Annotated in this window: 54 protein-coding genes (2 of these 54 only partly in view); 38 read left to right on the top strand and 16 right to left on the bottom strand. The window is 63.2% G+C overall.

The features are described 5' to 3' along the window. The 8 genes from Q0Q48_RS00525 to Q0Q48_RS00490 form a co-directional block, all read right to left on the bottom strand. Positions 1-1,703: the 5' portion of a heavy metal translocating P-type ATPase gene (locus Q0Q48_RS00525; RefSeq protein ID WP_295132236.1), read on the bottom strand. 1,351 nt of this gene lie to the left of the window's left edge; the window shows 1,703 of its 3,054 coding nt (coding positions 1-1,703); its start codon is at positions 1,701-1,703; its stop codon lies beyond the left edge, outside the window. Positions 1,704-2,317: 614 nt separating this feature from the next. After that, a complete protein-coding gene (locus Q0Q48_RS00520) occupies positions 2,318-2,983 on the bottom strand; it encodes a class I SAM-dependent methyltransferase (protein WP_295132233.1) in 666 nt (221 codons plus the stop codon). Between the two features lie 1,205 nt (positions 2,984-4,188). Beyond that, on the bottom strand, positions 4,189-4,689 hold the full coding sequence (locus tag Q0Q48_RS00515) for a Mov34/MPN/PAD-1 family protein (RefSeq protein WP_295132230.1): 501 nt from the start codon (positions 4,687-4,689) through the stop codon (positions 4,189-4,191). Further along, positions 4,661-6,397, bottom strand: a complete 1,737-nt coding sequence (locus Q0Q48_RS00510; RefSeq protein WP_295132226.1) for a ThiF family adenylyltransferase — start codon at positions 6,395-6,397, stop codon at positions 4,661-4,663. Before Q0Q48_RS00510 ends, Q0Q48_RS00515 begins: the two co-directional genes overlap by 29 nt. Next, positions 6,397-7,458 (bottom strand): cyclic GMP-AMP synthase DncV-like nucleotidyltransferase, encoded by a 1,062-nt coding sequence (locus Q0Q48_RS00505; protein WP_295132224.1) that lies wholly within the window; start codon positions 7,456-7,458, stop codon positions 6,397-6,399. The genes Q0Q48_RS00510 and Q0Q48_RS00505 overlap by 1 nt, the downstream gene beginning before the upstream one ends. A gap of 23 nt (positions 7,459-7,481) precedes the next feature. Further along, the gene (locus tag Q0Q48_RS00500) at positions 7,482-8,657 is read right to left on the bottom strand and encodes a patatin-like phospholipase family protein (protein WP_295132221.1); all 1,176 of its coding nucleotides are present in this window, start codon (positions 8,655-8,657) and stop codon (positions 7,482-7,484) included. Positions 8,658-8,714: 57 nt separating this feature from the next. Next, positions 8,715-9,269: a hypothetical protein gene (locus tag Q0Q48_RS00495; protein ID WP_295132218.1), complete on the bottom strand. Its 555-nt coding sequence runs from the start codon at positions 9,267-9,269 to the stop codon at positions 8,715-8,717. A gap of 31 nt (positions 9,270-9,300) precedes the next feature. Next, entirely contained in the window at positions 9,301-10,113 is an 813-nt protein-coding gene (locus Q0Q48_RS00490) for a hypothetical protein (RefSeq protein ID WP_295132216.1), read from the bottom strand. A gap of 334 nt (positions 10,114-10,447) precedes the next feature. On the opposite strand from Q0Q48_RS00490, the gene Q0Q48_RS00485 reads away from it, so the two are divergent. From Q0Q48_RS00485 to radC, 5 genes are all read left to right on the top strand, one after another. Continuing rightward, positions 10,448-12,565 carry a ParB/RepB/Spo0J family partition protein gene (locus tag Q0Q48_RS00485; protein ID WP_295132213.1) on the top strand — a complete coding sequence of 706 codons (2,118 nt, stop codon included), beginning with the start codon at positions 10,448-10,450 and terminating at the stop codon, positions 12,563-12,565. A gap of 213 nt (positions 12,566-12,778) precedes the next feature. Further along, positions 12,779-17,113 (top strand): strawberry notch family protein, encoded by a 4,335-nt coding sequence (locus Q0Q48_RS00480; RefSeq protein WP_295132208.1) that lies wholly within the window; start codon positions 12,779-12,781, stop codon positions 17,111-17,113. Positions 17,114-17,124: 11 nt separating this feature from the next. Beyond that, positions 17,125-18,165, top strand: coding sequence for a toprim domain-containing protein (locus Q0Q48_RS00475; protein WP_295132204.1), 1,041 nt, complete (start codon positions 17,125-17,127; stop codon positions 18,163-18,165). 301 nt (positions 18,166-18,466) lie between these two features. After that, positions 18,467-19,402 (top strand): DUF2493 domain-containing protein, encoded by a 936-nt coding sequence (locus Q0Q48_RS00470; RefSeq protein WP_295132202.1) that lies wholly within the window; start codon positions 18,467-18,469, stop codon positions 19,400-19,402. Positions 19,403-19,537: 135 nt separating this feature from the next. After that, positions 19,538-20,218 (top strand): DNA repair protein RadC, encoded by a 681-nt coding sequence (gene radC / locus Q0Q48_RS00465; RefSeq protein WP_295132200.1) that lies wholly within the window; start codon positions 19,538-19,540, stop codon positions 20,216-20,218. Positions 20,219-20,229: 11 nt separating this feature from the next. Here the strand turns inward: radC and Q0Q48_RS00460 are convergent, their stop codons facing one another. Beyond that, positions 20,230-20,790: a flavin reductase family protein gene (locus Q0Q48_RS00460; protein WP_295132197.1), complete on the bottom strand. Its 561-nt coding sequence runs from the start codon at positions 20,788-20,790 to the stop codon at positions 20,230-20,232. 167 nt (positions 20,791-20,957) lie between these two features. Between Q0Q48_RS00460 and Q0Q48_RS00455 the strand changes: the two genes are divergently transcribed. Together Q0Q48_RS00455 and Q0Q48_RS00450 are read left to right on the top strand one after the other, a co-directional pair. After that, on the top strand, positions 20,958-21,434 hold the full coding sequence (locus Q0Q48_RS00455; RefSeq protein WP_295132194.1) for a hypothetical protein: 477 nt from the start codon (positions 20,958-20,960) through the stop codon (positions 21,432-21,434). A gap of 534 nt (positions 21,435-21,968) precedes the next feature. Then, positions 21,969-22,292 (top strand): DUF736 domain-containing protein, encoded by a 324-nt coding sequence (locus tag Q0Q48_RS00450; protein ID WP_230551796.1) that lies wholly within the window; start codon positions 21,969-21,971, stop codon positions 22,290-22,292. 278 nt (positions 22,293-22,570) lie between these two features. On the opposite strand, the gene Q0Q48_RS00445 is transcribed toward Q0Q48_RS00450, so the two are convergent. Beyond that, on the bottom strand, positions 22,571-22,798 hold the full coding sequence (locus Q0Q48_RS00445; RefSeq protein WP_295132187.1) for a helix-turn-helix transcriptional regulator: 228 nt from the start codon (positions 22,796-22,798) through the stop codon (positions 22,571-22,573). 244 nt (positions 22,799-23,042) lie between these two features. Here Q0Q48_RS00445 and Q0Q48_RS00440 point away from each other — a divergent pair, with 244 nt between their 5' ends. Beyond that, complete coding sequence (locus Q0Q48_RS00440) at positions 23,043-23,306, top strand: DUF2285 domain-containing protein (RefSeq protein WP_295132184.1); 264 nt, start codon at positions 23,043-23,045, stop codon at positions 23,304-23,306. A 150-nt stretch (positions 23,307-23,456) separates the two neighbouring features. Further along, a complete protein-coding gene (locus Q0Q48_RS00435) occupies positions 23,457-23,702 on the top strand; it encodes a DUF6499 domain-containing protein (RefSeq protein ID WP_295132180.1) in 246 nt (81 codons plus the stop codon). 97 nt (positions 23,703-23,799) lie between these two features. Here the strand turns inward: Q0Q48_RS00435 and Q0Q48_RS00430 are convergent, their stop codons facing one another. Beyond that, positions 23,800-23,973 (bottom strand): hypothetical protein, encoded by a 174-nt coding sequence (locus tag Q0Q48_RS00430; RefSeq protein ID WP_295132177.1) that lies wholly within the window; start codon positions 23,971-23,973, stop codon positions 23,800-23,802. Between Q0Q48_RS00430 and Q0Q48_RS28660 the strand changes: the two genes are divergently transcribed. From Q0Q48_RS28660 to Q0Q48_RS00340, 19 genes are all read left to right on the top strand, one after another. Further along, positions 23,890-24,231, top strand: coding sequence for a DUF2285 domain-containing protein (locus tag Q0Q48_RS28660; protein WP_366915255.1), 342 nt, complete (start codon positions 23,890-23,892; stop codon positions 24,229-24,231). The genes Q0Q48_RS00430 and Q0Q48_RS28660 overlap by 84 nt on opposite strands. Before the next feature lie 142 nt (positions 24,232-24,373). Continuing rightward, complete coding sequence (locus Q0Q48_RS00425; protein WP_082752226.1) at positions 24,374-24,655, top strand: helix-turn-helix domain-containing protein; 282 nt, start codon at positions 24,374-24,376, stop codon at positions 24,653-24,655. Positions 24,656-24,667: 12 nt separating this feature from the next. Continuing rightward, positions 24,668-25,540, top strand: coding sequence for a replication initiator protein A (locus Q0Q48_RS00420; RefSeq protein WP_295132170.1), 873 nt, complete (start codon positions 24,668-24,670; stop codon positions 25,538-25,540). A gap of 244 nt (positions 25,541-25,784) precedes the next feature. After that, a complete protein-coding gene (locus Q0Q48_RS00415) occupies positions 25,785-26,249 on the top strand; it encodes a DUF2840 domain-containing protein (RefSeq protein WP_068190779.1) in 465 nt (154 codons plus the stop codon). After that, on the top strand, positions 26,246-26,755 hold the full coding sequence (locus Q0Q48_RS00410; RefSeq protein WP_068190781.1) for a S26 family signal peptidase: 510 nt from the start codon (positions 26,246-26,248) through the stop codon (positions 26,753-26,755). The genes Q0Q48_RS00415 and Q0Q48_RS00410 overlap by 4 nt, the downstream gene beginning before the upstream one ends. Then, a complete protein-coding gene (locus Q0Q48_RS00405; protein WP_295132164.1) occupies positions 26,752-27,576 on the top strand; it encodes a lytic transglycosylase domain-containing protein in 825 nt (274 codons plus the stop codon). The genes Q0Q48_RS00410 and Q0Q48_RS00405 overlap by 4 nt, the downstream gene beginning before the upstream one ends. A 349-nt stretch (positions 27,577-27,925) precedes the next feature. After that, positions 27,926-30,031, top strand: a complete 2,106-nt coding sequence (locus tag Q0Q48_RS00400) for a DUF3363 domain-containing protein (RefSeq protein WP_068191889.1) — start codon at positions 27,926-27,928, stop codon at positions 30,029-30,031. A 119-nt stretch (positions 30,032-30,150) separates the two neighbouring features. Next, positions 30,151-32,151: a conjugal transfer protein TraG gene (locus Q0Q48_RS00395; protein ID WP_295132161.1), complete on the top strand. Its 2,001-nt coding sequence runs from the start codon at positions 30,151-30,153 to the stop codon at positions 32,149-32,151. An 8-nt stretch (positions 32,152-32,159) separates the two neighbouring features. Continuing rightward, complete coding sequence (locus Q0Q48_RS00390; RefSeq protein ID WP_068191548.1) at positions 32,160-32,603, top strand: CopG family transcriptional regulator; 444 nt, start codon at positions 32,160-32,162, stop codon at positions 32,601-32,603. 138 nt (positions 32,604-32,741) lie between these two features. Next, positions 32,742-33,710, top strand: a complete 969-nt coding sequence (gene trbB, locus Q0Q48_RS00385; RefSeq protein WP_068191550.1) for a P-type conjugative transfer ATPase TrbB — start codon at positions 32,742-32,744, stop codon at positions 33,708-33,710. After that, complete coding sequence (locus Q0Q48_RS00380) at positions 33,707-34,033, top strand: TrbC/VirB2 family protein (protein WP_068191552.1); 327 nt, start codon at positions 33,707-33,709, stop codon at positions 34,031-34,033. The genes trbB and Q0Q48_RS00380 overlap by 4 nt, the downstream gene beginning before the upstream one ends. Next, positions 34,033-34,296, top strand: coding sequence for a VirB3 family type IV secretion system protein (locus Q0Q48_RS00375; RefSeq protein WP_068191554.1), 264 nt, complete (start codon positions 34,033-34,035; stop codon positions 34,294-34,296). The genes Q0Q48_RS00380 and Q0Q48_RS00375 overlap by 1 nt, the downstream gene beginning before the upstream one ends. Positions 34,297-34,306: 10 nt before the next feature. Beyond that, entirely contained in the window at positions 34,307-36,745 is a 2,439-nt protein-coding gene (gene trbE, locus Q0Q48_RS00370) for a conjugal transfer protein TrbE (protein ID WP_295132154.1), read from the top strand. Beyond that, on the top strand, positions 36,742-37,479 hold the full coding sequence (gene trbJ, locus Q0Q48_RS00365; RefSeq protein WP_068199179.1) for a P-type conjugative transfer protein TrbJ: 738 nt from the start codon (positions 36,742-36,744) through the stop codon (positions 37,477-37,479). Before trbE ends, trbJ begins: the two co-directional genes overlap by 4 nt. Positions 37,480-37,516: 37 nt before the next feature. Further along, positions 37,517-38,770, top strand: a complete 1,254-nt coding sequence (gene trbL / locus Q0Q48_RS00360) for a P-type conjugative transfer protein TrbL (RefSeq protein WP_295132149.1) — start codon at positions 37,517-37,519, stop codon at positions 38,768-38,770. Next, a complete protein-coding gene (gene trbF, locus Q0Q48_RS00355) occupies positions 38,770-39,453 on the top strand; it encodes a conjugal transfer protein TrbF (protein ID WP_295132146.1) in 684 nt (227 codons plus the stop codon). Before trbL ends, trbF begins: the two co-directional genes overlap by 1 nt. Beyond that, positions 39,450-40,391, top strand: a complete 942-nt coding sequence (trbG, locus tag Q0Q48_RS00350; RefSeq protein WP_295132143.1) for a P-type conjugative transfer protein TrbG — start codon at positions 39,450-39,452, stop codon at positions 40,389-40,391. Before trbF ends, trbG begins: the two co-directional genes overlap by 4 nt. Positions 40,392-40,393: 2 nt before the next feature. Further along, positions 40,394-41,563, top strand: coding sequence for a TrbI/VirB10 family protein (locus Q0Q48_RS00345; protein WP_295132140.1), 1,170 nt, complete (start codon positions 40,394-40,396; stop codon positions 41,561-41,563). A 10-nt stretch (positions 41,564-41,573) separates the two neighbouring features. Next, complete coding sequence (locus Q0Q48_RS00340; RefSeq protein ID WP_068190400.1) at positions 41,574-41,816, top strand: DUF2274 domain-containing protein; 243 nt, start codon at positions 41,574-41,576, stop codon at positions 41,814-41,816. Here Q0Q48_RS00340 and Q0Q48_RS00335 read toward each other — a convergent pair. The 5 genes from Q0Q48_RS00335 to Q0Q48_RS00315 all read right to left on the bottom strand — a co-directional run bounded on the left by Q0Q48_RS00335 (position 41,813) and on the right by Q0Q48_RS00315 (position 47,554). Beyond that, positions 41,813-42,721: a LysR family transcriptional regulator gene (locus Q0Q48_RS00335; protein ID WP_295132134.1), complete on the bottom strand. Its 909-nt coding sequence runs from the start codon at positions 42,719-42,721 to the stop codon at positions 41,813-41,815. The genes Q0Q48_RS00340 and Q0Q48_RS00335 overlap by 4 nt on opposite strands. A 390-nt stretch (positions 42,722-43,111) precedes the next feature. Further along, positions 43,112-43,600 carry a DUF305 domain-containing protein gene (locus Q0Q48_RS00330; RefSeq protein ID WP_295132131.1) on the bottom strand — a complete coding sequence of 163 codons (489 nt, stop codon included), beginning with the start codon at positions 43,598-43,600 and terminating at the stop codon, positions 43,112-43,114. Continuing rightward, positions 43,590-43,691 (bottom strand): hypothetical protein, encoded by a 102-nt coding sequence (locus tag Q0Q48_RS28655; RefSeq protein ID WP_366915254.1) that lies wholly within the window; start codon positions 43,689-43,691, stop codon positions 43,590-43,592. The genes Q0Q48_RS00330 and Q0Q48_RS28655 overlap by 11 nt, the downstream gene beginning before the upstream one ends. Before the next feature lie 313 nt (positions 43,692-44,004). After that, positions 44,005-45,279: an adenylate/guanylate cyclase domain-containing protein gene (locus Q0Q48_RS00320; RefSeq protein ID WP_295132128.1), complete on the bottom strand. Its 1,275-nt coding sequence runs from the start codon at positions 45,277-45,279 to the stop codon at positions 44,005-44,007. A 10-nt stretch (positions 45,280-45,289) separates the two neighbouring features. Further along, on the bottom strand, positions 45,290-47,554 hold the full coding sequence (locus Q0Q48_RS00315) for a heavy metal translocating P-type ATPase (protein WP_295132125.1): 2,265 nt from the start codon (positions 47,552-47,554) through the stop codon (positions 45,290-45,292). A 126-nt stretch (positions 47,555-47,680) separates the two neighbouring features. On the opposite strand from Q0Q48_RS00315, the gene Q0Q48_RS00310 reads away from it, so the two are divergent. The 10 genes from Q0Q48_RS00310 to Q0Q48_RS00265 all read left to right on the top strand — a co-directional run. Next, complete coding sequence (locus Q0Q48_RS00310; protein WP_295132122.1) at positions 47,681-47,956, top strand: metal-sensitive transcriptional regulator; 276 nt, start codon at positions 47,681-47,683, stop codon at positions 47,954-47,956. A gap of 632 nt (positions 47,957-48,588) precedes the next feature. Next, positions 48,589-48,813 carry a hypothetical protein gene (locus Q0Q48_RS00305; protein WP_295132119.1) on the top strand — a complete coding sequence of 75 codons (225 nt, stop codon included), beginning with the start codon at positions 48,589-48,591 and terminating at the stop codon, positions 48,811-48,813. Then, on the top strand, positions 48,810-50,246 hold the full coding sequence (locus tag Q0Q48_RS00300; protein ID WP_295132116.1) for a TolC family protein: 1,437 nt from the start codon (positions 48,810-48,812) through the stop codon (positions 50,244-50,246). Before Q0Q48_RS00305 ends, Q0Q48_RS00300 begins: the two co-directional genes overlap by 4 nt. Before the next feature lie 13 nt (positions 50,247-50,259). Then, positions 50,260-51,651, top strand: a complete 1,392-nt coding sequence (locus tag Q0Q48_RS00295; RefSeq protein ID WP_295132113.1) for a copper oxidase — start codon at positions 50,260-50,262, stop codon at positions 51,649-51,651. A 31-nt stretch (positions 51,652-51,682) separates the two neighbouring features. Then, positions 51,683-52,162 (top strand): cupredoxin family protein, encoded by a 480-nt coding sequence (locus Q0Q48_RS00290; RefSeq protein ID WP_068195937.1) that lies wholly within the window; start codon positions 51,683-51,685, stop codon positions 52,160-52,162. 25 nt (positions 52,163-52,187) lie between these two features. Further along, the gene (locus tag Q0Q48_RS00285; RefSeq protein ID WP_295132110.1) at positions 52,188-52,475 is read left to right on the top strand and encodes a copper-binding protein; all 288 of its coding nucleotides are present in this window, start codon (positions 52,188-52,190) and stop codon (positions 52,473-52,475) included. Positions 52,476-52,831: 356 nt separating this feature from the next. Further along, on the top strand, positions 52,832-53,251 hold the full coding sequence (locus tag Q0Q48_RS00280) for a c-type cytochrome (RefSeq protein ID WP_295132108.1): 420 nt from the start codon (positions 52,832-52,834) through the stop codon (positions 53,249-53,251). Positions 53,252-53,804: 553 nt separating this feature from the next. After that, positions 53,805-54,206, top strand: coding sequence for a FixH family protein (locus Q0Q48_RS00275; RefSeq protein WP_068197888.1), 402 nt, complete (start codon positions 53,805-53,807; stop codon positions 54,204-54,206). 311 nt (positions 54,207-54,517) lie between these two features. Continuing rightward, complete coding sequence (locus Q0Q48_RS00270) at positions 54,518-55,585, top strand: efflux RND transporter periplasmic adaptor subunit (RefSeq protein WP_366915253.1); 1,068 nt, start codon at positions 54,518-54,520, stop codon at positions 55,583-55,585. After that, positions 55,582-57,046 carry the 5' portion of a CusA/CzcA family heavy metal efflux RND transporter gene (locus tag Q0Q48_RS00265; protein ID WP_295132100.1) on the top strand. 1,649 nt of this gene lie beyond the right edge of the window, so only the first 1,465 of its 3,114 coding nucleotides appear in the window; the start codon lies at positions 55,582-55,584; its stop codon lies off the right edge, out of view. Before Q0Q48_RS00270 ends, Q0Q48_RS00265 begins: the two co-directional genes overlap by 4 nt.

The following is a 57,046-nucleotide window of genomic DNA, read 5'->3' as shown; positions in this document are numbered from 1 at the left end:
GCCGCTTTGGTGGTCACGATGTCGAGGGCACCCTCGCCGTTGATGGTGCCGGCAAAGACCTGGTCGCCCTCCGCCTTCAGTACCGGAATGCTTTCACCGGTGATCGGCGCCTGATTGACCTCGCTTTCGCCGGCGGCAACCCGGCCGTCGAGTGGTACCTTGTCCCCTGGCCGGATGATGATGTGCTTGCCAACCCGAACCTCGGTCGCCGGGACATCGCGCTCGGAGCCGTCTTCGAGCTTGACGCGTGCCGTGGCGGGCGCGAGTTCCATGAGGGCAGCAACCGCGCGGCGCGCGCGACCAAGGCTCCAAGCCTCGAGCGCCAGCGCCATCGCGAAGAAGAACGAAACCGTGGCAGCCTCAAACCAGGCACCGATTCCAATGGCGCCCGCAACCGCCACCATCATCAGCAGATTCATGTCGGGACGAAGCCGCTTGGCGGCGAGCCAAGCCTTGGGCGCGACGTAACGTGCCGCACCGAGTACCGCGAACGTGTACAACGCCACGCTGGGCAGCGGGGTCGACCCCGAGCCGTGTTCACCCGCCTCGAAAGCCGCCATGACGCCGCCGCCCAGCCAAGCATGGATCGCAAAGCCCATTGCCGTGAACACGCCGCTCGCGATGGTCAGCCACGATTGCACTCGCCTGCGGCGCTCTTCGGCCTGCGCAGCTTCGCTGGTGCCGCCTTCGATCCAGGGCTCGGCGCGCAGTCCAGCGCGTGCCACAGCCTTCTCTACTCGGGATTCGAGTGCCGCATCCGGCGTCATGTCGATCGACATGCGGCCGTTGAGGAGATCGAAGGCGAGCTTGTCTTCGCCGACCAGCGGCCCAACCTCACGCTTCAATGCCGCGATCTCGTCGGCACAGTCCATGCCGTGAATGCGAAACATAACTTGGCCGGGCAAAAGGGTTGGGGGCGGCGAGTTGAGCGCCTCCTGCGGCTCTGCGGCACCGCTGGATGCGGGACGCTCAGGTACTCTGACGGGCGCGCCAAGGGAAACTGCCGGCGGCAACCAGGGCTCGGCGCGCATACCCGTTCGCTCCACAGCTTCCTGGATCGCGTCGAGTGCCGCCCGGCTCTGGGGAGCAACGGTCATCGTGCCTTGCTCGGTGTCGAAGGCAAGCTTGTCGTCGCCGACGAGCGGACCCAGTTCACGCGTGAGCGCTGCAACCTCGTTCTTGCAGTCGAGTCCAACAACGCGGAACAACATTGCTTCGGCCGTGTCGTCCGCAGAAACGGAGGCACGCATGCCGGTCGTGTCGACGCGGCTGACGATATCGTCGACTGTCGCCTGCCGTTGCGGCGCGACCGTCATGAGCCCCTTCGCCGTATCGAACGACAGCCAAGCTTCGCTCCCAACGAGCGGACCAACCTCACGCTTGAGCATGGCAACTTCGTTCTTGCAGTCGAGCCCCTCGATCCGGAACAGCAAAGTCGGTGCAGGCTGCTGCTCCAGTTCACCTAGGAGATGCGCGTGCATCCCGGTCGTTGCGACCGCCCGCTGAATGGCGTCGACTATCGGAACGCTCTCGGAGATCACCTCCATGACACCGGCTCGAGTATCGAAGGACAGCTTGTCGTCGCCGCCGACGACTGGCCCGACCGCCGCGCGAAGCAGGCGAACCTCGTTTTGGCAATCCAAGCCGTCGACCTGAAAGCGCAGCGATCTTGAAAGGCCCATCGTCGCGTCATCAACTTTCATCATTGGCTCCTTGGTGTCGCGATTCGAGTTCAGCCCCCAGCTGCTTTCTTTTCAGAAGATCATAATTCCTGTAGCCGCTACAGAAGCAAGGGGCGCTTTCAGCAACGATTTCTCGCTACTCTCCCCAAAATAAAGGGCTACCCTATCTATCCCTGCCAGCCTGACCGACCCGATCCGTGAAAAGCTGAGGCAGCCAAGGCACACTCGCCCGTATGGAATCCGATAGGGCGCCATCCGGTGACCGCCTTGCGTCCGGTCCGCGCACAGCGGCGCAGCTCCATGCTCACGCCTGTGATCTTAGGCGGCTTTACTTACGTAGGCTCTTGCTCTTGTTCTACTGTGGGATGTCGAGTGGGCATCCTTTGTGCGAGAAGTAGCGCATGAACCCTTACGGACAAGGCCATCCTCACTTCGGGAGCAGGCATTGCAGGGCCGGCCTTGAGCCTTAGCGTAATGGCTCCAGCGATCCGGCTTCGGGCCGACCATTGTCGAGCGAACACCTAGACTTCGCGAAGGCGGGTGCGTGATTGACTTCCCGGGCACTGGAGTCGACGTGACAGAGCGAATAGGCACTGTGCCGTGACAACACCCCGTCACTCGGGGAAGTTCGCGCGTCACGATGGGCGGATCGCGCGATAGAGAGAGATTGAACCGCTAAGCGTTGGAATGACAACCGTTTCCTCCACGTTCCGGAAACCGGCGCCATGCATCAGCTCCGGCAGAACTCCACGCGCATTGGGTTCGGTGTTCAAGCGTCCATCGAGATTCTGGATTACGCTTCTGAAGAGAACTCGCATGAGGCGGGTGCGCTGACGGCCATAATCCGCAATGTGAAGCTCGCCGCCGGCACCGAGCGCAGCATACGTTGAGGCAAGCGCGGCCTTCTTTTCAGCCATCGGCACCTGATGAAACACGAGACTCGACAAGATCTTTGTCGGACGCCGTCCATCCAACAACTTTGCCGTCTGCCGCGCGAAGCCGACGTGAAGCTCGATCGAGAGGCCAGCGTCCACAAATCGTTTCCGCGCCCTCTCCAGCACGGCCGGGTCCGGATCAATCCCTATGAGCTGGACAGACGGCGCGGTCTTCCCCACCCGCACAAGAAGCGAACCCGTGCCACAGCCAATGTCGACGATTACGTCGGCAGGATCAGGGTGGAGCTGCTCGACAAGAGCACTCCGCCATCGGCCCTCGCGCGTCAGCACTGCGACACCGAAATCGTAGAAAGGCGTGAGCCAGTGATGTCCGGCAGCTGGCGTGTAGCTTACGTCTGACGGCATAATAGTCCCTCTCGGTTCTGCCACTGTGTATCTTGCAGCGCCTAGGTGGCCAGCCGGCAAGACGCGCCCCGTAGTGTTGAACGACTGCGCCTGCGCCACTCCTTTGAGCGCGCCAAGCGTCCCCGATCAGGCCTATCACCTGCTCATTCATAATTGGCCTCAAGTGCGTGGACTCAGTCGCTTGCTGTACCTACAGCCTGTAGCCACTACAGAATCAACTCCCGTGTGACATCAACATTGAAGCTGCGCGTGACGGATGAAGTCGCATCGGCCGCATCTCGTCGCTGTAGATCCGGCCGTTGGGAGCGCGGCCTGTCCTTCGACAATGCGCCGGCGCACTACGGACGTCGCCCTCGAAACGGCCGATGCGGCATTATTCAGGTCGGGTTGGCGATGTCGCCGCGCTTGTCAGCTTGTCGCGCGCGCGGCACTTTCGAACATATGGAAGAACATCACGCTCGCCCTCCACTTGAAAGGTGACTTTCTCGCCACGACTTGTCCTCCAAGCGACGCCGCTCTGTGTGGCGATTCTCGCCGACACGGCGCAACAGTCTTTGTCACGGCTAATGCCCTGCGTCTCCTGCGATTCGGGAGATGGCTTGGGTCGGTCTTTAAGTATCGACACTGAGACACCTTGCCATCTCGCCCCTTGCGCCCAACTGAATCGGCGTATGCAAGTGGGTACAGTAGCGATTGGACAGGGTCTCAAGGAGCTTGTGTGAAAATCGGTTACCCTAGCAACGAAGTGGGAATATCATGCAGTCAAAAATGGGCTGCAAGATGGGTATAATCAGTCGTATGGGAGTGACCAATGAATGTTGGTCTCAGTGGTTGCGGGCTCGCGCCTTGAATCTAGGCGGCCGCTGGGAGAAGCAAGTAAAGCTGGTTGCCCTCCCCCGCAACCACCTCAACCTGCGAAGTCAAGTTAGACAGAACAGCGGCCCCTAACGGGCGGCTTTTTTTGTGTTCGTAAGTTCGGATAGCTGCGTCCTCCCGCGACCACTTCAACTTGCGAAGGCCGTCAAGGAAATTAGCCGAGACATCAACATCGGCGTTGACGCTGAGCCGAACAACTCAACCCGCCGGCGTGCAGTTAGCGACGTTTGGGCATGTACGGCGAGCCATCTCGTGGGCCGGCGCGTTTGGGCGAAGTGTGGCGTCGCAGAAATACGTGCTTTTGTCGGCGTGAACGATCGCTGCGCTTCTCAGTAGTGAGCTTGGCACCTGCCGGGAGCCGAGCGGGCAGACGACTTCGTCAATCGCAGCTCAACGCTGTCTCGAGCGGCCACAAAGGCAATCAGTGAGTAGTCCAGCCAATACCGCCACCGGAGACGTACGATTAGCAGCATTGCAAAGGTAATGGGCGACCCAGGGGATTGGACAATGTCCGTCATGGTGGCGACGTCTTCGGCACTCGGCCTCACGGAGAACGAAGGGTGAGAGTGCCATTCGCCAAGATAGTTGAAGCGCTCGTAGTCCCGACCGGTGCGCTCGAAGAAATCATCGAGCGTCGCTCGATGAATCTGCGGGTCTCGGCGGAAGTGCGTGTGTGAGCCGGAAAAGCCATCGACTGAGAAGTCGACAATGCGAAAATGGTCGGGAGACAATTGTTCGGCCATAAGCATGCCGCCGATCTCACGACGGCCGGCCTTGCGAAGAGCTAGTCGAATGCGCCGTTCAACCTCCGGTGTCTGTTCGACCTTCATCCTTGGCCTTCTTCAAGAGCGCAACCATGAAATCGATGGCTTCCTCTGCTTTCTCTGGAGTGGATGTAGACCATGGTCCATCAGGAACGAAGTCGATCGGCCTAGTGTCGAAGGGGGCGGCAAAGATCCAGGCTGCAGCGAGACCAACGGCATAGGCCGGATGAGGAAAAGCCGATTCCGCGGGCTGAATCAACGTGTCGAGCGCCAGCCTCGTCGCATGCGCGGCGATCACGGCAACGTCGGCGTCATCCGCAATAAGAGGCCGATCGTCCGGGCCGGCCGCACCGTATTCACGATCGTCGCCGTGCCAAGGGACGCCCTGATCGTGGCACCAGGCAAGATATTGCCGCCGGGCCGAATGCGGCGGCGGCTCTTTATCAGGTCTCACCCTGGCTACAAAGCCACCAATGCCACCCGCGTAGACTTCCGCCCACACCATCGGGTGAAGACCGCTGCGCGCCGCCGCGGCGACAAAGTTGAAGGCGTGGGCATCTGCGGTGGCATCAATCAAGAGATCGCAGGTGGCCAACTTATCGAGCACGATTGCTGTGCCGCCCGAGGATTCTTGGCCGCCCAGCGCGACACGAAACGCTCGCACCTTTATGCCTGACGCCAGGGCCAGCAAGCGAGCCTCGAGCGCTTCTACCTTGTGGGCGCCGACACTGCCTCCGTCGAGCTCGTGACGCAGCAAATTGCCCGGCTTCAGGATGTCATCGTCTATTAGGACGATTGCGCCCACACCGCACCGGGCAAGACTTGCGGCAATCTTCGAGCCGAGCGACCCGCAGCCGACAAGCCCCACCTTTTTTGACTGAAGCGTTGCGTAGCTGGGTGGTAAGCGGCCGCCCACGTCGTCCGAGAAGTCGGCGGTCTGGTAGGGAATCACATGCCGTTCGCCGGCCTTCGGATATGAAAAGAACGCTCGTGCCGAATGCTCGGTCGCGAGCACCACAAAGCGGTTCGAATGATCATCAAAGAACTCCGCTGGCGTTCCGCCAGCGTCTTGGACCAATCGCTCCAATGCCGCGTGGTCTGGCCGTGTGGGCACGCTGTCGAGAGTTGCGACGCGCAGCAGGAGGCATGCTTCACCGGCAGTTCCAGGGACGGATAGGCCCGTTTCGAGCCAGTCTGGTGCTGTTTCCGAGCCAAGTCGTCCAACATGCGCCGTCCAGATTTTTTTCGGGGGCTGCGCTTCCTTAACGAAGCCTTGCTGAATGCTGGGGCAGGGAAGGGTACCCACATGCTCGAGTAGGCTTCGCGTCACCAAGAACCGAAATGTCTGGCTTCGCAAGTCCTGACCAATTGATGTGCGATGTGCTGAAGGCGCCGGTGCCCGGTGCTGCGTGTCAGGATCTTCGGCCACCAAGAGCCTGTGAGCGCTCTCGATCATCATCGCGCCGCTAAAGGCAGGGTCCCAATTGTCGGCCCGGTACTCAAGGCAAAGCTCGCCGCCGTCGCCATACTGATGCCCAGATAGGCGCCGGCCGTCTCGTGGCGTGATTTGCGGAGGTGCTGCCGGAAACAACGCCGGATAAGTCAGCAGAAATGGATGGGTTACTCCGCTGACCGTGATGTCGAAGTCGAAACCAAGCCTAAACGCCGGAAGCGCCCGAGGTACTGCGGTTGTGAGCCACGAATGGTCGATCTGCAGCCTCTCGATGGCTGCAACTTCCTGCTTCAGGCGGACAGGATCCTGCACCCACCACATCAGCCAAATCCACGCGGCTTGTCATCAACGCGAGGCGCCTTCGGGAAAGCCAGCGGAGCTGCCGCCGGCACGACAGTACCAACGCCCAACAGGCTCGCCCCAGCCTGCGCCCGCGACTCCGCCCGGTCACTGAAGAAGGTGGTTGCAAACACCTTGTCCCAGCACTTCAAGGCTTGTTGCCGCGTGCACCCGTACTCAAAGAGCGGCGCCAAATTATCGATTGTTTCCGAAAGCTTATCGCGCAGAAATCGTGCACGCGCATCGTCTGGGCCGGAGGTGATTGTTTCGTTCGGCGTGACAGGGTGATCGATTACGAGAGATCCGCGCAGCCGATCCCGGATTGCGACCATCGTATTGTAAAGCGCTCTGTCCTCCCGGCCGGCATCGGCACGATAACGCTCCGTCACCAGTTTGGTGATGCCGAAGCCGCTCAGGACCTGGCCCTTCCAGCTGTCGCGGCTGCGGGCATATTTCTTGATCAGCCGCACGATGCGGCGAAGCTGCCGTCCGTTGCCGGTATCGGGGCTCTGGCGGTCGTTCTCGGCCTCGAACCACGACGCAACGGCGCGCGCATCCGAGCGCTTCCAATCGCTCGCCGCGAGCTCGTAGTGATACGTTTCATTCCCCCAGAGGTTCTTGGTCGTGACGCGTCGATAGACCGGTACGTCGACATGAAAACCGGCTTCGTAATAGACCCGCACGCAGTTTTTCCGGACCTCCGGCGGTTTCTTAAACGATCCATCATCTAGAGCGTCCCGCACCATCTGACGCGCCTGCAGAGCAGACATTTCCGCACCGCGCTCGCCGACGAGATCTTCCTTGTGAAAATAGACGCCGTCGTCGATGTCGTAGTCCTTGCCGGGATGCTGCGTCATGGTCTTCATGGCGTAGCTTCCCTGAACGACGAACTCCCGCGGCGCAGGCTTCCCCGCGCTGCTGAGACCTTTCTTGAGACGATCGCGATTGGCGTTTCGCCGGTTGCGCATATCGGTCTGCTCTGCCTGCGGCAAGGTCACCTTCTCGTTGTGATATGCCAATAGGTCCTTTGCACAATCGAACATGTTCTACGTCCTCTTTCCTGTTGCTAGCCTGCCACCGTGTTTGCTGTCTTCGACGACCCCTCGGTGACTGGCTCGGTACGTGGCGGCGCCGAGCTGAACAGCGCGCAAATCAGAGCCGCCTCTGGATCGCTGTTCGCATACGCACATTTGCTGTTGGTCATGTCGGCGTCCGTGCGCGCCTGGTTGACGAGGGCCTGAATTGCCTCGGGGCGCGTCTCGTCCAGACCGAGATAGGGGATCAGGGCAGCTGGCACCCTTTCACTGGGGAAACGGATGATCGTGCACTTGCGGTCGACGTGACGCGCCAGCTTCTTGGCGACATGGTCGAACGCGAATTGCTGGGCGTCGATGGAAAGCGCGGCCGCTTCGCCGCCGAATTTCCATTCAGCCAGGCCGCGATGAGTGGCGTATTTCGAGATTTGCTCGCCTGCCGGCATCGGGCAGGTCCCAAGGCAGAAGATCTCGATTTCCTGACCGGATTTGGTGAGATCGAGCGCATCGACCAGACCGACCAGTACAGGATTGTTCGCCCACAACCCGCCATCAACGAACATGTTGAAACCGTCGGTCTCGTCCCGGAACTGGTTCAGCGCATCTTGCTCGTTGGCTGGCGCGACTGTTGCAGGATGGTTGACGGCCGCAAGCGAGCGGTACACGGGAGCTGCCGATGTTGCGAGGCAAACATCCACCAAGCTGTAGTTGTCGTCGCGATGATTGGTCCCGGGAAGGTGCGGGGTCTTGAACACCCACGCCCGATGCTGGCTCATCTCGACCGCAGGGATGGCGAGAGCAATGCGCCGCTCGGTGTAGATCTGGCCCATCGTCTTCTGGCCGAGCTGAGCTTGGAGCGCCGCGCGCAGGCTTTCAGTACCGGCTGCCAATGCAGCCGGTCGCTTGTAGAGATCAACGATCGCACTGCCCAAGCCGGAAGGCATTGCCCGTGGAAAGATGCTCGCCCCGTATCGCCGGTAGAGCGCCACGACGTTCTTCAACGGCACGTCGGCGGCGAGCGCGCAGGCGATGATCCCACCGGTGCTGGTGCCGACGATCAGATCAAAGGCCGCTCCAATATCGAGAGCAGAAACATTGCGCTGCCGCGCAAAAGTCGCTGCGACAAGATCCAGATAGGTCGCGGTATACGTTCCGCGCATCCCTCCGCCATCCAGACTAAGGACTCTAAAGGGCCGCCTCTCAGTCATGATCGGTGCTCGCAATTTTCTCGTTCATTGAATCCACTTAACGGCAGTTAAAAAAAATCAGCCCACCCGCTGATACACAAACTCGACTCCACCTGAATTCGCGGCACTCTCTCGCCGGAGCAAAAATCCCTGCTCCCAGAGCTGTTTGAATTTCATGCTCGCATTCGCGATCGTCATATCGCTCTTGCTCTCCGCAAACTCGGCAGCGCGCACAGTTGGGTGACGCAATGCAAACTGAAAAGCCTCCCGGCAACCCTGGGTCGGTTCCGCTCCAATAAGCCGGCCCGTCCTTCCCTCCCACACGAGAAGCGGTTGGCCCTTCCTTGCCGCTGCAGCATCCCAATTCTCGATCAGATCGGGGTCAGTCAAGTCGATCAGACAAAAGCCTTTGCTTCCACGATATCGCCGCGCAATCTCAACCACCGTTTCCGAAGCGAACGATATGTCGACCCGCTTGACGTCCTTCATGGAGATCTTGAACACTAGTGTTCCTGTGTTTTCTTCCACCGATCCGAGCAGACGCTGATAGACCTCGCGTCCCTGTGCACGCCCCCAACCTTCTGGGCGATCCATGATTTCACGCAGGGCAAGCACGCGAACGTCCTCGTTCATTTAATCCATTTAATCAGACTTGGCCGATAAATCAACCCCCTAGCTTGAATCCGAACCCAATGTGCGTGCCCCACATGAGCGGAAGCCCGTCGTAACAGTCCGCAGTGTTGACCTTGTAGGCGCCTCGCGCGGGTAACAGCACGACGCGCTGACGAGGCAGTCGCACATCGAGAACGGCTTGAAATTTGATGGCTTTGGCGGCGCTTCCCTTCAGCCCGCAGCCCCGATCGGGACCGTGCCGAGACAGTCCCTGCCGAAATATTTCGACAAGCAGTTGGGTATCGGAAAGGCCTGTGAGCCTCGGAAATTCATTTCCTATGGTCGGCCGGAGCGTTTGCATGATCCCAAGACCGCTGTCCGACACTGCCACCGAGAGCCGATCGCCCTTCGGATAGACCTGTAGCGCCGCGTATCCGTCCAGGAGGGTGCTGCTATGGGAGAAGACGTTGTCGATCAGTTCGGCAAAGATGGTCCATGCCGCGCCCTCGAGCTCGGCTGCGTCCGCCCGAGTGTGGCAAGAACGCATGAGAGCGGCGGTCAGGCGGGTAGGAAGGTCTTCGTCGCGCTCATCCTTGCTAATACGCGCGATCTCGACCAGGGCCGCGTTACCTCCCCGGTGGGCTTCTGCCGCTGAATAGCCTGGCCGAGACGGGAACACTTCGACTTCAGGCGCGAGATGGTCGAAGAAGCCCATCCGATTGAGGTATCCCATTGTCCCGGTATCGCCCTCTTCGAATTTCATGCGCACGCGTCGTGTTGTCGCCGCCAGTTGATTGGCGAGGGACAGAAAGCGGATTGCCGCTTCGACCATGATCTTGCAGCCGCTGGGGACTTCGAATGTCACCTCGAATGTCCCCGAATCATGGGGGCCGCAAGACGCGCGCAGCGCCAAATCAAAGCGCGAGGCGTTGATCCATTGGGCCGGAAACCGAACTTCGCAGTGCAATGACTACCTATTCAGAAGGACAGGGCGCAACTCATGATAGCACACGGTTCGTGGGGATTACCCACTTTGCTTGCGCGTCCTTGTTCGTCAGCCGCGTTTGTCCTTGGACTCTAGGCAGCGGCGTCCTGTCTTCCTGGTCATCGCAACGGAGAGTGAGAGGGCTGCGCCGGCTTCCGTGACGGATTGGAGGTCGAGAGAAAGTCTCCCGGCCGTCCGTCGCGGAGTATCCCTCATGGCAAAGGCCGTTCAGAAGATCACCCTCAGCGCCTCGCGCGACATCCCCTTCAACCAGCTGGTGCTCAGCCAGTCCAACGTCCGGCGCCTGAAGGCCGGCGTCTCGGTCGAGGACCTGGCTGAGGACATCGCCCGGCGCGGGCTCCTGCAAAGCCTCAACGTCCGGCCGGTCCTCGACGAAGGTGTCGAGACCGGCCAGTTCGAGATCCCGGCCGGCGGCCGCCGCTACCGGGCCCTTGAGCGCCTCGTGAAGCAGAAGCGCCTGTCGAAGACGGCGTCGATCCCCTGCATCGTGCGCGATCCAAAAGGCGAGATCTCGGCGGAGGAGGATTCGCTGGCGGAGAATGTTCAGCGTGTCGCCCTGCATCCGCTGGATCAATTTCGTGCCTTCAAGGCGTTGCGCGACCAGGGCGCCGGCGAGGAGGAAATCGCCGCTCGCTTCTTCGTCGCGCCCGCCGTGGTGAAGCAGCGGCTGCGCTTGGCCGCCGTGTCTGGGAAGCTGCTCGGGATCTATGCCGAGGACGGCATGACCCTGGAGCAGCTCATGGCCTTCACCGTCAGCACAGACCATGCCCGGCAGGAGCAGGTCTGGGAGGCGCTGCAGCAGTCCTACAACAAGGAGCCCTACCTGATCCGCCGCCAGCTCACCGAGAGCGCCGTGCGCGCGTCGGACCGCCGCGCGCGGTTCGTCGGACTCGATGCTTACGAGGCAGCAGGCGGCATAGTCCTGCGCGATCTGTTCGAGGACGACGGAGGCGGCTGGCTTCAAGACGTGGCCCTGCTCGATCGCCTTGCCACTGAGAAGCTGGCGACAGAGGCCGAGAAGACGGCCGCCGAAGGCTGGAAGTGGATCGAGGTGGCCGTCGACTTCCGCTACGGGCATGCGCAGCACCTTCGGCGGCTCGACGGCGTGGAGGTCGAACTCACTCCGGCCGAGCAGGCGAGGTTCGACGCCCTGACCGCCGAGCAGGCGAAGCTAGAGGGCGAGTACGAAGGCGCCGACGAGCTGCCAGACGAGGTCGACACGCGGCTGGGCGAGATCGAGCAAGCGCTTGTCGCCTTCGAGAATCGCCCTGTCCGCTACGAGCCAGCCGAGATCGCGCGAGCCGGTGTGTTCGCCAGCATCGATGCCGACGGACACCTTGCGGCCGACCGCGGCTACGTCCGACCGGAAGACGAGCCGGCGCTGTCCGGCAGTGAAGACCCGGCGACAGGGGAGATCGGCGGGGCGGATGATGCGGCGCCTGCCACTCACGCCCAGCGTACCGTAATCACCATCGGAGGCGAACAACCGGACGACGACGGCGACGATGATGTGATCAAGCCTCTGCCGGAACGACTCGTGAGCGAGCTGACGGCTCATCGCACCCTGGCTCTGCGGGACGCGGTGGCGAACAACCCGCAGGTCGCCCTCACATCGTTACTACACAAGCTTTGCCTCGACACCTTCCAGCACAGCTCGCCAGGCGCGTGCCTCGAGGCTTCGGTGCGGCACGTGTTCTTCCCTGTCCAGGCGGCCGATTTGAAGGACAGCCCCTCGGCCAAGGCGGCCGCCGAACGCCACGAAGCCTGGAAGGCCGAGCTGCCCAAGGACGCCGCCGCCCTTTGGGATTGGCTCGCGGCCCTCGACGACAATCGCCGCGCCGCGCTCCTCGCACATTGCGTGTCGTTCGGCGTGAACGCCCTCTACGAGAAGAGCGACCGCTACGGCGGACCGGGCGTCTCGGCGCACGGTGTGCAGCAGCGGATCGCCCAGGCCGATCGGCTAGCCCGCGCCCTCGGTCTCGACATGGTCGAGGTCGGCTGGCGGCCGACGGTCGACAACTATCTCGGCCGCGTCACCAAGCCCCGCATCCTGGAGGCAGTACGGGAGGCCAAGGGCGACCAGGCAGCACAGCTCATCGACCATCTGAAGAAGGCCGAGATGGCCAAGGAGGCCGAGCGGCTGCTCGACGGCACCGGCTGGCTGCCTGAACCGCTGCGGCTCGCCGACAGCGAGGACGTGTTGGACACACCTGCCGAGTCGGCCGAAGAGCTTCCCGCTTTTCTAGCCGACGGCGAAAGGCAGGCTTCCGTGACGGAAGATTCCGATCCAACTGCCATTGCCGCCGAGTAGCGCGAACGCCGCGAGCGGCCTGGGCCGCCGCGCGCTTTCGCCACCCATCGTTGGACAAGCCCGGCCGCCTTGCCGGGCTTTTTCATTGAGGGATTCCTCACCTTCGAGGCGCAAGGGGAGAGGGAGAGGACGGCCGGGACGGGTTTGAGCCGGCTGGGTCCAGAGAGAGCGCCTTCCGGTCCGGATCGTTCTCGCTCTCCCGAGGTCTCCTCCATGTCGAATGTCTCCCTCCCGGCGGCCGCGCCCGCGCCGCTGCGCTCGCTCGCCGGCGTTCCTGCGGATCCGTCCGCCGGCATTGCCGCGGCCGCACAACTTCTTCTCCCTCACCTCGAGCGTGGCAGCCGCATCGATGCGGTCATCCTGCGCGCAGCCATGGAGCACGTCTTCGGCGGCTCCGATGCGGCCGGCGCCTGGGACTGGAAGACCGCCTACGAGGCCTGCGAGGCGGCGACCGTGCTGTTCATGCGCAAGTTCGGCCCGGCCATTCGGGCACGGGCTGGGTCTCCGGCTGCTGAACTGTCCATGCTCAACAAGATCGCGGCACTTCTTCCCACTCATACCCGCCGATCCGAGGAGAGCCAGGCGCTGCAGCAATTCTCGACGCCGCTCGCGCTCGGGTTTGTCGCCGCCAGCGCCGCTGCGATCGGCCCGGCCGATCTCATGCTCGAGCCCTCGGCCGGCACGGGCCTGTCCGCCATCTTCGCGGAGCTTGCGGGCAGTGGGCTGCACTTGAACGAGCTGGCGGAGACCCGCGCGGCTTTGCTCGGGCGGCTGTTTCCCGCTGTCGCGACGACACGCTACGACGCGGCTCACATCCACGACCATCTCGACGAGGCCGTGCGTCCGAGCGTCGTGCTGATGAACCCGCCGTTCTCGGTCGCGGCGCATGTCGATGGCACCGTGGCGGACGCTGCCCTTCGCCATGTGTCCTCGGCGCTTGCGCGACTCGCCGACGGCGGCCGCCTGGTCGCGATCACCAGTGCCAGCCTCTCGCCGGACTATCCGTCGTGGCGTGAGGCCCTCGTCCGTCTGCAGGAACGCGGCCGGGTCGTGTTCAGCGCTGCCGTCGACGGTCGCGTTTATGCCCGTCACGGCACCGCGGTCGAGACCCGGCTGACGGTTATCGATCGCGTGCCTGCCGATGATCCGAGATCGTTTCCGGCATCACCATGTATGGCGCCCGACGTCGCCACCTTGCTTCAATGGGTGACGTCGAATGTTCCACCTCGCTTGCCTGTTGAGGGTACGGCAGTGGTTCCGGCATCCGTCAGTCTCGTCGCAATCAGACCGAGCCGACGGACTGCACGACAGCCGCTCGCTGTTGCTGGCAGTTCGCTCGAGCGAGCGGCCACCGAACTTGCTTACGAGACCGTCGACTGGAAGCCGGCCGAGGGCGGCAGCCTCACCGAAGCGCTGTATGAAGGGTACGACCTGCAGTCGATCCGAATCGCCGGCGCCCTTCCGCATCCGACGCGGCTCGTGCAATCCGCGGCGATGGCCTCGGTCGCGCCACCCAAGCCCTCTTACCGGCCACACCTGCCGGCCGATGCCGTCAGCGTCGGCATGCTGTCCGATGCGCAGCTCGAGAGCGTCATCTATGCGGGCGAGGCGCATGCGGGCTGTCTCGCCGGATCGTGGGTCGTGGACGAGACCTTCGACACTGTCTTCGCCGCACCCGACGATGCCACCAACGCCGTGCGCTTTCGGCGTGGCTGGATGCTGGGCGACGGCACTGGCGCTGGGAAGGGCCGCCAGGTTGCCGGCATCCTTTTGGACAACTGGCTAAAAGGCCGCCGTCGGGCGGTGTGGATCTCGAAGTCCGACAAGCTGATCGAGGATGCCCAGCGTGACTGGGCGGCGCTGGGCATGGAGCGCTTGCTGGTGACGCCGCTCGCCCGCTTCCGCCAGGGAACGCCGATCCGGCTCGAGCAGGGGATCCTTTTTGCCACCTACGCCACGCTACGGACCGACGCGCGTGAGGAAAGGGTTTCGCGGGTCCGGCAGATCGTCGATTGGCTGGGATCGGACTTCGATGGAGTGATCGTGTTCGACGAGAGCCACGCCATGGCCAATGCTGCCGGCGGCAAGGGTGAGCGCGGCGACCAGGCGCCGTCGCAGCAAGGCCGTGCCGGTCTGCGGCTGCAGCATGCGCTGCCCAGCGCCCGGGTCGTGTATGTCTCGGCCACCGGGGCCACCACTGTGCACAATCTCGCCTACGCGCAGCGGCTCGGACTGTGGGGCGGCGAGGACTTTCCGTTCGCCACGCGCGCCGAGTTCGTGCAGGCGATTGAGGCCGGCGGCGTAGCGGCAATGGAGGTTCTTGCTCGCGATCTCAAGGCGCTCGGCCTCTACGCTGCCCGATCCCTGTCGTACGAGGGGGTCGAATACGAGCTCGTCGAGCACACGCTCGCGCTTGAGCAGATCCGCGTCTACGACGCGTATGCCGGCGCCTTCCAGATCATCCACAACAATCTCGACGCCGCGCTTCAGGCCGCCAACGTCACCGGCGAGCGTGGCACGCTCAATGCGCAGGCCAAGTCCGCGGCGAGGTCGGCCTTCGAGTCCGCCAAGCAGCGGTTCTTCTCCCATCTCATCACGTCGATGAAGACGCCGACCCTGATCCGGGCGATCGAGCGTGATCTGGAAGCGGGACATGCCGCCGTCATCCAGATCGTCTCGACCGGCGAAGCGCTTATGGAGCGTCGGCTGGCCGACATTCCGACCGAGGAGTGGGGCGACGTCCAGGTCGACATCACACCGCGCGAGTATGTGCTCGATTACCTGGCGCACAGTTTCCCGACCCAGCTCTTCGAGCCGTTCACGGACAGCGAGGGCAATCTCTCCTCGCGGCCGGTCTATCGCGACGGCCAGCCCGTGCAGTGCCGGGATGCCGTCGAGCGCCGTGACCGCCTGATCGAGCGGCTGGCCTCGCTCGCTCCGGTCCAGGGTGCCCTCGACCAGATCGTGCAGCGATTCGGCACTGACACTGTCGCCGAGGTGACGGGCCGGTCCCGGCGAATCGTCCGCAAGGGAGATCGGCTGTGCGTCGAGAACCGTCCAGGGTCCGCCAATCTCGCTGACGCGCAGGCCTTCATGGACGACGACAAGCGCATCCTGGTGTTCAGCGATGCCGGCGGGACCGGCCGCTCCTACCACGCCGACCTTTCAGCCCGGAACCAGCGCCTGCGGGTCCACTACCTGCTGGAGGCCGGCTGGAAGGCGGACACGGCCATCCAGGGGCTGGGACGCAGCAACCGCACCAACCAGGCGCAGCCGCCGCTGTTTCGGCCGATCGCCACCGACGTGAAGGCCGAGAAGCGCTTCCTGTCGACCATCGCCCGCCGGCTCGACACTTTGGGCGCCATCACCAAAGGCCAGCGCCAGACCGGCGGCCAGGGACTGTTCCGGGCCGACGACAATCTCGAGTCCCCCTATGGCCGAGCGGCGTTGCGGCAGCTCTACCTCCTGCTGTTCGCCGGCAAGGTTCCAGGCTGCTCGCTGGAGGCCTTTCAGGGCGCCACCGGACTGCATCTGACCGATCAAGACGGCAGCCTGCGCGAGGAGCTGCCGCCGATCACGACCTTCCTCAATCGGCTGCTGGCACTCACCATCGAGTTGCAGAACACACTGTTCGGCGTCTTTGAGGGGCTGCTGCGAGCGAAGATTGAGGGGGCACGGGCCTCAGGTACCTACGACGTCGGCATCGAGACGCTGACGGCCGAGAGCCTGACGGTGATCCAGCGGCAGGTCGTCCATGTCCATCCGACGACCGGCGCCGAGACGCAGGTGTTCACAGTCCGCCGCCGAGAGCGCAACCAGCCTCTCGCCCTGACCGAGGCATTGGACCGGGCCGGCGATCCGCGCGCGGTCCTGCTCGTCAATGCGCAGTCGGGCCGGGCGGCGGTACAGGTCCCGGCGCCGAGCGTCATGCTGGATGATGGCGAGGTGGAACGCCGCGTCCGGCTCGTGCGTCCGATGGAGCGGACAGCCCTTTCGGTAGCGGCCCTTGAGCAGTCGCACTGGCAGCGGTCGGATCAAGCTGCCTTTGCTCAAGCCTGGGCGCGCGAACTCGCCGAGATACCTCATTACACGGAGAGCGAGCTCCATATCGTCACTGGCCTGCTGCTGCCGATCTGGAAGCGGCTGCCGGACGAGTCCATGCGGGTCTACCGGCTGCAGACCGATGCCGGCGAGCGCGTCATCGGCCGCTTGGTTTCGCCAGCATGGGTGGCGCAGGCCGTAAGCGCCGATGACGTGAGCCTCGCGTCAGCGGATGCCTGGACCGCCGTGCTCGACGGTCGGACCATCCTCGAGCTGCAGGATGGGCTGAGCGTGCGCCGCTCCAAGGTGATGGGCCTGTTCCGGGTGGAACTCTGCGGCTTCACCGACGGGATGGTCGATCGCCTGAAGGCGATGGGGCTGATCTCCGAGATCATCGCCTGGAAGCTCCGCCTGTTCGTGCCGACCGGCGCCACCGGCCCTTCGATCCTCGCCCCGTTGGTCGAGCGCTACCCGATCGTGCGCATCACCGATCGAGCCGCGGCTTGAGAAGGGCAGTCATGCCATCGCACGCCGCGGACCTGGCCCGCCGCCTCGCGCGCAATGCCGAGGCGGTGTGCCGTCACTATCTCTCCAACGGCCGTCGCGAGGGCCGCTACTGGCTGATCGGCGATGTCGCCAACACCCGGGGCCGCAGCCTGTTCGTGCGCTTGAGCGGCCCGGACCATGGCAAGGGAGCGGCCGGAAAATGGACCGACTCCGCCACCGGGCAGCATGGCGATCTTCTCGACCTGATCGCCCTCAATCGCGGCTTCGATCGCCTGCGCGATACCCTGGACGAGGCACGGACGTTCCTGGCTTTGCCTCCGGACCTCCTCATTGCCCGGCAGGATCGATATCCTGCACCTCGTGGCTCGCCGGAATCCGCTCGCCGTCTCTATGCCATCTCTCGGCCGATCACGGGCACCTTGGCGCAGAGCTACCTGCACAGTCGCGGCATCACGACTGTGTCCCATGGCGATCCGCTACGATTCCATTCACGCTGCTACTATCGGCCCGACGAGGACAGCCCGAGCGAGACCTGGCCGGCACTGATAGCCGCAGTCACCGATCCTGGCGGCACGATCACCGGAGCACACCGCACCTGGCTCGATCCGTCAGGTCACGACAAGGCGCCCATCGACTCGCCGCGACGGGCCATGGGCCATCTTCTCGGGCATGGTGTCCGCTTCGGTCTGGCCGACGACGTGATGGCCGCCGGGGAGGGGATCGAGACCATGCTGTCGCTGCGCATGATCGTGCCGACCCTGCCGATGGTGGCGGCACTCTCGGCCAACCACCTCGCCGCGCTGCTGCTTCCACCGACGCTGCGCCGTCTCTATGTCGCTCGCGATGCCGACCCGGCGGGTGATGCTGCGATGGCCACCCTGTGCAACCGCGCCGACGCCGCCGGGATCGAGCCGTTCGTCCTGTCGCCCTGCCTCGACGACTTCAACGAGGATCTCCGCCACCTGGGAATCGAATGGCTCCGGGCATCTCTGCGTCAACAGTTCATCCCGCAGGACGTGGAGCGCTTTCTGGCCTCGGCCGTGACGGCATGAGCACGGACAATGTGAATCGTTTCGTGTTCGGTCGCTCCGCTGCCCTTCGGATCGGAGGGGAGCGCGCCCCGGCCTTCTAAGAGGGCGATCGGACGGCAGCCAGCCCGTTCCCGCAACGGCGGTCCTGCGGCTTTCTTCCCCTGCCGGCTGCGCCGGCATTCCTCGCGAGGCAAGAAAGCCTCGGCCCGCCGTCCTCCGCTGCGCTCCGGCCGCAAGCGCGGTGCGGGACCGTTCCGCCTGCCGTCTGTCGACGCCCACGAAGGCCGCGATGGGCGCGGCCGATCCGACAAAGGACAGCATCATGGCGACCCACAACGATCCTGACTTCGAGCCCGTGCACGGCTCATCCCCGACTGACCACGCCCTCACCGAGCTGCAGCTCTTTGGCCACCGTCCTTTCCAGGACGAGCCCGACCCCCGGCCGCTGCCGGAAGCCAACATCATCACCGGCGCCGTCGTCGACATCTTCGATGCGCTGGTCTCGTCCCTCACTGACACCCGCCTCGAGCCCGACCTCGAAGACCTGCTGTGGTCGACCGTCAACCTGTTCCATCGCGCCGTCGACCGGATCGAACGCGAGCTCGACGGCAATGAGCAGGCGCAGCGGCGTAGCCAGAAGGAGCAGAACGGCTCGGAGATCCGCTCGGTCGAGCTGGAGCGCCTCGTCGCCGAGGGCCTGACTTTCATCGAGCGCCGCAATGCCATGGAAATCTTCCGGGACCAGGCCGCCGAACGCTTCGAGGTCCACACCGGCTCGACCTGGCGGCCACGCACCGGCTCGATGGTCAACCACCGGGCTCTCACCGCCGCGATGATCGACAGTCGCGAGTTCCTGAATGCGCGGCGACGCGCCGAGACTGAACTTCTCGTTCCGGTCGGACCCAAGATCGCCTTTACTGGCGGTGCTGACTTCAACGACCACCAGCTCATCTGGAGCACGCTCGACAAGGTCCGCGTCAAGCATCCCGACATGGTGCTGCTGCACGGCGGCTCGCCAACCGGCGCGGAGCGGATCGCCGCTCGCTGGGCCGAAAGCCGCAAGGTCACCCACGTTCCGTTCAAACCCGACTGGAACTGTCACGCCAAGGCCGCACCCTTCAAGCGCAACGACCAGATACTGGAAGTCCTGCCGATCGGCGTCATCGTGTTCCCAGGCTCGGGCATCCAGGAAAACCTTGCCGACAAGGCGCGCAAGCTTGGCATCCCGGTCTGGCGCTTTGGTTCGGGTGGCGCGTGAGCGCCACCTCTTTCCTGCGCCCACGGGGATGGCCGACCCGTGAGAGCAAGAGGAAGGCCGCGAGCGGGTGAGCCGCCGGGCCTCAAGAGAGAGCGGGCAGCGGCTCGCCCTTTACGGCTCTCCAGGACATTATCCATGCCTATATCAACCGTGACTTCTGCATCTGCGTCGCTGGGCCAAGGCTCCGTCAGGAATGGCAATCTTTCCGTTCTGCCATCGACAGCGACCACGGAGCAGGATCTGCTCGCCGGATTGCTGGCATCTTCGCAAGGTAGCGAGCGAGCTTCTGCCCTCTTGCAGCACTTTCCTAGCATTGGGCATGTCATCACCGCCGAAACGGCCCAGCTTCGCGCCTTCGGATTGACGGGCCGCGACATCGCCGCGTTTCGGCTTGTTCGCGAGATCGCATGCCGCATCGCCAAAGCCGAGGTGCGCAGGCGTCCCGTGCTCAGCAACTGGCGGGCGCTGATCGCCTACCTGCAGACGGCAATGGCTTACGAGCAGGTCGAACAATTTCGAATCCTGTTTCTCGATACCAAGAACAATCTGATCGCTGACGAGGTGCAGCAGAGTGGCACCGTCAATCACACGCCCGTCTATCCGCGGGAGGTCATCAAACGAGCGTTGATTCTAAACGCCTCCGCATTGATCGTTGTTCACAATCATCCGTCCGGCGATTCAAAGCCGTCGCGGGACGACATTGGGATGACGCGGGAATTGAAAGCGGCCGCCGAGGCTCTCGGGATCGAGTTGCACGACCATATCGTGGTCGGGCACGGCAACCATGCTTCCTTCCGGTCGCTTGGGCTTCTGTAGGTCGCCGGCTCTCACAGCATGCCCGGTCTAAACTGCGATCGTCGGCTGATGACCTTGCCGGCGATCACGAACACGCCGTCACCGGTGTAATGAAGCGTCTCGGGATGCTTCGGCGATGCCGCGACATGCGCCTTCACGACCTCGAAGATGAAGAAGTTGTACTTCGAGATCAGGCGGCTGTCCGCCAGCCGGCATTCGAAGCTAGCGTGGCATTCGGCGATCAGGGGCGCTTTCACATACTCAGCCTGCGCGGGCGTGAGGTTGAACTTCTCGAACTTGTCGATCTGCGCCCCTGACGTGTTGCCGATACCGACGACCTGATCGATGAGCGCCGTGGTCGGAAGGTTGATGACGCATTCCTTGCTGCGCCGGATCAGTTCGAAGCTGTGATTGCCGCCGGCGATCACGCAGCCAATGAGGGACGGCGTGAACTCCATCACGGTGTGCCACCCCATCGTCATGATGTTGCGTTCGGCGCCATGCGCCGATGTGACCAGCACGATCGGGCCTGGCTCCAGATAGCGGCGGATCTTGGAGACCGGCAGGTCGGTCTTGTGGCGGAGCCTCGCCATCCTTCCCCCTTGAGCTGGAATGCGGTTCCTCGAAGTCATCGAAGCGTAGCGTCTCTCATTTGCAACCCAAAGTCTCTCTTCGGCCACTTTCAATCCTGATAAGATGCGGCGGCGCCATGGTGGTGGTGGAAGGCGCGACCGTTCGACCCTTGTCATGGAGATCCACCATGTTTGCTGTCGGCATCGTTCTCAGCATCGTCGGCCTTGGCTTTTTTTGCCGGTTGCTGTTTATGCTGGCCATCTATGCGCTCCCCACCTTCGCCGGACTCTCTGCGGGATTGGCGGCGTTTCACAACGAGGCGGGCGTCACCGGTACGGTCACCGTCGGATTGCTGGTGGGCGGCGCGACCTTGACGCTTGGACAATTCGCCTTTGCGGGCACGCGCACGCCACTCATCCGCGCCATCTTCGGTACGCTCTATGGCGTTCCCGCTGCAATCGCTGGCTATCAGGTGTCGTTTGCCTTGGCGGGCATTGGCATGCCCGGCAATGCATGGCAGACGGCATTCGCCGTGGTCGGCGCCGTTGTCTCCGGCTGCACGGCCTTCTCGCGTCTGGCGCTGTTGGCCGCGCCGCCGGACGGGCGGGGCGCCGGGAGCGCTTACTCGTCTGCGGAGGCGCGGTTGCACAACCAGGGTCGCTGATGCCTTTTCGTCTCCCCACATCGAACAGGTTGGCAAAGATCGTGGCAACGAACGCTTGCCTCGACGCGACAGGCGTACGCATCCCTCTATGACCACTTCGAGGCCCCGTTCCTCTGGCAAGCCGACAAGGTAGAGCGAGCCGCGCTGTCGATGACCGCTTGGGCTGAGACGATGCCGCCCTTTTTCTACGCTATGGCTGCCGCCTCTTCGCCCGGCGTGCCAGTCCTCTTGCGCAGGGCCTCAGGTTGACCACGACTTCTCCCGAGGATGCTGTTCGGCGCGCGACCCACGGCCTCTCTTTGGCTGATCTGGCCAGAGGACGGCTGCGCCTCGATCGCCTGAGCCGCAACGGCGGCGGTTCGACTTTCTTCCCCTGGGCTTCGCCCATTCCTCGCGAGGCAAGAAAGTCGCCCCGCCGCCATCCTCCGCTCTGCTCCGGCCCGTGAACGGGTGCGGCGTCGCTCGCCTCCGGCCTGCAGATCGCCATCGAGGCCGCGATGGTCGCGGGGCTCGAAACAGCACAGGAGAAGTCACATGGCCAACATCGGTACCTTCAAGAAGTCCGGCAACGAGTACCAGGGCGAGATCGTCACGCTCAGTGTTCAGGCAAGGGGCGTGCGCATCGTCCCCGAGGCCAACCGCAGCAACGACAACGCCCCCAGCCACCGGGTGTTTGTCGGCCGGGCCGAGATCGGGGCCGCTTGGTCGAAGCGCTCCAACGAGGGCCGCGACTACCTCTCGCTCAAGCTCGACGATCCGAGCTTCAACGCCCCGATCTTTGCCAACCTGTTCGACGACGAGGACGGCGAGGGCTTCAGCCTGATCTGGTCGCGCAGCCGCAAGAAGAACGGCGAGTAAGCCCAAGCTTCCAGAGCCCCGCCCGAAGCACCGGGCGGGGCTTTTCTTTGCTCGGGCGGCCGTGACTTCTGGAAGGCCAGAAGGCTTGCCATGGGATAGCGCTTGTCAGCTATCGATCGTTCTTTCGTTCGTCTTCAAGGACTGAAGGAATTGGGCGCATCCGGCTTCGCCGGACCGGGCTCTATGCGGCCGATTGGGAGGGAGGCGGCCGCACGAAGCCACCCTTCAGCTGAAGCGAGGGAAGGGTGTCTTCGCCTGACGGTTACGATCCCTTGCGGTCACGACCGTGATTTTTGCACCGGCTCCACGAGCAGGTCAGCCGGACGAACGTTCAAGGACTCTGCCACTTGCAAGATCGTCAGGAGAGTGACGTTCTGCAGCCCACGCTCGATCGCACTGACGTAGGCCCGGTCCACACCCATGCGAGCGGCGATCGCCTCCTGGCTGAGGCCTGCTGCCAGTCGATAGACACGGACGTTGGCGCCGAACACCTTGCGAATGTCCATCCGCAGGATAGGAGGCAATCGCGTATTCTGGCGCTACGTACTATAATACGCGGCCAAATTTGCTGGCGCGACGATGTCTCTATGCTTTTATGCAGATCAGGCCGCAATGATCTTCACGATGCGCTTGGTGAGCATGAAAGTTGATGGAGGTGATGCGTTGCTTGCATCGCCAATGGGCGTTGGGCTGTGACTATGCGGTGGTTGGAGTTCCGACGAATGTTCTTCCCTCGCTGCGATTCCTGAGATGACGACGCCTCCTTTCGACGACTGCCCTCCTGAAAGTGACGTGGTCACGCCGTACGACGAGCGGCACTTCGCGACGTATCTACGTTTGCTGGACGCTGCGGCCGAGGCCGCAGACTGGCGAGAAGTCGTGCGTATTGTCTTCCAGCTTGACCCGACGTTGGAACCCGACCGCGCACGCTTGGTCTACGACACTCATTTGTCCCGGGCTCAGTGGATGACCGAGAAGGGCTTCCGTGATCTCTTGCGCGCATCGCGCAACTGACCGGCAGGCAACCAAGAAAGGACTTTTAGATACCCGCTTGGGGGCGTCTTCGCACGACATCGCGCGTTCGGCGCTCGGGCTCTTCAACAACCCTTGGTCGCATGAAAGGCTTGGGCCCGTTAGCCCTGAGTTCGCGTAACGGAGTCTTTGATGTCCAAGAGACCCGATTGGAGGTCGCCCGACTATGTCGAAGCGTTGAAGGATCTCGATCGTGCCGGGTTCGCATGGGAATTCCTGCGACGCAATCCGGCCTACCGGGAAGAGTACGAACGGATCGATGAAGATCCGGAAGAGTCAGAATTGAGCCCGGAGACAGTGGGAGGTAACTGGGGGCTTTCCTTTCGCCTGCGCCCCTTCACTCGATGCGACTGCCGCGCGGATTCTATGGCGGCCTGAGCTGCTTCCCCATGCCGTGCTGCTCGTTCCCGCACCCAAGGGTTTCGAGGCCGCTTACCGCTTCGAAGCACTTGACGGCTTGCCGCCATCGACAGATCTACAGCGCCGCGGAGAGCGACGCTGCATTGTGAATGATGCCGATGGCCCACATTCCTTGTGGCTCGAGAGTGAGCGCCCAGCACTGCCAATGGCGGCGCTCGTCCCCCTGGATGAGACCGTTCTCCTTCGCCTCGCCGGTTTGCTCCGCCTTAAGCGCCGGCTCGATGGCCACTCGGCAGGCCCGCTTCCGTCCGCTTGGCAGCTCACAGCGCGTCTCCGCAGACGGCTTCTAACCATGATCCGTGCGTTGGACGGTCACCTGGAGGGTGCAAGTTATCGCGAGGTGGCAAGGGCGCTCTATGGCCCGGAAGCGGTAGGGCGATTTCCTTGGAAGACCTCATCGGTCAGGGGTCAGACGATCCGATTGGTCGCTGATGCCGTGGCCATGATGGACGGCGGCTATCGAAAGCTGCTGCGCGCCAGTCGCTAGCCTCTCCCGACACCAGGGCAGGGGGTATCGTCAACCTCAGGGGCCAGTTCGTCATCCTCCCGGCCCGCGAATCTCCGCCACCGTGACCGTCGTTACGCCGTCGCCTCTCGACGGCTCTCGTCACAACCACGGAGCCATCCGCATGCCCGATCCTGCCGCCGGCCTGCCGCCGCGCTTTTTGCGAACGCCGGAAGCTGCACGTTTTCTCAGTCTCTCCGGACGCACCCTTGAGAAACACCGAACCTACGGCACAGGTCCGACCTACCGGAAGATCGGGGGGCGTGTCGTGTACGCCGTCGAGGACCTCAAGGCCTGGGCTGATCGCGGCGCCAAGACGTCGACCTCAGATCCCGGCACCGGGACCGTGCTGCCTGCAAAGCCGCACATGAACCAGCATGCCAATGCGCCTCGAGTTCGTCGCTGAGCGGAGGCCAACGTGACCTTCAAGCACAAGCGCATCAGCGAGCGAGACCAGCTCGAGCTGTTCAGGGCGTTGCCCGGCGATCTCGCACCGCGTGACGCCCAAGACCTCATGGCCTACCCGTTCTTCTCACTCGCTAAATCCAAGCGTGTGCGGCCGATCGACTACCGCACCCGCACGGTCGCCATACGGGTGGAGGCCGTGCCAGATCACGGCATGGCGACCATCTGGGACGCCGATGTGCTGATCTGGGCGGCCTCGCAGATCGTCGAGGCGAGGGACGCCGGCTTGAAGACCTCGCGTCTGATGGCTGCCACACCGTACGAGATCTTGACGTTCGTTGGCCGTGGCACTGGTGCACGTGACTACGATCGACTGAAGGCGGCCTTCGACCGTCTCCAGTCCACCACCGTGCTGACTTCCATCCGTCAACCTGCAGAGCGGCGGCGCCATCGCTTCTCCTGGATCAACGAATGGAAGGAGACTTCGGACAGCCACGGTCGTCCGCTCGGCCTCGAACTTATCATCCCGGACTGGTTCTATGCCGGCGTTCTGGACGACGCGCTTGTGCTCACGATTGACCGTGCGTACTTCGATCTGACGGGCGGTCTGGAGCGCTGGCTATATCGAATCGTCCGCAAGCACGGCGGCCGTCAGGCTGATGGGTGGAGCTTCGATTTTTCGCATCTCCACGCCAAGTCCGGCAGCCTCTCCCCGCTCAAGCACTTCTCCTATGATATGCGCGAGATCGTCCGCCGACAGGCACTGCCCGGCTATCGGCTTTGCATCGAGCGCGGCTTCTGCGGCGCCGAGCGGCTTGAGTTCGTGGCCATCCCGCGCGTCCCGTTCATCCAGCGGCCGGTGGGTCCTTCTGGGGACAAGCTGTGACTCGGCTCGTGCTTTTGGGGACGTGGACCATCGTGCCATCAGGGACCCGATCCTCGTGCTATCGGGGACCAGAATCGCGAGATTCTCTTTGGCACTCAACGGCTTGGTGCGTCCTTAACTTCCCTAACCCAGATTCCTTCGGAATCTGTCTAACGTGCCAGACTTGTCCACTGCTGGGCATAGCAGTCTCGCCGGGAAGGGAAAGACCAAAGCACGCGGGTCCGATCCGGCCACGAGGTCGCGCATGACCGATCTCACGCAAGTCGAATTGTTGTGGCTCGAGAAGCAGATCGAACGATGGATACGCTTCGGCCGGCCCGCAGACGAACAGATCCTCGATCGACGGCGGCGGGTCCTCTATTTTGCGCCCGGTAGCACCTTCGGCTTCGTGCGCTGGGCCGCCAACGACTACGGAACGATCGCTTCGCGTATCGATATCCTGCGCGCCGTGCGCTCAAGCGAAGCCTGCGCAACCATACCCTACGTCCGGCCGGGTGCAGACATCCTGTTGCGCGCTTCCGGCTGGGCGAAGGTGAAGCATGTGTTGCAGATGATCGACATCGTCGAAGGGCTGGGCGTCGATCCCGCGGACGCGGCACCAGATTACTGGCGCCATGTCCACAGTCGTCTGGCGGTCGGGGACGCGTTGAGGCCCTACACGATGGCACGCCATAAGGCCTGGCTGCTCCGGCAGAGACTCGAGCCATGAAGCGCCACGTGTGCGTTTCGCTGATTGCGTTGGGTGTCGTCAGCCTGGTGGCGCCGGCCTTCTTGCAGCTGCATCGCATGATTGTGTGGAATGCGTCGGCCAGTGTTCCCGTGGGGCTTTACCTACTCGAAACCACTGACGGGAGATATATCTCTGAGCTGGTAGCCGTAGTGCCGCCGGAGCCGCTCGCCACCTTCCTTGCGGCCGGCAACTACCTGCCGCGCGGCGTTCCCATGCTGAAACATGTGCTGGCGCTTCCCGGCCAGACCGTGTGTCGAGATGGCCTCGTCGTCACCGTCGATAAGGTTGCTGTCGGAATGGCGCGCGAGCGTGATCGCAGTGGGCGATCTTTGCCGGTCTGGCAGGGCTGCCGCGTCGTCGCCGAGGACGCACTCTTCCTGATGAACTCGCGATCGGCGGACTCGCTGGACGGGCGGTATTTCGGCCTCCTGCCGCGATCTGCCGTCACCGGTCGCGCTCATCCAGTTTGGACAAAGGAGGAATGATCATGAAGTTGTGCCGGCCTGAAGTGCCCGCCCGATCGTACGTGGGACGTCGCGACCCTTCCTCCGTCTCGGCCAAGACCTTTCACAAGGCCATCCGGGCCATCGTATCGATGGCCGCGATTCCTATTATCGCAATCCTCGTATCATCCGGTAACACGGCGCTCGCTCAATCTGCCACCACGATGTTGCGAAAGACCTCATCGGACACTGGTCCCTATGCAAGCTTCGTGCGCGAAGCGGCCCAGCGGTTTGACGTACCGGCATCCTGGATCGGAGCGGTGATGGTGATCGAAAGCGGTGGTGACGTGCTGGCTCTGTCATCCCAAGGCGCGATGGGCTTGATGCAGGTCATGCCCGAAACCTGGGCTGGTTTGCGTATCCGATATGATCTCGGTGACAATCCTTATGACCCGCACGACAACATCCTTGCTGGAGCGGCCTACTTGCGTGAGCTTCATGAGCGCTACGGCTCGCCGGGTTTTCTGGCCGCTTACAATGCAGGTCCCGGGCGTTACGACGACCACTTGGCCACAGGCCGACCATTGCCGTACGAGACGCAACTTTACGTGGCCACTCTTGCGCCGCTGATTGGAGAGCGGCAGGCCGATGACACTGTCGCCACCAGCCGTCGCTTCGTTCCCTGGCCGGAAGCGCCGCTGTTCGTGACGCGGGATCAGGATAATTCTGCGGCCACGCCGTCAGTGCCCAAGACGACAACTGAGCGGCCATCAGGCGGCCGGTCTGCCGAGAGCTTATCGCGGTTTAAAGCACGGCCCGACAGCTTGTTTGTCCGCAATGAAAACGCAGTGCTTCTGCCGTGATGCGGAGAGCAGACGGTTGGATCCTTCAGCTGTGCTCGTGAATTCTTCATGAAGTCATCGGCTCAGGGACCCCAGATCATGGACGGCAAGATAAAGCGGGTGGCCCCGCTGCCGTCGCTGCGCTCCTAGAGGCTTGTCTGCACGTTGTTTTTTGAGACCGCTGCGCTGGCTCTTCGCGACAGACATGCGTCTCTTAAAACAGTTTTCTCTTTGTATTCAATGCTCCGAGCGCCATCGCTTCTGGGACAGCCCCTTCCATTGCTACGCCGGAGATACCTTTTCTACGCCATGAAGCGAGCCCCGCGTTCTGACGCTTGCGGCGCTGCGTTTTGCTGCCAATCGTTATGCCATGTCGCGTGATGACGACGATTTCCGTCTCCGGCCCGGAAGGATCCAGGATCGCGGCGACGCGCGGACCGGGAGACGCCGCGCCGGGAGCCAAGGTGGCCGTGCGTCTAATTTCAACGGGCAAATTCAGCAGGCTATTCGACGGGCTGGCGGCAATCCCTCTCGACTGGGCGAGGCTGGGAAGGGCGGCGGCCGGTTCAACGAACGCGGGCGCGGGGCCTCGGTGGCTGCGGCGCTGAAGAACCGGAAACCCTGGAGCCACGACGGTGGCGTCCGCACACGGTCACGGCGGGTCGCGATCAAGGCTCGGGTCGTGAAGCTCAATCCCCAGTCCGGTGCCACCCGAGGGCGGCAGTTCGTCAGTGGCAAAGCCATCGACGCGCATCTTCGCTATTTGCAGCGCGATGGCGTGACAAGGGACGGTGAGAAGGGTCAAGTCTACTCGGCCAGCCAGGACGTTGAGGATGGTCGTGCATTTGTGGAGCGGGGCCGGGAAGACCGCCACCAGTTTCGCTTTATCGTGTCGACGGAGGAGGGTGTCGAGCTCTCTGACCATCGCGCGACCACCCGCGAACTCATTAAGCAGATGGAGGCCGACCTTTGTACCAGCCTCGACTGGATTGCGGTCGATCACCACAACACCGGCCATCCTCATACTCACATCATCGTTCGAGGAGTGACCGACGATGACAAGACTCTCAACATCGCTGGCGATTACATCGCCTATGGCATCCGCGAGCGGGCTAGCGACATCGTAACCCGGGAGCTCGGCCGTCAGACCGAGCACGAAGTTTCGCGCGGCTTGGAGAGTGAGGTGGATGGCGACCGCTTCACACGCCTCGACCGCATGCTGCTCGCCGAGCAGCGGAGCCGAAACGAGTTTACCGACCTGAGGCCAGACCAGGACATGCTCGAAAGCCTGCGACAAAATCGGGCGCTGCTGATTCGGCGGGCGCGCAAGCTGGAGCGCATGGGCTTGGCCACCGAGGTGGAGCCAGGCCGGTGGACAGTATCGCCCAGGGCCGAACCCGTCTTGCGGGAGCTGGGAGAGCGTGGCGACATCATCAAGGCCATGCATCGGGCACTGGACCGCGAAGGGTTGGCGCACGCCCGCTCAATCGCAGGCTATGTCCTCCATCGCGAGGAGATGACCGCACCGATCGTTGGTCGGGTGCTCGACAAGGGGCTGGCGGGCGACGAGATGGGCGAGCGCGTGGGGCTCGTCGTCGACGGCGTGGACGGGCAAGTCCATCATCTCGAGATGGATCCTGCCGCAGTGGAGAATATTCAGCGCGGCATGATCGTGACGGCTGGTGCCGCCGAGACGGGACCGCGCGCATCGGACCGCAATATCGTGGCCATTGCCGGAGAGGAGGGGATCTACAGGCCGGCCGCCCATCTGGAGCAGGCTGTCGGCACCGTCGAACGCTTGGGCGGCGATCCTGCGGCCTACGTCCGGTCCCATGTCCGGCGCCTGGAGGCGCTGCGACGGGCCGGCCATGTCGAGCGGATCGATGCCGACCACTGGCGCATTCCCGCCGACTTGGCCGAGCGCGGGCAGGCATATGACCGCGCGCTGGACCGCGCGGCCGGTCGGGTGACCGTCCTCTCGACGTTGGGGCTCGACCAGCAAGTCGGCCATGATGGCGCGACGTGGCTCGACCGAGAGTTGGACGCTCGTCAGCGCACCGTTCTGGCAGACGACGGATTTGGCCGGGAAGTGACGGCCGCGCTGGCCAGGCGTCGGCGATGGCTGGCTGACAAGGGGTATGCCACGGAAGTCGGCGACGGGCGGATCCGGATTTCTCGCGTCGTGATGCAGCGACTTGAGGTTCGTGATGTCGAGCGCGTCGGCCGCGCGCTCGCCGCCGATCGGGGGCGGGAATGGCAGCCCGCCATTGCGGGGAACCCTGTTGCCGGGACGCTGGTCGGATCCACGCAGCTTTCGAGTGGACGGTTCGCCATGATCGACGACGGGCTCGGCTTCAGCCTGGTTCCGTGGCGGCCCGCGCTCGAACAGCATGTCGGCCGCCTGGTGACAGGGGTGGCCCTGCCCGGCGGTGATGTCAGCTGGTCGCTTGGACGACGCCGAGGACTTGGGCTGTAGCTCGAAGAGGAAGCGCGTGGCAGGGCACTCCGCCAATTTGCACGCCAGGGCCGCCGCATAAGCGCTCTGCATGTCGCCGGCATTGAACCGATGGCAAGTGACCGCTTGATCTCCTCGTCATGTCTGCGACGAAGATCCTGTGGGGGCAGATCACCCTCGTTTTCGCAATCGTGCTCGTAACTGTATGGGCGTCAACGCAATGGACGGCCTGGCGGCTGGGTTACCAACCCCAGCTCGGGCCACCCTGGTTCGAACTCGCCCATGTCCCGATCTACTTTCCTCCGACCTTCTTCTGGTGGTGGTACGCCTTCGACGCCTATGCCCCCGCGATCTTCGTGGAGGGCGCCTGTATCGCGGCCTCAGGCGGCTTCATCTCGATCGGAGTCGCGATCGGCATGTCGGTCTGGCGCGCGCGTGAAGCGAAGAACGTGGCGACTTACGGTTCAGCTCGTTGGGCGACTGCAGTCGAGGCTCGCCATGCAGGCTTGATGGGTCCCGACGGCGTGGTGCTGGGTAAGCTCGGCGCCGACTACCTGCGGCACGAAGGACCGGAACACGTTCTCTGCTTTGCGCCGACGCGAAGCGGAAAGGGCGTCGGTTTGGTCGTGCCGACCTTGCTGACCTGGCCGGGCAGCTCGATCGTTCATGACATTAAGGGAGAGAATTGGGAATTGACCTCAGGTTTCCGGTCGCGGCATGGCCGCGTGCTGCTGTTTGATCCGACCAATGCGGCGTCCGCCGCTTACAATCCGCTGCTCGAGGTTCGGCGCGGCGAATGGGAAGTCCGCGACGTCCAGAACATCGCCGACGTGCTGGTAGATCCCGAAGGCGCCCTGGAGCGACGGAACCATTGGGAAAAGACCAGTCACGCCCTGTTGGTCGGCGCCATCCTGCATGTCCTGTATGCGGGAGAAGATAAGACGCTGGCGGGCGTAGCCGCCTTCCTGTCAGACCCGAAACGGCCGATCGAGACGACGCTCCGGGCGATGATGACCACAGCGCACCTCGGCGAGGCGGGTGTCCATCCGGTCATCGCGTCGGCCGCCCGGGAACTGCTGAACAAGAGCGAGAATGAGCGCTCGGGCGTGCTCTCGACCGCGATGTCCTTCCTCGGCCTGTACCGCGACCCCGTTGTGGCTCAGGTGACCCGTCGTTGCGACTGGCGCATTCGCGATCTCGTCGAGAACGAGCGACCGACGACCCTTTACCTCGTGGTGCCGCCGTCCGACATCAGCCGGACCAAACCGCTGGTGCGCCTGGTCTTGAACCAGATCGGCCGCCGGCTGACCGAAGAGCTGCACGCCAAGGGGCGGCGGCACAGGTTGCTGCTCATGCTCGACGAGTTTCCTGCTCTCGGGCGCCTGGACTTCTTCGAGTCGGCACTGGCTTTCATGGCCGGTTATGGATTGAAGAGCTTTCTCATCGCCCAGTCCCTCAATCAGATCGAGAAGGCTTACGGTCCTAACAACGCCATCCTCGACAACTGTCATGTCCGTGTGTGCTTCGCCACCAACGACGAGCGAACCGCGAAGCGCGTCTCGGACGCGCTCGGCACGGCGACCGAGATTCGCGATGCGAGGAACTATGCCGGCCACCGGCTGAGTCCGTGGCTTGGCCATCTCATGGTTTCTCGGCAGGAGACGGCACGGCCGTTGTTGACGCCCGGAGAAGTCATGCAGCTACCGGCGAGCGACGAGTTGGTCCTGGTTTCCGGGTGCCCGCCGATCCGGGCCAGGAAGGCGCGGTACTACGAGGACCGGCAGCTCACGGAACGACTGCTGCCACCGCCAGAACCAGAACGGCTGGGAGATTGCGCCGTCACGCCGGATGATTGGAGTGCCAAGGCTGTTCCCGCAGTTCAGGCGGCACGCGGAGAGGGAACCGGCGGTCTTCAGGAAGGGCAGCCCGTCGACGATCCCGCTAATGGCGGCATTCGTCGGGAGCCGGAGCTTGCCGAGCATGAAGACATCGCGCCCGAGCCCGTCACGCCTTCGCCCGAGTTCGAGTTTGCCGAGGAGGAAGCCGACGAAGATGCGGTGCGAGCCCGCCGATTGCGCGCGACGGCTCGGGGGCTCGCCCGCCAGGCCACGATGGATCCTGGCGATGGAATTGACCTGTGAGTCGATAGATGCGCACCAAGCATACGTTTCGTCTGCCGCCCGATCTGGGGCTGAAGCTTGCCGACTATGCGTTGCGCAAACGCGTGCCGCAGGCCCATATCGTGGAGACCGCACTCGCCTCGTTCCTGTCGCCGGATGCGTCCGAAAGGCTGGAGGGAGCGCTCGGCCGTCGCTTGGACCGGCTCGTTCGACAGGTCGAGCGTCTGGAGCGCAATGTCACGATCTCGAACGAGGCGCTGGCGCTCTTCGTGCGCTTTTGGCTGACCACCACGCCGTCTTTGCCTGACGGCGCACAGCAGGCCGCGCAAGCCAAGGGCCGCGAACGCTACGAAGGTTTCGTCGATGCTCTGGGCCGGCGCCTGGCGAAGGGACGGACGCTCTCGGATGAGATCTCGCGGGACATCGGGCCAGACGAGGGCGCGGAACGCGACTCGCCCAAGGAGCCTGTTTAGCGATCCCGCTCATTCGCACGCCTTTCTACGCCAGATCACTACGATCCATCGGTTGTTGTTGCGTCGAGCCTGTTGCTGCTTCTTCTAATCGACCCCGTTCCATGGCCGCTGCTTGCGGCCCTGCATCCCGGGGTGACGATGACGATTCATTCCTTTCAGGCAGAGGTCATTTCTCGGGGCGCGCGGATGCTCCGCACCGCGCTCGGACCCGCGATCGCAACCTGGCTCGAAGACCCGTCCGTCGTCGAGGTGATGCTCAACCCCGACGGTCGGCTCTGGATCGACCGGCTGTCGACCGGCCTGGCCGAGACGCAGGAGAGACTGGCAGCCGCCGAAGGTGAGCGCATCGTGCGGCTGGTCGCCCACCATGTCGGCGCCGAGGTTCATCCCGCCAGTCCGCGCGTATCGGCCGAGTTGCCCGAGACGGGTGAGCGGTTCGAGGGGCTGCTGCCGCCCGTTGTCGCGGCGCCCACCTTCGCGATCCGCAAGCCCGCGGTCGCAGTCTTCACCCTCGACGATTACGCCGGGGCGGGCACCATGACGATGGGCGAGGCCGAGGCACTCCGACGGGCCGTTGCCGACCGCCGCAACATTCTCGTGGCCGGTGGCACTTCGACCGGCAAGACGACGCTCGCCAACGCGCTCCTGGCCGAGGTGGCAAAAACGACCGATCGGGTGGTGCTGATCGAGGACACCCGCGAACTGCAATGCCGCGCCGCCAACCTCGTCGCCTTGCGTACGAAGGACGGCGTGGCGTCGTTGTCCGAACTGGTGCGTTCGTCCCTGCGGCTGCGGCCCGACCGCATCCCGATCGGCGAGGTCCGAGGCGCCGAGGCGCTCGACCTTCTGAAGGCCTGGGGCACCGGCCATCCCGGCGGCATCGGCACCATCCACGCCGGATCGGCGATCGGGGCGTTGCGGCGTCTCGAGCAGCTTATCCAGGAAGCCGTCGTCACGGTGCCCCGCGCCCTGATTGCAGAGACGATCGACATCATCGCCGTGCTGTCGGGTCGCGGGAGTGCCCGTCGGCTGACGGAACTCGCCCGCGTCGAGGGCCTCGGCGCCAGCTCGGACTACGCCCTTTCACCTGCAGGAGAACGCCAATGAATCGCCTAGTCATCCGTCGTGCCGTAGGACCGGTCGCGATCTCGTTGTTGAGCATGGTGATCTACTCTTCGGCAGCCTATGCGGCGGGCTCCAGCATGCCATGGGAGCAGCCGTTGCAGCAGGTCCTGCAATCGGTCGAAGGGCCGGTCGCCAAGATCGTCGCGGTAATCATCATCATCGTCACCGGTCTCACCCTGGCGTTCGGCGACAGCTCCGGTGGATTTCGGCGCCTGATCCAGATCGTGTTCGGCATCTCGATCGCCTTTGCCGCCTCGAGTTTCTTCCTCTCCTTCTTCTCCTTTGGCGGGGGGGTCTTGGTCTAATGACCGAACCCGTTCCCGGCTTCGTGGTGCCGCTCCACCGCGCTCTGACCGAGCCGATTCTGCTGGGCGGTGCGCCGCGCTCGATCGCGATCCTCAACGGCACACTGGCGGCGGCGATCAGCCTGGGACTGCGACTGTGGGTCGCCGGTCTGCTGATCTGGCTCATCGGTCACGGGCTGGCCGTCTGGGCGGCCAAGCGCGACCCGCTCTTCGTCGAGGTGGTGCGTCGCCACCTGCGCATCCCGGGCCGGCTCGGCGTCTGAGGGGACTGTCATGATTAATCTTGCCGAATACCGAAACTCGGCTACGCGCCTCGCCGATTTCCTGCCGTGGGCAGCGCTCGTCGCTCCCGGCATTGTCCTGAACAAGGACGGCTCGTTCGAGCGGACCGCGCGGTTCCGCGGTCCCGACCTCGATTCGGCGGTGCCGGCAGAGCTGGTCGGCGTCGCAGGACGGTTGAACAACGTCCTGCGTCGACTTGGATCGGGCTGGGCCCTGTTCGTCGAAGCCCAGCGGCAGCCTGCCAGTATCTACCCGGAGGGAAGGTTTCCGGACGCGGCATCGGCGCTGGTCGACGCGGAGCGAAAGGCGGCCTTCGAGGAAGAGGGGACGCATTACGAATCGGCCTATTATCTGACATTTCTGTATCTCCCACCGGCTTGGGAATCTGCTGGTGCGGAGCGCTTCTTCTATGAAGGCCGCCACCGCGCTGCGGGAGCGGATGCTCGTGAGATCCTGGCCGGCTTCATCGACCGGACGGACCGGATGCTGCATCTTCTCGACGGCTTCATGCCCGAGTGCCGCTGGCTCGACGACGCAGAGACGCTGGCTTACCTGCATTCCTGCATCTCCACCCGGCGCCAGCGTGTGCGCGTGCCGGAAGTGCCCATGTATCTGGACGGGCTGCTGGCCGATCAGGCCCTAACTGGCGGGCTTGAGCCGAAGCTTGGCGACTGCCACCTGCGGGTGCTCACGATCGTCGGTTTCCCCGGAACGACCACGCCGGGGCTGCTCGAAGAACTCAATCGTCTGGCCTTCGCCTATCGGTGGTCGACGCGGGCGATCCTGCTCGACAAGAAAGACGCCACGCGGCTTCTGACGCGAATCCGCCGTCAGTGGTTCGCCAAGAGGAAGTCCATTGCGGCCATCCTCAAGGAGGTGATGACCAACGAGGCGACGACGCTCGTCGACACCGATGCGCACAACAAGGCGATCGACGCCGATGCTGCCCTGCAGGAACTCGGCTCGGACGCCGTCGGCGCGGCCTACTGTACTGTGACCGTCACGGTATGGGACGAGGATCCGCGCATCGCCGACGAGCGGCTGCGTCTCGTCGAAAAGGTAATCCAGAGCCGCGACTTCACCTGCATGGTGGAGAGGGTCAATGCCGTCGATTCGTGGCTGGGCTCACTTCCGGGGCATGCCTATGCCAATGTGCGCCAGCCGCCGGTCTCGACGCTCAACCTGGCGCACATGATCCCGCTGTCGGCGGTCTGGGCCGGACCCGCGACCGATGAGCACTTCGGTGGGCCGCCGCTGTTTTTCGGCAGGACCGAGGGGGCGACGCCCTTCCGGTTCTCGCTGCATGTCGGCGATGTCGGCCATACGCTCGTGGTCGGCCCGACAGGCTCCGGCAAGTCCGTGCTCCTGGCCCTTATGGCGTTGCAGTTCCGGCGATACGACAAGGCGCAGGTCTTCGCCTTCGACTTCGGCGGTTCCATCCGTGCCGCTGCGCTCGCGATGGGTGGAGATTGGCACGACCTCGGCAGCGCGCTGGGCGAAGAGGAGAGGGATCCCGTGGCCCTCCAGCCACTGGCGGGCATAGACGATGTCGCGGAGCGAGGCTGGGCGACCGACTGGATTGCAGCACTCCTGGCCCGCGAGAAGATCGTCCTCACGCCCGAAGTAAAGGATCATTTGTGGTCGGCCCTCGGGTCGCTGGCATCGGCACCCGTCGAAGAGCGCACTATGACGGGACTGTCGGTGCTGTTGCAGTCGGCCGCCCTCAAGCGGGCCCTACAGCCCTACTGCCTGGGAGGTGCCTATGGCCGCCTGCTGGATGCAGAGGCCGAACGGCTCGGCAGCACTTCGGTACAGGTCTTCGAGACCGAGGGGCTCATCGGAACAGGTGCCGCAGCTGCCGTTCTCGCCTATCTCTTCCATCGAATTGAGGCACGTCTCGACGGCAGCCCGACCCTGCTGATCGTCGACGAGGGTTGGCTCGCCCTGGATGACGAGGACTTCTCGGACCAGCTGCGCGAATGGTTGAAGACCTTGCGCAAGAAGAACGCCTCCGTCGTCTTCGCGACGCAATCGCTTTCAGACATCGATGGCGCCGCCATCGCGCCGGCCATCATCGAGAGCTGCCCGACCCGGCTCTTCCTGCCAAACGAGCGGGCGATCGAGCCGCAGATCACGGAGATTTATCGCCGCTTCGGTCTCAACGATCGTCAGATTGAGATTCTCGCCCGGGCGACGCCCAAGCGCGACTACTACTGCCAGTCCCGCCGCGGCAATCGCCTCTTCGAGCTTGGCCTTGGCGCGGTGACGCTTGCCCTCACGGCGGCCTCGTCGAAGGCCGACCAGGCTCTGATCGAACGGATTCTCGCCGAACATGGCCGTGAGGGCTTCCTTGCCGGTTGGCTTCAGGCGCGCGCGGTGCCCTGGGCTGCCGATCTCATCCCCGACTTCAACACAGGAGAATCGTTATGACATCTATCCGTGGTTACGGCGTGACGCTCGCAGCCATTTTCGCCCTCTCCGGTAGTCCGCTCCCGGCCTCGGCGCAGATGACCGTGTTCGATCCCAGCAATTATTCGCAAAACCTGCTGACCGCGGCGCGCACGCTCGAGCAGGTCAACAATCAGATCCTGTCTCTGCAGAACGAAGCGCAGATGCTGATCAACCAGGCCCGCAATCTCACGAGCCTGCCATACTCCTCCTTACAGCAGCTGCAGCAGTCGATCGGGCGGACCCAGCAACTCCTGGGTCAGGCGCAGAACGTTGCTTACGACGTCCAGCAGATCGATCGGGCGTTCTCGACGACCTATGCGCCTGCATCGACGAACCAGTCGGACCAATCGCTGATCGCCAGTGCCCGGACTCGTTGGGAGAACTCCGTCGCGGGCCTGCAGGATGCCCTGCGCATCCAGGCGACGGTCGTCGGCAACCTCGACACCAATCGCCTGGAAATGTCCGCCTTGATTGATGCCAGCCAGGGCGCTGCCGGAGCACTGGAGGCGGCGCAAGCCGGCAACCAGCTCATCGCGCTTCAGGCGCAGCAGCTGGCTGATCTCACGGCGACGGTGGCCGCGCAGGGCCGGGCGCAAAGTCTTGAGGCGGCCGCGCGCACGGCGGCTCAGGATCAGGCGAGGGAGCAGCTTCGTCGCTTCCTTGCGCCCAACGCCGGCTATCAGCCGTCTACCGTTCGCATGTTTCATGAATGAGGCGGTCGTGTGGGCAGAAGGCACGGAGTGAAAGCCGATGGGCGGTACAGGCGTTATCGACCGGTTCCTCGCAGTCTTTACCAGCTACATCGACAGCGGCTTCGGGTTGCTAGGCAGCGAAGTAAGCTTTCTCGCAGCCACCCTGGCCGCGATCGACGTGACACTGGCCGCGCTGTTCTGGGCCTGGGGCCGGGACGAAGATGTCATCGCCCGGCTCGTTAAGAAGACGCTGTTCATCGGGGTCTTCGCCTACCTCATCGGCAACTGGAACAGCCTAGCCCGCATCATATTTGAGAGCTTCGCAGGTCTTGGCCTGAAGGCCTCCGGCACTGGCCTGTCGGCGGCGGACTTTCTCCGACCGAGGCGGGTCGCCCAAGTCGGTCTTGATGCCGGGCGTCCCCTCCTGGAGTCGATTTCGGGACTGATGGGCTACATCAGCTTCTTCGAAAACTTCATCCAGATCGTGGTGTTGCTATTCGCCTGGGTCGTGGTGCTACTCGCCTTCTTTATTCTCGCCGTTCAGCTCTTTATCACCCTGATCGAGTTCAAGCTGACGACGCTCGCCGGCTTTGTGCTCATTCCCTTCGGACTCTTCAGCAAGACGGCCTTCCTGGCCGAGCGGGTGCTGGGCAACGTCGTGTCCTCCGGCGTGAAGGTGCTGGTGCTGGCAGTCATCGTCGGGATCGGCTCTACGCTCTTCTCTCAGTTCACTTCAGGCGCTGGCGCCCAGCCTTCAATCGAAGACGCCATGGCGCTCGTGCTGGCCTCACTGGCCCTGCTGGGTCTCGGTATCTTCGGGCCGGGCATCGCCAACGGCATCGTCTCGGGTGGACCTCAGCTGGGTGCCGGTGCGGCGGTGGGAACCGGGCTGGCGGCCGGCGGCCTTGCCGCCGCAGGCGGCGCCCTTGCGACGGGCGGCGCGAGTGCGCTGGCCGGTGCCGCGGGCGCGGCCGCCCGAGGCTCTGCGGCCCTGGCAGGTGGCGCCGCGACTGCCTATCGCGCCGGTGGTCTGTCCGGTGTGACCGTCGCTGGCGCATCCGCCGCGTCGAACCCGCTCCGCCGGGCCTCAGAAAGCGTTTCGAGCAGCTTCGAAGCCGGCGGGCGCGCTGCTGCGGGCGGTGCCGAGGCCAGCGCTGCGGCGGCTCCGGCGGACGCGCCGCCTGCCTGGGCGCGGCGGATGAGGCGGAGCCAGGCCGCAAGTCACGGCGCTTCCGCCGCCACGCATGCCATCCGGTCCGGCGATCACGGTGGTGGCGGCTCCTCCATCGATCTTTCTGAAGGGAACCATTGATGTTCAAGCGTTCGTCCGTCCGTTACGGCCACACACCCGTGCCGGAGACGCCCTACCAGAAGGCCGCGCAGGTCTGGGACGACCGGATCGGCTCTGCGCGTGTGCAGGCCAGGAATTGGCGCCTGATGGCGTTCGGTTGTCTGGGGCTCGCCGCCGGTCTCGCCGGTGGGCTCGTCTGGCAAGCGGCGAGGGGCACGATCACGCCTTGGGTCGTCCAAGTCGACAGGGTTGGTCAGGCGCAGGCGATCGCGCCGGCCGACGCCTCCTATCAACCCACCGATCCGCAGATCGCCTTTCATCTTGCGCGGTTCATTGAGGACGTGCGCGGTCTGCCATCCGACGCGGTAGTGCTCCGTCAAGGCTGGTTACGCGCATACGACTTCACCACGGATCGCGGCGCCGCGGCCCTCAACGACTATGCGCGTCGCGCCGATCCTTTCGCCAAGCTCGGCAAGATGCAGGTCTCTGTCGAGGTCTCGAGCGTCATCAGGGCATCGCCCGAGAGTTTTCGGGTGGCCTGGACCGAGCGTCGCTACGAGAGCGGCCAGCTCGCGGCCACCGAGCGCTGGACCGCCATTCTCACCATCGTGATCGAAACGCCGCGAGACGCCGATCGTCTGCGCAAGAATCCGCTCGGCGTCTTCGTCAACGCCATCAACTGGTCGAAGGAGCTCGCACAATGAGGTACCACCGCATGCGGCCAGCCATTTTCGTCTCCCTGCTGGCGGTTACGGGATGCGCGTCCACCAAGCCGCCTCAGATCAGTTACGACGAGAGCGTGCCGCCGCTCCCTGTGTCATCCACTTCCACCGAGGATGCACCGCCGCAGCCTCTGCACATCCCCCCGGCCTGGACGCCGGCGCGCGGAGGACTGGGCGATGCAAGGGACCCGGTGGCACGCGTCGAGGCTGCCAATGGCGCCGCGCGGGTGGAGCCGCGCCGCGAGGGCTACTTCAACGCCGTGCAGGTGTTTCCGTATAGCCCGGGAGCCCTCTATCAGGTCTACGTAGCCCCAGGACAGGTCACCGACATTGCCCTGGAGCCTGGCGAGCAACTCACCGGCTCAGGCCCGGTGGCCGCCGGCGACACGGTACGTTGGATCATTGGCGATACGGAGAGCGGTAACGGCGATACGCGTCGCGTACATATACTGGTCAAGCCAACCCGGCCTGCGATCGAGACCAACCTCGTGGTCAACACCGACCGACGTACCTATCTCATCGAGCTGCGGGCCCATGAGCGACCTTATATGCCCTCGGTTGCCTGGTTCTATCCGGAGAGCCGAGGCAAGAGCCTGCGCGCTCTGCCGCCAGTGCCGGTTCTCCCTGAGATCGCCCAGCGCCGGTATCGATACTCGATCGAGGGTGACAAGCCGCCCTGGCGTCCGGTCAACGTCTACGACGATGGGCGCAAAGTCTATGTCGAGTTCTCGCCCGGCATCGTTCAGGGGGAGATGCCACCTCTCTTCGTCGTCGGCGCGGACGGCAAGCCTGAGCTCGTCAACTCTCGTGCATACGGCAACGTCCTGATCGTCGACCGCCTGTTTGCCGCAGCCGAGTTGCGGCTGGGCGGCGATAGCCAGCAGATCGTCCGGATCGTCCGCGCGGATGGAAGACCCTAGCGATGACCGACCAATCTCATTTGGATTCCACACACTCGACGGTCACTCAGCCCTTTAGGCTGCGGTCGGAGGGCCCGCGCGTTACTCGTCTGTCGCGCACTGTGCTGATTGGCGGGACGGCGCTGGGCCTGATTCTGGTCTGCGGCGCCGTGCTGTGGGCTTTACAGGGTGACCGGCTGCGTGGCGTCGCGCCGCAGGAACTCTACACCACCGACCGGTCTCGCGTTGCCGACGGCCTGGCGGCGCTGCCGCGCGATTACACCGGCGTTCCGAGGGATGTCCCGCCACTCGGGCCGCCGCTGCCGGGCGACCTCGGCCGGCCGATCGTGGCAGCTCAAGGTCAGCCCGCCCCCGCACCGCCCGACACAGAGCAACAGCGCCGGGCTCAGGAGACGGAAGCGGCGCGCGTCAGCCGGCTGTTCGCTCCCGGGAATCGTCAGACGCAGCCTGGTGCCGCAACTATTACTCCGTCTCAGCCATCAATGTCGGCAGCATCGTCGGCGACCGATGAAGCCTCGATCCAGAATGGACAGGACCGCAAACTCGCCTTCATAAATGCGCCTGTCGACCGGAAAACGACCAACTATGATCGTCTGGTCCGGCCCGCTTCACCGTTTGTGTTGCAGGCCGGCGCTGTCATTCCTGCGGCCCTCATCACTGGCCTTCGATCCGACCTTCCGGGACAGATCACCGCGCAGGTGACGGAGAACGTCTATGACACGCCGACCGGCGGCGCGTTGCTGATTCCTCAGGGGGCACGGCTGATCGGCGTCTACGACAGCCAGGTTAGCTTCGGACAGTCACGTCTTCTTCTTGTCTGGACGCGGCTGCTTCTGCCGAACGGCTATTCGATCGTGCTCGAACGACAACCCGGGGCGGATTCTAGCGGCCAGGCTGGTTTGGAAGACGGAGTCGATCATCATTGGGGCTCGCTGTTCAAGGCCGCGCTTCTTTCCACCATCTTGGCGGTCGGCACCGAGCTGGGCTCGGATCAGAACGACAGCGATATCGTCCGTGCCCTGCGCCGTGGTGCGGGCGACACGCTGAATCAGGCCGGCCAGCAAGTGGTGCGAAGAAACCTCAATATCCAACCCACCCTCACGATCCGCCCTGGACATCCGGTCCGGGTCATCGTGACGCGCGATCTCGTGCTGCAGCCTTACCGAGGATAGGAGGAACCCCATGTCCAAGCTCAAGCTCGGTGCAATTCTGGACGAGAAGCCTGTGAAGTTGACGGTGGACTTGCCCGCGGCGATCCATCGAGATCTCATCGTCTATGCGGAGGCGCTCGGCCGTGAAACGGGTCAGACGATCGACCCGGCGAGACTCGTGGCTCCGATGTTGGCCCGGTTCATGTCTGCCGATCGAGCGTTTGGCAAAGCGCGCCGGTCCACAAAGGGCTCGGCGAAGAACGCCGAAGCCTAGCTCAGGATGGTGGGATGATGAGTATGCCGAAGCGTTTCCAGGAACCGTGCGAGAGCTGGATTCTTATTGTGCTCCTCCCAGCATGCCGTGAAGGTGATATGGCTCGGGCCTGACGCATCGCGAATTTCCCGAAAACGGACGCCGGCATAGGCAGGACTGATCCACGATTCGCAGTGAATGCTGACATGGTGTCCGGCTTCCACCATTCCCAGAACATGCTCGTTGCTGGCATCCCATGTCTCTATGTTGGGGCCACCGCCAGGCGCTGCGAGCTTCTTGAGAATCAGGTTGCGCAGATCCGATCCGGGGTCCCACTGGCTGAGAAGAATTGTCTCGTCTTTAAGGTCGTTCCAATCGATGACCTCGTTGCTCGAAAGTGGGTGTCGTGAAGACAAAGCCACGACAATGCGCTCCGACCATAGCGACATCGAAAGTCCACTATGTTGTCGCGCTTCCCCGGCAACGATGGCGACGTCGACGTCTCCCGCCCCAAGAGCGGCGACCAGCTGACCGCGAGATCGCTCGGTAACCTGGATGGTAATCCCTGGAAACGCCTTGATGTGCTCCGCCAAGATCGAGCGTACCTTGCTGGTCGATATCGCCGTGCCGAATCCCGCTCTAAGCACGCCGGCTTCTCCGCGGTCTGCCAGCTGCGATGCTCTCACCATGTTGTCTATTTCGTCGAACAGACGACGGGCTGCCTGCGACATGCTTGCGCCTGCAGGTGTGAGGCGTACGCCTCCACTCGAGCGCTCGAACAAAGAAACACCAAGTTGCCCTTCGAGGTGGCGGATCCGGCGACTGAGAGCCGATTGCTTGATGTTTAGGACTGTTGCAGCTTGCCGAAAACTCCCTTGCTCAGCAGCCGCGATTACGCTCCGCAAGGAACTCAGATCGAGGTTCATGATCGGACCGCCTACTGTGATGGAAGAGTGGCCAGTCCCTCTGATAGTTGATGAAATTTGGCTTGCTGGTTTCCACCAGCATACATTTTCGCAATCTTTCGAACTCAGCCTTGCCACGTAAGACGGCGTAGCGATCATGCTTCAACCCACTGACCGCGTCGGGAGTTCTCGGAGAAGTAGAAGTAAAGGTGCTTAGGGCGCGCGATCGCAGCCGGTCCGTGGCAACTGTTCGAACTCGGCCCTGAGGCGGAGACACTCGATCTACCCGCGGGTTGGTCTAATGCACCTATCTCGTGGCCACGCCGATGGTCTTCGGCCCTTCGGTATGGCTGTGAGCCAGCGCCTTGCAATCTCCAGAAGGTGGCCCTGGAAATTACTTCAATAAGTAGCTCATTTGGCGCTTTGCAGCAGCGATTTCATCTGCGCGATCTCCTGCTGCTGGCCGGAAATGATGCCCGCACAGAGTTTCTGAATTTCGGGAGAACTGGGCGATGATTCTTTACACATCAAAATTGCGCCGGCGTGATGCGGAATCATTGAACGAAGGAACTGTTCATTTCCTATTCCGATCTGTTCGCGGATACCGAACCAACAAAGGACGCCCAAGAGCAAACTTACTGCAAAGATCATCGTGTTGAGACGCCAATCGGCATACATGCCTCGCATCACAAGCAATTCTATGAGGACCATCGGCGCAGTCATGAGCCCAGCCATGTAGACCTGATTGAGGTTCGAATAAACATTGGCGAACCGGTCGACCATGGCATACATGAGCGCATACATGGCGACGAACATAAGAGCGGTCATCATAGCCAAGTGCGTGTATTGTTGCGCTCCGCGGCGATGCTTGTCGGGGCTGGCGGAAGTACTACTTGCCATGTTTGATCTCCTTCTCCCGGTCTGCAATCGTTTTCGCCGCCATCTTCTTGAGATCGGGATCCGCACCGAGCTGTAGTTCGGTCTTCGCCATGGCGACCGCAGCCTGATGGTGGGGGATCATATTTTTAGGCCGAAATCGACATCCGCCTGACCACTCAACGGCACATCGATGCCTTTCATGACGTCCATACGCACCCTTTTATACGCCTCAATCACGGGCGCAGGCATTGGCGCCATGTTCGTCGTGCTTGTGCAGGTACTCCGATCCTGCGCGATCGCACCGCTGTACACATCGGAGGACCGCCAGCAATTGAAAGAGCCTCCTCTTGCTGGGTTGCTCCCGCCGGGACTTTTATTTTGTTCACAAGAGCTGAATTGAATTGGCGTGGGCCAGCAGAGACTACCTACTGACTGGGCGCATGCAGTCTCGAAAGGTAGGCAAGTCTCAGCTTTCCGCGTCTGCCATTGATCTCGGCCGCCTCTTTCCAGATCCAATCAACGCTTGAGCGATAATGTGGAGCGTCATCCAAAACGTCTTCCGAGATGACCAGCACTGCGTTGAGTGACCGGCAGAGCCGCTCCAGACGCTCCGCGACATTTACCGCATCCCCAAATACCGTGAACTCGGCGTGTCGACCGCTTTCCAGTACGCCGCCGACCACGGGCCCGGCATGCAATCCAATTCCGGCCTCAACCGCAGTCTTGCCGTGTCTGACCCGCTCGTGACTCCACTGCGCGAGCAGCGTGGTGAGCCTCAGACCACACGCGATCGCCCGTGCCGCATCGTCCTCACCGGTTCGCGGGTGGCCAAATACCGCCATGACGCCATCTCCGATGAACTTGTCGACGGTACCGCCGTGCTCGAAGACGGCTTCCGTCACCAATTGACGATACTCCGAGAGCACTTCGGCGATGGCTTCAGGTTCTGAAGCTTCGCTGAGGAGAGTGAACGAGCGAAGATCTACGAACATCACGAGCGCGTGCCGACGGGCGAGAGTGAGATTCGTGCGGTCATCCTGGAGTTCTGCGACGACACCCGGCGAGAAGAAGCGCGCCAGCATCTGGCGCCGCCGTTCGCTTCCCACCGCTTCGGCGAGTACCACATTGTGCTCCTTTATCAGCAGGTAGCAGACGAAGGCTGCGAATGCGAACGCGGCGGCGAGCGCCCCTTCGGCGCCCAATATCGGCCACTCACTTTCCGCCTTGGGATGTAGACGAGCATGTACGGCGAGCGTGATGGCGAGCAACATCAGCCATCCGGTGAGCACGACGGCCGAGAACAGGACAACTAGCCCCGGTCTCAGGCGCAAGGCCGCATGCGTCAACAGGAGGAAGCCGACGGCCAGTGACGGAGCCGTCAGGCTGTGATCGAATGCCTCACCCGGTGCGAAGAGGTGTGCGTGAAACAGTGCCACCACAAGCAAGGCGTCGATGACGACGAACGCGATCGTCGCCCAGACCGGACCAGTCCGCTTCAGGGCAAGGAGCAAGGCCACCATCGTGGCCAAGCCGTAGCCGCCGATCACCTGACCATGCACAAGAACGCTTTCGCCATGCTGGCTTGCTAGGAGATTGAGCACCAGCACCGCGAACACCAGAAGCCGCAGCCAGGCCGACCGCAGCTCCCGGCGCCATCGACGCTCGTTCGTCGAAAGACCGGCTTCGTTCGTGGCCTGCATGTCCTGTCCGTCAGAGCCGGAAGGCCCTCAGACGCAGGGCATTGGCAATCACGCTGAACGAAGACAGTGCCATTGCTGCCGCAGCGATGATGGGCGACAGGAGGATGCCGAAGGTGGGGTAGAGCACGCCTGCGGCGAGCGGGACGCCCGCGGCGTTGTACACGAACGCGAAGAAGAGGTTCTGGCGAATGTTGCGCATCGTCGCTTCGGACAGTCGTCGAGCCCGCACGATCCCCATCAGGTCCCCTTTGAGCAGCGTGACGCCCGCGCTCTCGATCGCGACGTCAGTGCCGGTCCCCATGGCAATACCGACATCGGCAGCCGCCAGCGCAGGCGCGTCGTTGACACCGTCTCCGGCCATGGCCACGACGCGGCCTTCCGTTCGCAACTTCTCGATGACGGCGCTCTTTTGCTCGGGAAGCACGTCCGCCTCGACCTCGGCAATGCCGAGCCTTCGCGCGACGGCGTCAGCCGTGGTGCGATTGTCTCCGGTCAGCATGACGACCCGTATCTTTTCCGCAGCCAAGGCACGAATTGCCTCGGGTGTCGTGGCTTTGACCGGATCAGCAATGGCGAAGACCGCGGCCGGGGCCCCGTCGACGGCCAGGAAGATTGCCGTCGCCCCCTCGAGTCGTAAGCGCTCGGCGTCGGCCTGCAGGCCGCCAGGATCGACTCCGAGTTCCTTCAGGAATTTGGCATTGCCTAGCACAAGTTTGCGACCGTCAACCGTACCGGTGACTCCCTTTCCGGTGGGCGAGTCGAACTCGCTCACGCCGGAAAGGGCAATCTTGCGGTCGGCGGCTTCGTTTACGATTGCCATGGCGAGGGGATGTTCACTCGCTTTCTCGACGCTCGCTGCCAAGCCCAACACGGTCGCCTCTGCGAAGTCCTTGGTCGGGACGATCGCCACGACCTTCGGCTTGCCCTCGGTCAGCGTTCCCGTCTTGTCCACGACCAGCGTGTCGACGCGCTCCATCCGCTCGAGCGCCTCGGCATTCTTAATGAGGACACCGGCCTGCGCCCCGCGACCGACGCCCACCATGATCGACATTGGAGTGGCGAGGCCGAGGGCACAAGGACAGGCGATGATCAACACGGCTACGGCGGCCACCAGTCCGAAGGAGAACTGGGGTTCTGGTCCGAATATCGACCATGCGGCGAAGGCCGCGATCGAAACGGCGATGACTATGGGTACGAAATAGCCGGAAACCTGGTCGGCTAGCCTCTGAATCGGTGCACGGCTTCGCTGCGCTTCAGCCACCATCTGGACAATGCGGGCCAGCATCGTGTCGCGACCGACCTTGTCGGCCCTCATGACAAGCGAGCCCGTCGAATTGAGCGTGCCGGCGATCAGGCCCGCGCCGGCTTCCTTGGTAACGGGCATTGACTCGCCGGTGACCATCGACTCGTCGACCGCCGACCTTCCGGTCAAGACTTCACCATCGACCGGAATCTTCTCGCCTGGACGGACGCGAAGGCGATTCCCGACGACGATCGAGTCGAGCGACACGGTCTCATCTGTCCCGTCTTCCTTGAGGCGTTGCGCCGTCTTGGGCGCAAGATCGAGCAGGGCTTTTATGGCACCGGAAGTTTGCGCACGCGCCCTCAGTTCGAGAACCTGCCCCATCAGGACCAGGACCGTTATGACGGCCGCGGCCTCGAAGTACACAGCCACTGATCCGTCCGAACCACGGAACGCCCCAGGAAAGAGCTGCGGAGTGAGGGCCGCCAAAACGCTATAGATCCAGGCCACACCGGTGCCGATGGCGATAAGGGTGAACATGTTGAGGTTACGAGTGATGATGGACTGCCAGCCCCGGACGAAGAAGGGCCAGCCGCCCCACAGCACGACCGGCGTAGCCAGCACGAGCTGAATCCAGTTAGACCATTTCTGACCGAGCAGCATGTGCAGCGAGGTGAGATGTCCTCCCATCTCGAGTGCGACAACAGGCAGACTGAGCACCAGCCCGATCCACATGCGTCTCGACATGTCAATCAGCTCGTGGTTGGGCCCGTCCTCTAAAGAGACCTCCGCGGGTTCCAGCGCCATGCCGCAGATAGGGCAGCTCCCGGGGCCGATTTGACGGATTTCGGGATGCATGGGGCATGTGAAGATCGTGCCGGGCGCGATGGAAGAGGCAGGCGCCGCCTCCTCGGGCCTCAAGTAGCGTTGCGGTTCGGTGGTGAACTTCTGCAGGCACTTGGGATTGCAGAAATAGTAGGTTTGCCCCTCGTGCAAGGCCGTATGCCTGGCCGTCGCAATCTTCACCTTCATGCCGCAGACGGGGTCCTTCGCAATATCTTGGCTGGCTCTATGGTGTTGGTGAGCGGCGCTCCCGCCGTTGCAGCAATCGTGTTTCATGACTTGCCACATATACCGTACGGGGGTATAGTGCAAGTCATGAATGACAAATTGAAGAAGTCGCAACTGGCCCGCCTTGGCCGTATTGAGGGCCAAGTCCGCGGGATCGCTCGCATGATCGAGGAAGAGCGCTATTGCATCGATGTATTGACCCAGGTCCGCGCCGTGCGCGCCGCCTTGAACAAAGTTGAGCAGGAAACGCTCGGGGATCACCTTGAGCACTGCGTCGCTCATGCATTCCACGCCGGTTCGGAGAAGGACCGAAGGGCCAAGATCGAAGAGATTCTTGAAGTCCTCGACAGCCGACGCAGCTGATCGTCCGACTCCGCCGATTGACAACCCGCCAGCTCCTGCTCATGTATGTGTCCATGATCGCCGCTCCGTCCTTGAGGAAGTTCGCACAGGCATTCCTGCTTGCGCTTGCGGCGTGGGTGCTTACCGCTGGTGTTGCTTCGGCTCATGGTGGTCATGCGGGCTCGGACGCTCGATCAGCAGCCGAAGCGGTGGCGCCGACGAGCGATGTCCGCCGCGAAGGACCGGTTACCAGTGCAACTGGCTTCGAGGAAGGGGCCGAGGCCGTCGCAGGGCATGATAAAGGCTCCTGCCCGACCGGGGCTCCCGCAAAGCATTCTGGAAACTGCTGCAACATTGCCTGTCATGCGTCGATTCCCGTCTCGACCCTCGACCTTTGGTCGTGCGATTGGGCGGCTTCTTCGCCTGTACCCGGCCTGAGCGACATGCTCGAAGGCCGTTTCGGCGATCGTTCGGAACGTCCTCCCAGACTCGTCTGACCGCGTTCGCGCTAAAGGCGCGTGTCCGGTCCTGAGCCCCTGATAGGCTCGTAGTCCCAGACACCTGACGTGCGCGAACGCCCACGAGCTGCCGCTGTCGATTGACCGTGTCGCTCAGGCCCGTCGCGTTCACGTCATTCCATCTGGGTATTTGCCATGAAAATCCTGGTTCCATCCATGTTCGCGCTTGGAGTGGCCGCCTGCGCCGCGCAGCCTCTTCCCGAGTTGTCGCCGACCGATGCGTCGAGCCCCGAGGCGCCGACCGTGGTTGCGCCTTATCAACCAGTCATGTCCGGCACCGCATCCCATGTGCCGGTGGGGCTGAAGCCGTGGCGAGAACTCAATGATCGGGTCGCGCCTCGCGCGGGACGGTCACAATGAACACCATCACCAAAACCGCCGCCATTGCGATCGTGAGCTTGCTGGCAACGGGCTGCGCGAAGTTTACGGATGACGGCGGCATGGCGCCGGTCACAGATGGCATCCGTAAGGAGATCGGCCGGGACGCCGTCAAACTTTCGTCGCCCGAAGACATCCGACGCGCGCGGGAGCGCGTGCAGACCCTACTGGCCGAACCGCTCACAGAAGACTCGGCGGTTCAGGTCGCACTGCTGAACAATCGTGGGCTTCAGGCCGCCTACAACGACCTAGGTATCTCCGAAGCGGAGTACGTACAGGCGAGCCTTCCGCCAAACCCCGCGCTAACGGTGGGGCGCACCTTTGGTACTGGTAGCTTCGTGGAGTTTGGCTTCCAGCTCATCGGCAACCTGCTGGCCTTCGCGACCCTGCCAAGGAAGACGGAGATTGCCAAGCGTGAGTTCGAGGAAGCACGCTACCGCGCCGTTGCGACGACGCTCAGCCTGACTGTCGATGTGCGCCGGGTCTATATCAAGGCAATTGCCGCCCAGCAGCGCCTCGCTTTGCTGGAGCAGGCGCGCCAGACCGCTGACGCATCGGCGAAGATGATGACGCAGCTCGGTGAGACGGGCGCCGCCAACAAGCTCGACCAGGCGCGTGTCAGCGCCTTCTACGCCGACCTCAGCGCTCAGGTCGCCCAAGCCCGTTTGAGCGTGGCCAGCACGCGCGAGGCGCTGAACCGGATGTTGGGCGTCTGGGGAAGCGATCTCTCCTACAAGCTTCCAGCCCGCCTGCCGGCGCTGCCAGCGGCGGCCGATGCCCTGGCCGACGTGGAAGTCGAGGCGATGAAACGACGCGTCGACCTGATCATCCTACGCTACGAGATCGTGACGCTCGCAAAGTCGGCTAGCTTCGTGAACGCCACGCGATACCTATCGTTTCTTGAGCTTGGCCTCGGCTACCGTAACGAAGTCGAGACCAACGACGCCGGCGAGCAGTCGTCGAAGAACCGGTATGGGCTCGAGCTCGGCATCGTGATCCCGATATTCGATACCGGTGAAGCTCGTGTCGTCACCGCCCGAGAGATCTACATGCGTGCCGTCAACAGACTTGTGGAACGGTCCGTGAATGCCCGCTCGGAGGCGCGCGTGGCCTACACGACCTATCGCGCGACCTACGACATCGCGCGGTTCTACCAGTCGCGACTCCTGCCGCTCCGCCGGCAGATCTCGAACGAGGTGCTGCTGCGCTACAACGGCATGCTCATCGACGTATTCGAGGTCTTGATCGAGGAACGCGAGCGGATCAACGCCAATATCGCGTCGCTCGACGCCTTGCGCGATTACCACCTGGCCGTCGCCGACATGCAAGCCGCCTTGATCGTGGGCGGCACGGTCCCGCCATCCGGCGTCATCAACACGACGCCGGCACCAGAAACCATCCCCCTTGGCCTCTAGGAAAGAAAAACCCATGAGCATTTCCAGGCGTGATCTCGTCGGGGCTTCTGGCCTCGCCCTGCTTGGCGCATCTGCGATCAGTGGGCGCGTCCAGGCGCAATCGATTCCCGAAGCACCCACGACAACGACGAACACGATGCAGCCGCCGCTCTATCCGACCAGTGGACCGGACTACCAGCCGGTCGTGACGCTCAACGGCTGGACCCTGCCGTGGCGGCAGAACGGGGACTGGAAGGAGTTTCATCTGGTCGCCGAGCCGGTCGAGCGCGAGATGGCGCCCGGCATGATTGCCCGGCTGTGGGGCTACAACGGCCAGAGCCCGGGCCCGACCATCGAGGCCGTCGAAGGCGACAAAGTCCGCATCTTCGTTACGAACCGGCTGCCTGAGCACACGACGATCCATTGGCACGGCCAGCTCTTGCCCTCCGGCATGGACGGCGTCGGCGGCCTCAATCAGCCGCATATCAAGCCGGGCCAAACCTTCGTTTACGAGTACCAGCTCAAGAAGAGCGGCACTTTCATGTACCACCCTCATGCCGATGAAATGGTCCAGATGGCCATGGGCATGATGGGCTTCTTCGTCGTGCATCCGCGCGATCCCAAGCTGCATCGCGTCGACCGGGACTTCGTCTTTCTTCTCTCATCGTACGATATCGACCCCGGCAACTACGTTCCCAAAGTCGCGGAGATGACCGCTTTCAACATGTGGACATGGAACAGCCGCGTTTTCCCCGGCATCGACCCGCTCGTCGTGGCGAAGGGCGACAAGGTTCGCGTGCGGGTCGGAAATCTCACGATGACCAATCATCCGATCCACATGCACGGATACGACTTCGAGGTGACCTGCACCGACGGCGGATGGGTGAGGCCTGAGGCTCGCTGGCCCGAGGTCACGATCGATATCCCGGTGGGAGCCATGCGCGCCTACGAGTTCGATGCAATCTATCCGGGAGATTGGGCCATTCACTGCCACAAGTCTCATCACACCATGAACGCGATGGGCCACGACCTCCGTACCTTCATCGGTGTCGACAAGAAGCAGTTCGCCAAGCAGATGAAGCGCCTCGTGCCTGATTACATGCCCATGGGTAGTGCCGGTATGGCTGACATGGGCGAGATGGAGATGCAACTTCCCGACAACACGTTACCGATGATGACCGGCTTCGCACAGTTCGGAGCGGTCGAAATGGGCGGCATGTTCTCCGTGGTGAAGGTGCGCGAAGGATTGGCCTCGGGGGACTACAAGGACCCCGGTTGGTACCAGAATCCGCCTGGCACTGTGGCTTGGGAGTGGAAAGGGCCGAAGCCCGAAGCCACCCGCGCTGCCACGCCCACGCCAGCTCTGAAACCGGGTGTCGCGCCTGTGCGCGTGGTCAAGCCGTCGTCGCACGGCTCACACAAGTAGTTCAACCAAGGAGGCAATCGTGAAAGCTGGAATGTTAATCGTGACGTCAATCGCGGCCGCATTGCTTGCCGGCGCAGCCGCTGCCGCGCCGGGGCACAAGCCGGGCGAAGGCCATTCGCATGCCGACGACAAGGCATATGGCGCGCCCGGCGATCCCAAGAAGCCTGCGCGCATCATCCAGATTGTGTTCCGCGAGGACGACGGGAAGATGCTGTTCATGCCGGACAAGCTCAAGTTCAAGAAGGGCGAGCAGGTTCGTTTCCAGCTCCGCAACAACGGGGCCATCGATCATGAGTTCGTCGTAGGCACTGTCGAGGAGAACCTCAAGCACATGAAGGACATGGAGAAGAACCCCGACATGGAGCACGACGATCCGAATGCCAAGCGGCTGAAACCCAAGGCGACGGGAGAAATCCTATGGCACTTCACGAAGGCAGGGACCTTCGACTTCTCCTGCCTGATTCCCGGGCATCGCCAGGCGGGCATGTTCGGCACCATCGTCGTCGAGTAACCCAACGCAATCGAAGGAGCATCAGATGTTCAAGAGATTCTTCGCTGCAGCATTGACTGCGACCCTGCTCTCGGTCTCGGCGCTGGCCGACGGCAACATGGTCAAGGCCGAGGTCGTCAAGGTGGACAAGGCCGCAGGCAAGGTCACGCTGAAGCACGGCCCCATCAAAGACCTCGACATGGACGCCATGACCATGGTGTTCCGCGTCGCCGATCCCTCGATGCTCGACAAAGTGAAACAAGGCGACCGCATCGAGTTCGAGGCCGCCCGGGTGAACGGTGCGATCACCGTCACCAAGATCGGCAAGCACTGACGACGCCTCGATGAAACAGGTGATGGCAGGCGCAGTCGCCTGCATAGCCGCTTTTGGCGGCACGGGCGGATCGTCGGCAATCGCCGACGACCGCGAGTTGCAGGCAATCCTCGTTAAGCAGGGGTGTGTCGCGGAGGCTATTGACCGGACAGAGTTGTCGTCGGTGGTCAGCGCCTACGACGTTACCTGTCGTGGGTCCGGCCGGGTTCTCACCATCGTGTGTGTGGACTCTGATTGCCGTCTTCAGTCGGCACCGCGTCACGACCAGCGACGCCAGGAGCCAGCAGGGCCGTTGGATGGTTGATCGGTTGTTCACACGGCGCCGCAGGTGGCGGGGGATCGGGGTGGCGGTAGCTTTGCTCATCATCATCCTGGCGGCGAGTGCTTTCGTACTGCTCCGGGAGAAGCCACTTCGGATCGATCCGAGCGACCCCAACCAAGTGGCGTTGGGCAAACGTCTGTATGCAACAGCGTGCGCGAGCTGCCATGGCGTCTCGCTCGAGGGGCAGCCGGATTGGCAGCGGCGCCGCGCCAACGGGCGGCTGCCGGCGCCTCCCCATGACGCCAACGGGCATACCTGGCACCATGCCGATGCCTTCCTCATGCGCATCACCCAGCTCGGCCCCGCAGCCTATCCCGAAGGATATCAAACTGACATGCCGGGGTTTCGCGACGCACTCACGGATCGCGAGATGGCTGCAATCCTAGCCTACATCAAGAGCACTTGGCCGGCGGACATCAGGGCGCGCCAAAACCGCCTGAATGTCACGCGCTGAGCGGAGGCAGGCCCGCTGCAGCCTAACTGAATGGCAAGGGTCGCGCATCCGGGCTTTTTTCCGCCATTCTTGAGGTGCTACAGTAGCGTCGTGGGTACTTTCAAAGCCCTTGCTCGCTTCCTTTCGGTCGTCGCCATGTGTGCGTTGCTCGGCGCGCCATTCGCGCGTGACGCTGCGGCCGTAGTCGGTCCGCAGGCGTTGGTCACGGCGACGGTTCAGGTGAATGTTGCCAGCGACATGGGCGAGATGCCTTGCTGTCCGGGCATGACGTCCGAGCGCGACTGCTCAAAGACCTGCGTGTTAATGGCGGTGTGCGCAACGCCTCTGATGCATATGGCGGCGACCGCGATTCGTGCAGCGTCGCACGTGTTGTTCTCGCGAGGGCACCCGCCCAGCATGCACCCGTTGGCAGGCCGGGAAGATCTCCCGGCGCCGAGACCTCCCAACTCCCACGTCTGAAGCCCGCTTCTCGCCGGTCGTCACGCGGTGAAGACACCGCGTCTCGCTTCAGCGCCGTTGCGATCATCCGCGACGGCGATCCCGGAGTTGCAAAATGATCAGTGCTCTCAGATTGGCCGCTTTGGCGGCTTTTTCCACCGTGCTTCCTACACTTATTGCGCCAGCGATAGCTGACGTGCGCGACTACGAGTTTCAGCTCGTTCACGATCAACTTTCCCAAAACGAGGCGACTGAGGTGGGCGTTCGGCTGGTCAAGAAGTCGACCGGCGCGCCTGTCGCCGATGCGGTCATCTTCGCAAGTCGAATGGATATGGCGCCCGATGGAATGCCGACCATGCAGGCGTCGCTCGCCGCGGTGCCGTCCGCCCAAGCTGGCGTCTACCGCTTCTCGACCCGGCTGGAAATGGAGGGGGCTTGGCAACTCTCTCTCGCCGCGAAGGTCCAGGGCGAAGAAGGCACGGTGGTGGGCAAGCTGATTCTGAAGGTGCTGCCGTGACCCGGCGATGGTGCGTTGCCCTGGCCGCTGGGGCCATCGCAATCGCCGGAGCCAGCGGATACTTCGTACGGGATTTTGGGCTTCTCGAAAGATACCTCACAAGAGGCAAAACGGCCTCACCGGTTGAAGCCATTCTCTATTATCGGGATCCCGACAACAGGCCATTCTACTCGGCCACGCCCACGACCACACCTGATGGCCGGCCATACCGCGCGGTCGCCACCTCCGAAGAGCCTCGCCTTGTCGAAGTGACACAGGATCAGACGCTAGAGGGGACTTCGACCCGACGTATTCTGCATTACCGGCATCCCATGGGCCTTCCCGATGTGTCACCTGTGCCGAAGAAGGACTCGATGGGCATGGATTACATCGCGGTCTACGAAGGCGAGGGGGACGAGTCGGGCACGGTTCGCCTAAGTCCTGCTCGAATCCAGCGCACCGGCGTGGTGACAGAAGTAGTGGCCGAGCGCGTACTGGCGCAGACCATCCGTGCGCCGGGCACCATCCAACTCGACGAACGTCGCATCTCCGTGATCTCCCTGCGTACCGAGGCCTTTGTCGAATCGGTCGAGAACATCACGACCGGTTCGGAAGTCCGCCAGCATCAGCCGCTCATGCGTCTCTACAGCCCGGTAATCAGCGGAGCCGCCGCCGAATATGCCGCCGTTGCAGCGGGAGGCCGCGAAGCGGGGAGGGGGTCGCGTCAGAAGCTCGCCAACATGCTCGTGCCGGAAGATGTGATCGCGGAGATAGAAAGCTCACGGCGTGCACCGCTTTCCCTGACATGGACGGCGCCCCGCGATGGCGTCGTCCTCGAACGCAACGTTGCCGAAGGGATGCGCGTCAATCCTGGAGACGTTCTCTTCCGGATCGGCGATCATTCGATCGTCTGGGCGGTAGTCGATATACCGGAGTCGCAGCTCGCGCGGTTGGCCCCTGGACAGCGCGCCCGCATCCAGGCGCGGGCCTTCCCGGGGCGCGCGTTCGCAGGAACGGTCGACCTCGTCTATCCCAAGCTCGACGCCGCAACCCGGAGTGCTCGGATTCGGATAGAGCTGCCAAACCCGGGCTTTGCCCTTCGACCCGATATGTACGTCCTCGCCGAGATCGACACGGGTGACGGCATGCCGCGCTCATCTGTTCCGGAAAGTGCCGTCATCGATAGCGGGGATCGTCAGTTGGTCCTCCTCGACAGAGGCGAGGGAAGGTTCGAACAACGGGCCGTCCGTACGGGCGTTCGCAGCGGGACCTACGTCGAGGTGCTTGAGGGCGTTGTGCCCGGGGATCGAATCGTGACATCCGCCAATTTCCTGATCGATGCCGAAAGCAACCTCAAAGCGGCTCTGAAGGCCCTCGTCAAAAGCGAGCCTGCGCAATGATCGCCCGCTTGATCGAGGCCTCGGCTCGCAATCTCGTCCTAGTGCTGATCGCAACGGCATTCGCAGTGGCGGCAGGCGCTTATGCGGTCACCCGCATGCCCCTGGATGCCATTCCCGATCTCTCGGACACGCAGGTCATCGTCTACACCGAGTATGGCGGTCAGGCGCCTCAAGTCGTCGAGGACCAGGTCACATTCCCCCTGACCAGCGCCATGCTGAACGTTCCACGAGCGCGGGTGGTGCGCGGCTTCTCGTACTTCGGCGTGAGCTTCGTCTACGTCATCTTTGAAGACGGCACCGACATCTACTGGGCTCGCTCGCGGGTGCTTGAATACCTGAACGGCGCTTCGCGTCGTCTGCCGGCGGGGGTGACGCCGGTGCTGGGTCCCGACGCTACAGGGGTCGGCTGGGTCTACCAGTACGCTATCGTCGCCGCTCAGCGCTCGCTGGCCGAGCTTCGTTCGCTGCAGGATTGGTCGCTGCGCTTTGGCCTCGCTCGCGCCGAAGGTGTCGCGGAAGTGGCAGGCGTGGGCGGCTTCGTGAAGCAATACCATGTCGTGGTCGACCCTCATCGCCTGCGCGGTCTCGGCCTCAGCCTAGCCGCCGTCAGGGACGCTATCCGGGCGAGCAACGTCGATGTCGGCGGTCGAACGGTCGAGCTGTCGGAGTTCGAGTTTGTCGTCCGCGGCCGCGGCTATCTTAAGGGCGTTCCGGATCTCCGCGCGATAGCGTTGAAGAGTGCCAACGGGACGCCGCTCCTGCTCGACGACGTCGCACGGGTCGAGATCGGCCCCGACGAGCGGCGTGGGATTGCCGAGCTGAATGGCGAAGGCGAGGTCGCGAGCGGCATCGTGTTGCAGCGCTATGGCGCGAATGCGCTCAACGTCATCGACCAGGTGAAGGCTCGTCTCGCCGAGATGAAGGCAGGGTTGCCCGAAGGCGTCTCAATCGTCCCCGTATACGACAGGTCACGATTGATCGTTTCGGCGATCGACACGTTGCGTGTCACGCTGATCGAGGAGGGCCTAATTGTGGCTCTCGTCTGCTTTGTTTTCCTGCTCCATGCCCGCAGCGCCCTCGTGGCCATTCTCATGCTGCCGGTTGGCGTTCTCATAGCCTTCATCGCAATGCGCCTCTTGGGGATCGGCTCCAATATCATGAGCCTCGGCGGTATTGCGATCGCCATCGGCGCCATGGTCGACGCCGCGATCGTAATGATCGAGAATGCCCACAAACACCTGGAGCGCAGCCCGCCGGGCAAGCCTCGCGTGGAGGTCTTGATCGAAGCGGCTTCCGAGGTCGGACCCGCTCTGTTCTTCAGCCTCCTCATCATCACGGTGAGTTTCCTGCCCATCTTCGCGCTGGAGGCGCAGGAAGGGAGGCTGTTCGGCCCGCTCGCCTTTACCAAGACCTTCGCCATGGGCGCTGCGGCGCTCCTGTCCGTGACCCTAGTGCCCGTCC

Source organism: uncultured Reyranella sp. (assembly GCF_945957355.1).
Classification (GTDB): Bacteria; Pseudomonadota; Alphaproteobacteria; order Reyranellales; family Reyranellaceae; genus Reyranella.
The sequence above is the reverse complement of the archived record's forward strand: the minus strand, read 5'-3'. Positions and strand labels throughout refer to the sequence as shown.

Coding starts and splice junctions, on each gene's coding strand:
- Q0Q48_RS00305 (WP_295132119.1), top strand. CDS start 48,589: ATGAAAATCCTGGTTCCATCCATGTTCGCGCTTGGAGTGGCCGCCTGC.
- Q0Q48_RS00380 (WP_068191552.1), top strand. CDS start 33,707: ATGAATCGCCTAGTCATCCGTCGTGCCGTAGGACCGGTCGCGATCTCG.
- Q0Q48_RS00340 (WP_068190400.1), top strand. CDS start 41,574: ATGTCCAAGCTCAAGCTCGGTGCAATTCTGGACGAGAAGCCTGTGAAG.
- Q0Q48_RS00310 (WP_295132122.1), top strand. CDS start 47,681: ATGAATGACAAATTGAAGAAGTCGCAACTGGCCCGCCTTGGCCGTATT.
- Q0Q48_RS00320 (WP_295132128.1), bottom strand. CDS start 45,279: ATGCAGGCCACGAACGAAGCCGGTCTTTCGACGAACGAGCGTCGATGG.
- Q0Q48_RS00495 (WP_295132218.1), bottom strand. CDS start 9,269: ATGAACGAGGACGTTCGCGTGCTTGCCCTGCGTGAAATCATGGATCGC.
- Q0Q48_RS00290 (WP_068195937.1), top strand. CDS start 51,683: ATGTTAATCGTGACGTCAATCGCGGCCGCATTGCTTGCCGGCGCAGCC.
- Q0Q48_RS00445 (WP_295132187.1), bottom strand. CDS start 22,798: ATGGACATTCGCAAGGTGTTCGGCGCCAACGTCCGTGTCTATCGACTG.
- Q0Q48_RS00295 (WP_295132113.1), top strand. CDS start 50,260: ATGAGCATTTCCAGGCGTGATCTCGTCGGGGCTTCTGGCCTCGCCCTG.
- trbG (WP_295132143.1), top strand. CDS start 39,450: ATGAGGTACCACCGCATGCGGCCAGCCATTTTCGTCTCCCTGCTGGCG.
- Q0Q48_RS00460 (WP_295132197.1), bottom strand. CDS start 20,790: ATGGCGAGGCTCCGCCACAAGACCGACCTGCCGGTCTCCAAGATCCGC.
- Q0Q48_RS00515 (WP_295132230.1), bottom strand. CDS start 4,689: ATGAAGGTCGAACAGACACCGGAGGTTGAACGGCGCATTCGACTAGCT.
- Q0Q48_RS00510 (WP_295132226.1), bottom strand. CDS start 6,397: ATGTGGTGGGTGCAGGATCCTGTCCGCCTGAAGCAGGAAGTTGCAGCC.
- Q0Q48_RS00300 (WP_295132116.1), top strand. CDS start 48,810: ATGAACACCATCACCAAAACCGCCGCCATTGCGATCGTGAGCTTGCTG.
- trbE (WP_295132154.1), top strand. CDS start 34,307: ATGATTAATCTTGCCGAATACCGAAACTCGGCTACGCGCCTCGCCGAT.
- trbL (WP_295132149.1), top strand. CDS start 37,517: ATGGGCGGTACAGGCGTTATCGACCGGTTCCTCGCAGTCTTTACCAGC.
- Q0Q48_RS00275 (WP_068197888.1), top strand. CDS start 53,805: ATGATCAGTGCTCTCAGATTGGCCGCTTTGGCGGCTTTTTCCACCGTG.
- trbB (WP_068191550.1), top strand. CDS start 32,742: ATGACGATTCATTCCTTTCAGGCAGAGGTCATTTCTCGGGGCGCGCGG.
- Q0Q48_RS00390 (WP_068191548.1), top strand. CDS start 32,160: ATGCGCACCAAGCATACGTTTCGTCTGCCGCCCGATCTGGGGCTGAAG.
- Q0Q48_RS00400 (WP_068191889.1), top strand. CDS start 27,926: ATGTCGCGTGATGACGACGATTTCCGTCTCCGGCCCGGAAGGATCCAG.
- Q0Q48_RS00425 (WP_082752226.1), top strand. CDS start 24,374: ATGCCCGATCCTGCCGCCGGCCTGCCGCCGCGCTTTTTGCGAACGCCG.
- Q0Q48_RS00455 (WP_295132194.1), top strand. CDS start 20,958: ATGTTTGCTGTCGGCATCGTTCTCAGCATCGTCGGCCTTGGCTTTTTT.
- Q0Q48_RS00270 (WP_366915253.1), top strand. CDS start 54,518: ATGGGCCTTCCCGATGTGTCACCTGTGCCGAAGAAGGACTCGATGGGC.
- Q0Q48_RS00435 (WP_295132180.1), top strand. CDS start 23,457: ATGTCCAAGAGACCCGATTGGAGGTCGCCCGACTATGTCGAAGCGTTG.
- Q0Q48_RS00440 (WP_295132184.1), top strand. CDS start 23,043: ATGACGACGCCTCCTTTCGACGACTGCCCTCCTGAAAGTGACGTGGTC.
- Q0Q48_RS00520 (WP_295132233.1), bottom strand. CDS start 2,983: ATGCCGTCAGACGTAAGCTACACGCCAGCTGCCGGACATCACTGGCTC.
- Q0Q48_RS00470 (WP_295132202.1), top strand. CDS start 18,467: ATGGCGACCCACAACGATCCTGACTTCGAGCCCGTGCACGGCTCATCC.
- Q0Q48_RS00375 (WP_068191554.1), top strand. CDS start 34,033: ATGACCGAACCCGTTCCCGGCTTCGTGGTGCCGCTCCACCGCGCTCTG.
- Q0Q48_RS00450 (WP_230551796.1), top strand. CDS start 21,969: ATGGCCAACATCGGTACCTTCAAGAAGTCCGGCAACGAGTACCAGGGC.
- Q0Q48_RS00500 (WP_295132221.1), bottom strand. CDS start 8,657: ATGACTGAGAGGCGGCCCTTTAGAGTCCTTAGTCTGGATGGCGGAGGG.
- Q0Q48_RS00410 (WP_068190781.1), top strand. CDS start 26,246: ATGAAGCGCCACGTGTGCGTTTCGCTGATTGCGTTGGGTGTCGTCAGC.
- Q0Q48_RS00485 (WP_295132213.1), top strand. CDS start 10,448: ATGGCAAAGGCCGTTCAGAAGATCACCCTCAGCGCCTCGCGCGACATC.
- Q0Q48_RS00505 (WP_295132224.1), bottom strand. CDS start 7,458: ATGTTCGATTGTGCAAAGGACCTATTGGCATATCACAACGAGAAGGTG.
- Q0Q48_RS00285 (WP_295132110.1), top strand. CDS start 52,188: ATGTTCAAGAGATTCTTCGCTGCAGCATTGACTGCGACCCTGCTCTCG.
- trbF (WP_295132146.1), top strand. CDS start 38,770: ATGTTCAAGCGTTCGTCCGTCCGTTACGGCCACACACCCGTGCCGGAG.
- Q0Q48_RS28655 (WP_366915254.1), bottom strand. CDS start 43,691: ATGGCGAAGACCGAACTACAGCTCGGTGCGGATCCCGATCTCAAGAAG.
- Q0Q48_RS00480 (WP_295132208.1), top strand. CDS start 12,779: ATGTCGAATGTCTCCCTCCCGGCGGCCGCGCCCGCGCCGCTGCGCTCG.
- Q0Q48_RS00330 (WP_295132131.1), bottom strand. CDS start 43,600: ATGGCAAGTAGTACTTCCGCCAGCCCCGACAAGCATCGCCGCGGAGCG.
- Q0Q48_RS00405 (WP_295132164.1), top strand. CDS start 26,752: ATGATCATGAAGTTGTGCCGGCCTGAAGTGCCCGCCCGATCGTACGTG.
- Q0Q48_RS00335 (WP_295132134.1), bottom strand. CDS start 42,721: ATGAACCTCGATCTGAGTTCCTTGCGGAGCGTAATCGCGGCTGCTGAG.
- Q0Q48_RS00315 (WP_295132125.1), bottom strand. CDS start 47,554: ATGAAGGTGAAGATTGCGACGGCCAGGCATACGGCCTTGCACGAGGGG.
- Q0Q48_RS00415 (WP_068190779.1), top strand. CDS start 25,785: ATGACCGATCTCACGCAAGTCGAATTGTTGTGGCTCGAGAAGCAGATC.
- radC (WP_295132200.1), top strand. CDS start 19,538: ATGCCTATATCAACCGTGACTTCTGCATCTGCGTCGCTGGGCCAAGGC.
- Q0Q48_RS00395 (WP_295132161.1), top strand. CDS start 30,151: ATGTCTGCGACGAAGATCCTGTGGGGGCAGATCACCCTCGTTTTCGCA.
- Q0Q48_RS00475 (WP_295132204.1), top strand. CDS start 17,125: ATGCCATCGCACGCCGCGGACCTGGCCCGCCGCCTCGCGCGCAATGCC.
- Q0Q48_RS28660 (WP_366915255.1), top strand. CDS start 23,890: ATGGCGGCGCTCGTCCCCCTGGATGAGACCGTTCTCCTTCGCCTCGCC.
- trbJ (WP_068199179.1), top strand. CDS start 36,742: ATGACATCTATCCGTGGTTACGGCGTGACGCTCGCAGCCATTTTCGCC.
- Q0Q48_RS00345 (WP_295132140.1), top strand. CDS start 40,394: ATGACCGACCAATCTCATTTGGATTCCACACACTCGACGGTCACTCAG.